This is a genomic window from Streptomyces sp. NBC_00271 (assembly GCF_036178845.1).
Classification (GTDB): domain Bacteria; phylum Actinomycetota; class Actinomycetes; order Streptomycetales; family Streptomycetaceae; genus Streptomyces.
Genome location: NZ_CP108070.1, coordinates 2,005,450 through 2,060,200, shown reverse-complemented (window position 1 = coordinate 2,060,200; position 54,751 = coordinate 2,005,450). Strand labels below are relative to the sequence as shown.

Annotated in this window: 56 protein-coding genes and 8 pseudogenes (2 of these 64 running past the window's edge); 35 read left to right on the top strand and 29 right to left on the bottom strand. The window is 68.9% G+C overall.

The genetic code is table 11. The annotated features are described in order from the left end of the window. Together OG798_RS09935 and OG798_RS09930 are read right to left on the bottom strand one after the other, a co-directional pair. A protein-coding gene (locus OG798_RS09935) for a LysR family transcriptional regulator (RefSeq protein ID WP_267060981.1) crosses the window boundary here: on the bottom strand, positions 1-551 show its 5' portion. It extends 382 nt beyond the left edge of the window; only the first 551 of its 933 coding nucleotides appear in the window; the start codon lies at positions 549-551; the stop codon falls past the left edge of the window. A 21-nt stretch (positions 552-572) separates the two neighbouring features. Next, complete coding sequence (locus tag OG798_RS09930) at positions 573-1,577, bottom strand: fibronectin type III domain-containing protein (protein WP_267060980.1); 1,005 nt, start codon at positions 1,575-1,577, stop codon at positions 573-575. A 416-nt stretch (positions 1,578-1,993) separates the two neighbouring features. Here OG798_RS09930 and OG798_RS09925 point away from each other — a divergent pair, with 416 nt between their 5' ends. Further along, positions 1,994-2,680 carry a glycoside hydrolase family 75 protein gene (locus tag OG798_RS09925; RefSeq protein ID WP_267060979.1) on the top strand — a complete coding sequence of 229 codons (687 nt, stop codon included), beginning with the start codon at positions 1,994-1,996 and terminating at the stop codon, positions 2,678-2,680. Positions 2,681-2,737: 57 nt separating this feature from the next. Here OG798_RS09925 and OG798_RS09920 read toward each other — a convergent pair whose 3' ends face one another. Next, positions 2,738-3,502: an SDR family NAD(P)-dependent oxidoreductase gene (locus tag OG798_RS09920; RefSeq protein WP_097227716.1), complete on the bottom strand. Its 765-nt coding sequence runs from the start codon at positions 3,500-3,502 to the stop codon at positions 2,738-2,740. A gap of 165 nt (positions 3,503-3,667) precedes the next feature. Between OG798_RS09920 and OG798_RS09915 the strand changes: the two genes are divergently transcribed. Continuing rightward, on the top strand, positions 3,668-4,339 hold the full coding sequence (locus OG798_RS09915) for a TetR/AcrR family transcriptional regulator (RefSeq protein ID WP_257016959.1): 672 nt from the start codon (positions 3,668-3,670) through the stop codon (positions 4,337-4,339). 198 nt (positions 4,340-4,537) lie between these two features. On the opposite strand, the gene OG798_RS09910 is transcribed toward OG798_RS09915, so the two are convergent. From OG798_RS09910 to OG798_RS09890, 5 genes are all read right to left on the bottom strand, one after another. After that, entirely contained in the window at positions 4,538-4,963 is a 426-nt protein-coding gene (locus OG798_RS09910) for a PTS-dependent dihydroxyacetone kinase phosphotransferase subunit DhaM (RefSeq protein ID WP_095856312.1), read from the bottom strand. Then, a complete protein-coding gene (gene dhaL / locus OG798_RS09905; RefSeq protein ID WP_095858290.1) occupies positions 4,956-5,555 on the bottom strand; it encodes a dihydroxyacetone kinase subunit DhaL in 600 nt (199 codons plus the stop codon). Before dhaL ends, OG798_RS09910 begins: the two co-directional genes overlap by 8 nt. Positions 5,556-5,623: 68 nt before the next feature. After that, a complete protein-coding gene (dhaK, locus tag OG798_RS09900) occupies positions 5,624-6,616 on the bottom strand; it encodes a dihydroxyacetone kinase subunit DhaK (protein ID WP_095856313.1) in 993 nt (330 codons plus the stop codon). A gap of 1,848 nt (positions 6,617-8,464) precedes the next feature. After that, positions 8,465-9,001, bottom strand: coding sequence for a hypothetical protein (locus OG798_RS09895; RefSeq protein WP_121417032.1), 537 nt, complete (start codon positions 8,999-9,001; stop codon positions 8,465-8,467). Between the two features lie 63 nt (positions 9,002-9,064). Next, positions 9,065-9,619 (bottom strand): hypothetical protein, encoded by a 555-nt coding sequence (locus tag OG798_RS09890; RefSeq protein ID WP_121417033.1) that lies wholly within the window; start codon positions 9,617-9,619, stop codon positions 9,065-9,067. Between OG798_RS09890 and OG798_RS09885 the strand changes: the two genes are divergently transcribed. From OG798_RS09885 to OG798_RS09880, 3 genes and pseudogenes are all read left to right on the top strand, one after another. After that, entirely contained in the window at positions 9,540-11,051 is a 1,512-nt protein-coding gene (locus tag OG798_RS09885; protein ID WP_328756825.1) for a PP2C family protein-serine/threonine phosphatase, read from the top strand. The genes OG798_RS09890 and OG798_RS09885 overlap by 80 nt on opposite strands. Positions 11,052-11,238: 187 nt before the next feature. Then, positions 11,239-11,361: pseudogene (locus OG798_RS56520) on the top strand (zinc finger domain-containing protein); the annotation flags it as partial. Positions 11,362-11,905: 544 nt separating this feature from the next. Continuing rightward, on the top strand, positions 11,906-12,274 hold the full coding sequence (locus OG798_RS09880) for a helicase associated domain-containing protein (protein ID WP_328756824.1): 369 nt from the start codon (positions 11,906-11,908) through the stop codon (positions 12,272-12,274). A 434-nt stretch (positions 12,275-12,708) separates the two neighbouring features. On the opposite strand, the gene OG798_RS09875 is transcribed toward OG798_RS09880, so the two are convergent. The 3 genes from OG798_RS09875 to OG798_RS09865 form a co-directional block, all read right to left on the bottom strand. Next, positions 12,709-13,689, bottom strand: a complete 981-nt coding sequence (locus tag OG798_RS09875; RefSeq protein ID WP_328756823.1) for an SRPBCC family protein — start codon at positions 13,687-13,689, stop codon at positions 12,709-12,711. Positions 13,690-13,693: 4 nt separating this feature from the next. Continuing rightward, complete coding sequence (locus OG798_RS09870) at positions 13,694-14,464, bottom strand: histone protein (protein WP_328756822.1); 771 nt, start codon at positions 14,462-14,464, stop codon at positions 13,694-13,696. Positions 14,465-15,725: 1,261 nt separating this feature from the next. Further along, positions 15,726-16,001 (bottom strand): hypothetical protein, encoded by a 276-nt coding sequence (locus OG798_RS09865; protein ID WP_097224270.1) that lies wholly within the window; start codon positions 15,999-16,001, stop codon positions 15,726-15,728. Positions 16,002-16,474: 473 nt separating this feature from the next. On the opposite strand from OG798_RS09865, the gene OG798_RS09860 reads away from it, so the two are divergent. Together OG798_RS09860 and OG798_RS09855 are read left to right on the top strand one after the other, a co-directional pair. After that, positions 16,475-17,164 carry a GAF and ANTAR domain-containing protein gene (locus OG798_RS09860; protein WP_328756821.1) on the top strand — a complete coding sequence of 230 codons (690 nt, stop codon included), beginning with the start codon at positions 16,475-16,477 and terminating at the stop codon, positions 17,162-17,164. 341 nt (positions 17,165-17,505) lie between these two features. Beyond that, positions 17,506-17,745: a hypothetical protein gene (locus tag OG798_RS09855; RefSeq protein ID WP_121417037.1), complete on the top strand. Its 240-nt coding sequence runs from the start codon at positions 17,506-17,508 to the stop codon at positions 17,743-17,745. A 982-nt stretch (positions 17,746-18,727) separates the two neighbouring features. Here the strand turns inward: OG798_RS09855 and OG798_RS09850 are convergent. Then, positions 18,728-19,027 (bottom strand): annotated as a pseudogene (locus tag OG798_RS09850) (hypothetical protein); the annotation flags it as partial. Here OG798_RS09850 and OG798_RS09845 point away from each other — a divergent pair. From OG798_RS09845 to OG798_RS09825, 5 genes and pseudogenes are all read left to right on the top strand, one after another. After that, positions 19,016-19,177: a hypothetical protein gene (locus OG798_RS09845; protein WP_183127452.1), complete on the top strand. Its 162-nt coding sequence runs from the start codon at positions 19,016-19,018 to the stop codon at positions 19,175-19,177. The pseudogene OG798_RS09850 and the gene OG798_RS09845 overlap by 12 nt on opposite strands. Positions 19,178-19,333: 156 nt before the next feature. Beyond that, a complete protein-coding gene (locus OG798_RS09840; protein ID WP_121417038.1) occupies positions 19,334-19,786 on the top strand; it encodes a hypothetical protein in 453 nt (150 codons plus the stop codon). A gap of 94 nt (positions 19,787-19,880) precedes the next feature. Next, on the top strand, positions 19,881-20,054 hold the full coding sequence (locus OG798_RS09835) for a CsbD family protein (RefSeq protein WP_121417039.1): 174 nt from the start codon (positions 19,881-19,883) through the stop codon (positions 20,052-20,054). Between the two features lie 1,222 nt (positions 20,055-21,276). Further along, positions 21,277-21,431 (top strand): annotated as a pseudogene (locus OG798_RS09830) (DUF6131 family protein). A gap of 132 nt (positions 21,432-21,563) precedes the next feature. Further along, positions 21,564-21,731 carry a hypothetical protein gene (locus OG798_RS09825; protein ID WP_183127454.1) on the top strand — a complete coding sequence of 56 codons (168 nt, stop codon included), beginning with the start codon at positions 21,564-21,566 and terminating at the stop codon, positions 21,729-21,731. A 363-nt stretch (positions 21,732-22,094) separates the two neighbouring features. Here the strand turns inward: OG798_RS09825 and OG798_RS09820 are convergent, their stop codons facing one another. The 4 genes from OG798_RS09820 to OG798_RS09805 all read right to left on the bottom strand — a co-directional run bounded on the left by OG798_RS09820 (position 22,095) and on the right by OG798_RS09805 (position 24,736). Beyond that, a complete protein-coding gene (locus tag OG798_RS09820; protein ID WP_328756820.1) occupies positions 22,095-22,811 on the bottom strand; it encodes a GAF and ANTAR domain-containing protein in 717 nt (238 codons plus the stop codon). A gap of 79 nt (positions 22,812-22,890) precedes the next feature. Then, positions 22,891-23,652 carry an ANTAR domain-containing protein gene (locus OG798_RS09815; protein ID WP_328756819.1) on the bottom strand — a complete coding sequence of 254 codons (762 nt, stop codon included), beginning with the start codon at positions 23,650-23,652 and terminating at the stop codon, positions 22,891-22,893. Further along, entirely contained in the window at positions 23,649-24,314 is a 666-nt protein-coding gene (locus tag OG798_RS09810; RefSeq protein WP_328756818.1) for a hypothetical protein, read from the bottom strand. The genes OG798_RS09815 and OG798_RS09810 overlap by 4 nt, the downstream gene beginning before the upstream one ends. Next, positions 24,311-24,736, bottom strand: coding sequence for an STAS domain-containing protein (locus tag OG798_RS09805; protein ID WP_328756817.1), 426 nt, complete (start codon positions 24,734-24,736; stop codon positions 24,311-24,313). Before OG798_RS09805 ends, OG798_RS09810 begins: the two co-directional genes overlap by 4 nt. A gap of 625 nt (positions 24,737-25,361) precedes the next feature. Between OG798_RS09805 and OG798_RS09800 the strand changes: the two are divergent. Beyond that, positions 25,362-25,472, top strand: a pseudogene (locus OG798_RS09800) (M24 family metallopeptidase); the annotation flags it as partial. On the opposite strand, the pseudogene OG798_RS09795 reads toward OG798_RS09800, so the two are convergent. Next, positions 25,448-25,803: pseudogene (locus OG798_RS09795) on the bottom strand (molybdopterin cofactor-binding domain-containing protein); the annotation flags it as partial. The pseudogenes OG798_RS09800 and OG798_RS09795 sit on opposite strands and share 25 nt — an antisense overlap. On the opposite strand from OG798_RS09795, the gene OG798_RS09790 reads away from it, so the two are divergent. Continuing rightward, complete coding sequence (locus tag OG798_RS09790) at positions 25,727-26,059, top strand: GH32 C-terminal domain-containing protein (RefSeq protein ID WP_121417042.1); 333 nt, start codon at positions 25,727-25,729, stop codon at positions 26,057-26,059. The pseudogene OG798_RS09795 and the gene OG798_RS09790 overlap by 77 nt on opposite strands. 435 nt (positions 26,060-26,494) lie before the next feature. On the opposite strand, the gene OG798_RS09785 is transcribed toward OG798_RS09790, so the two are convergent. Both OG798_RS09785 and OG798_RS09780 read right to left on the bottom strand, forming a co-directional pair. Then, on the bottom strand, positions 26,495-27,025 hold the full coding sequence (locus OG798_RS09785) for a GNAT family N-acetyltransferase (protein WP_328756816.1): 531 nt from the start codon (positions 27,023-27,025) through the stop codon (positions 26,495-26,497). Next, positions 27,010-28,263 carry a helix-turn-helix domain-containing protein gene (locus tag OG798_RS09780; protein WP_121417044.1) on the bottom strand — a complete coding sequence of 418 codons (1,254 nt, stop codon included), beginning with the start codon at positions 28,261-28,263 and terminating at the stop codon, positions 27,010-27,012. Before OG798_RS09780 ends, OG798_RS09785 begins: the two co-directional genes overlap by 16 nt. Positions 28,264-28,653: 390 nt before the next feature. Between OG798_RS09780 and OG798_RS09775 the strand changes: the two genes are divergently transcribed. The 6 genes from OG798_RS09775 (at position 28,654) to OG798_RS56515 (ending at position 32,672) form a co-directional block, all read left to right on the top strand. After that, the gene (locus OG798_RS09775) at positions 28,654-28,923 is read left to right on the top strand and encodes an ATP-binding protein (RefSeq protein WP_328756815.1); all 270 of its coding nucleotides are present in this window, start codon (positions 28,654-28,656) and stop codon (positions 28,921-28,923) included. Positions 28,924-28,964: 41 nt separating this feature from the next. Beyond that, on the top strand, positions 28,965-29,942 hold the full coding sequence (locus OG798_RS09770; protein WP_328756814.1) for an ATP-grasp ribosomal peptide maturase: 978 nt from the start codon (positions 28,965-28,967) through the stop codon (positions 29,940-29,942). Further along, on the top strand, positions 29,932-31,119 hold the full coding sequence (gene tgmC / locus OG798_RS09765) for an ATP-grasp peptide maturase system methyltransferase (protein WP_328756813.1): 1,188 nt from the start codon (positions 29,932-29,934) through the stop codon (positions 31,117-31,119). Before OG798_RS09770 ends, tgmC begins: the two co-directional genes overlap by 11 nt. Before the next feature lie 32 nt (positions 31,120-31,151). Then, entirely contained in the window at positions 31,152-31,484 is a 333-nt protein-coding gene (locus OG798_RS09760; protein WP_328756812.1) for a DUF6087 family protein, read from the top strand. A gap of 427 nt (positions 31,485-31,911) precedes the next feature. Then, complete coding sequence (locus OG798_RS09750) at positions 31,912-32,460, top strand: WhiB family transcriptional regulator (RefSeq protein WP_121417049.1); 549 nt, start codon at positions 31,912-31,914, stop codon at positions 32,458-32,460. After that, on the top strand, positions 32,457-32,672 hold the full coding sequence (locus OG798_RS56515; protein WP_183127458.1) for a helix-turn-helix domain-containing protein: 216 nt from the start codon (positions 32,457-32,459) through the stop codon (positions 32,670-32,672). The genes OG798_RS09750 and OG798_RS56515 overlap by 4 nt, the downstream gene beginning before the upstream one ends. A gap of 34 nt (positions 32,673-32,706) precedes the next feature. Here the strand turns inward: OG798_RS56515 and OG798_RS09745 are convergent, their stop codons facing one another. From OG798_RS09745 to OG798_RS09720, 6 genes and pseudogenes are all read right to left on the bottom strand, one after another. After that, positions 32,707-33,138, bottom strand: coding sequence for a tyrosine-type recombinase/integrase (locus tag OG798_RS09745; protein ID WP_328756811.1), 432 nt, complete (start codon positions 33,136-33,138; stop codon positions 32,707-32,709). Beyond that, positions 33,126-33,473 (bottom strand): hypothetical protein, encoded by a 348-nt coding sequence (locus OG798_RS09740; protein ID WP_328756810.1) that lies wholly within the window; start codon positions 33,471-33,473, stop codon positions 33,126-33,128. Before OG798_RS09740 ends, OG798_RS09745 begins: the two co-directional genes overlap by 13 nt. Positions 33,474-34,236: 763 nt before the next feature. Then, positions 34,237-34,617 carry a DUF4982 domain-containing protein gene (locus OG798_RS09735; protein WP_328760008.1) on the bottom strand — a complete coding sequence of 127 codons (381 nt, stop codon included), beginning with the start codon at positions 34,615-34,617 and terminating at the stop codon, positions 34,237-34,239. A 9-nt stretch (positions 34,618-34,626) separates the two neighbouring features. Further along, positions 34,627-35,084: pseudogene (locus OG798_RS09730) on the bottom strand (MFS transporter); the annotation flags it as partial. Between the two features lie 169 nt (positions 35,085-35,253). Beyond that, positions 35,254-36,165: a TIGR01777 family oxidoreductase gene (locus OG798_RS09725; protein WP_121417051.1), complete on the bottom strand. Its 912-nt coding sequence runs from the start codon at positions 36,163-36,165 to the stop codon at positions 35,254-35,256. 77 nt (positions 36,166-36,242) lie between these two features. After that, positions 36,243-36,746 carry a MarR family winged helix-turn-helix transcriptional regulator gene (locus OG798_RS09720; protein ID WP_121418612.1) on the bottom strand — a complete coding sequence of 168 codons (504 nt, stop codon included), beginning with the start codon at positions 36,744-36,746 and terminating at the stop codon, positions 36,243-36,245. A 235-nt stretch (positions 36,747-36,981) separates the two neighbouring features. Between OG798_RS09720 and OG798_RS09715 the strand changes: the two genes are divergently transcribed. Next, on the top strand, positions 36,982-37,317 hold the full coding sequence (locus OG798_RS09715; protein ID WP_267060977.1) for a DUF6069 family protein: 336 nt from the start codon (positions 36,982-36,984) through the stop codon (positions 37,315-37,317). A gap of 336 nt (positions 37,318-37,653) precedes the next feature. Then, a complete protein-coding gene (locus tag OG798_RS09710) occupies positions 37,654-38,934 on the top strand; it encodes an MFS transporter (protein ID WP_328756809.1) in 1,281 nt (426 codons plus the stop codon). Positions 38,935-39,180: 246 nt separating this feature from the next. Here the strand turns inward: OG798_RS09710 and OG798_RS09705 are convergent, their stop codons facing one another. Continuing rightward, complete coding sequence (locus OG798_RS09705; protein ID WP_267060975.1) at positions 39,181-40,164, bottom strand: LysR family transcriptional regulator; 984 nt, start codon at positions 40,162-40,164, stop codon at positions 39,181-39,183. A gap of 121 nt (positions 40,165-40,285) precedes the next feature. On the opposite strand from OG798_RS09705, the gene OG798_RS09700 reads away from it, so the two are divergent. The 10 genes and pseudogenes from OG798_RS09700 to OG798_RS09655 form a co-directional block, all read left to right on the top strand. After that, positions 40,286-41,269, top strand: coding sequence for a fumarylacetoacetate hydrolase family protein (locus OG798_RS09700; protein WP_121417053.1), 984 nt, complete (start codon positions 40,286-40,288; stop codon positions 41,267-41,269). Next, on the top strand, positions 41,266-42,228 hold the full coding sequence (locus tag OG798_RS09695) for a cyclase family protein (protein ID WP_121417054.1): 963 nt from the start codon (positions 41,266-41,268) through the stop codon (positions 42,226-42,228). The genes OG798_RS09700 and OG798_RS09695 overlap by 4 nt, the downstream gene beginning before the upstream one ends. A 152-nt stretch (positions 42,229-42,380) precedes the next feature. Then, positions 42,381-43,544, top strand: a complete 1,164-nt coding sequence (locus OG798_RS09690; RefSeq protein ID WP_121417055.1) for an FAD-dependent oxidoreductase — start codon at positions 42,381-42,383, stop codon at positions 43,542-43,544. Continuing rightward, positions 43,541-44,551: an amidohydrolase family protein gene (locus OG798_RS09685; protein WP_121417056.1), complete on the top strand. Its 1,011-nt coding sequence runs from the start codon at positions 43,541-43,543 to the stop codon at positions 44,549-44,551. Before OG798_RS09690 ends, OG798_RS09685 begins: the two co-directional genes overlap by 4 nt. 13 nt (positions 44,552-44,564) lie before the next feature. Beyond that, positions 44,565-45,503 carry a VOC family protein gene (locus tag OG798_RS09680; protein WP_267060974.1) on the top strand — a complete coding sequence of 313 codons (939 nt, stop codon included), beginning with the start codon at positions 44,565-44,567 and terminating at the stop codon, positions 45,501-45,503. Between the two features lie 115 nt (positions 45,504-45,618). Further along, positions 45,619-46,590 (top strand): fumarylacetoacetate hydrolase family protein, encoded by a 972-nt coding sequence (locus tag OG798_RS09675; RefSeq protein WP_267060973.1) that lies wholly within the window; start codon positions 45,619-45,621, stop codon positions 46,588-46,590. After that, positions 46,587-47,330 (top strand): SDR family NAD(P)-dependent oxidoreductase, encoded by a 744-nt coding sequence (locus OG798_RS09670; protein WP_121417059.1) that lies wholly within the window; start codon positions 46,587-46,589, stop codon positions 47,328-47,330. Before OG798_RS09675 ends, OG798_RS09670 begins: the two co-directional genes overlap by 4 nt. 21 nt (positions 47,331-47,351) lie before the next feature. Next, positions 47,352-48,107 carry a CoA transferase subunit A gene (locus OG798_RS09665; protein WP_267060971.1) on the top strand — a complete coding sequence of 252 codons (756 nt, stop codon included), beginning with the start codon at positions 47,352-47,354 and terminating at the stop codon, positions 48,105-48,107. Beyond that, a complete protein-coding gene (locus tag OG798_RS09660) occupies positions 48,107-48,742 on the top strand; it encodes a CoA transferase subunit B (RefSeq protein ID WP_121417060.1) in 636 nt (211 codons plus the stop codon). The genes OG798_RS09665 and OG798_RS09660 overlap by 1 nt, the downstream gene beginning before the upstream one ends. Positions 48,743-48,828: 86 nt before the next feature. Continuing rightward, positions 48,829-48,991 (top strand): annotated as a pseudogene (locus tag OG798_RS09655) (SDR family oxidoreductase); the annotation flags it as partial. Positions 48,992-49,436: 445 nt separating this feature from the next. Here OG798_RS09655 and OG798_RS09650 read toward each other — a convergent pair. Further along, positions 49,437-49,589 carry a hypothetical protein gene (locus OG798_RS09650; RefSeq protein WP_267060970.1) on the bottom strand — a complete coding sequence of 51 codons (153 nt, stop codon included), beginning with the start codon at positions 49,587-49,589 and terminating at the stop codon, positions 49,437-49,439. Between the two features lie 309 nt (positions 49,590-49,898). Between OG798_RS09650 and OG798_RS09645 the strand changes: the two genes are divergently transcribed. Next, the gene (locus OG798_RS09645; protein ID WP_180294152.1) at positions 49,899-50,609 is read left to right on the top strand and encodes a YqjF family protein; all 711 of its coding nucleotides are present in this window, start codon (positions 49,899-49,901) and stop codon (positions 50,607-50,609) included. A 57-nt stretch (positions 50,610-50,666) separates the two neighbouring features. After that, the gene (locus tag OG798_RS09640; RefSeq protein WP_121417062.1) at positions 50,667-51,365 is read left to right on the top strand and encodes a hypothetical protein; all 699 of its coding nucleotides are present in this window, start codon (positions 50,667-50,669) and stop codon (positions 51,363-51,365) included. A 172-nt stretch (positions 51,366-51,537) separates the two neighbouring features. Here OG798_RS09640 and OG798_RS09635 read toward each other — a convergent pair whose 3' ends face one another. Further along, the gene (locus OG798_RS09635; protein WP_328756808.1) at positions 51,538-52,377 is read right to left on the bottom strand and encodes an enoyl-CoA hydratase/isomerase family protein; all 840 of its coding nucleotides are present in this window, start codon (positions 52,375-52,377) and stop codon (positions 51,538-51,540) included. Between the two features lie 221 nt (positions 52,378-52,598). Here OG798_RS09635 and OG798_RS09630 point away from each other — a divergent pair, with 221 nt between their 5' ends. Further along, complete coding sequence (locus OG798_RS09630) at positions 52,599-53,840, top strand: IS701 family transposase (RefSeq protein WP_443053695.1); 1,242 nt, start codon at positions 52,599-52,601, stop codon at positions 53,838-53,840. Positions 53,841-54,042: 202 nt separating this feature from the next. On the opposite strand, the pseudogene OG798_RS09625 reads toward OG798_RS09630, so the two are convergent. After that, positions 54,043-54,751 (bottom strand): annotated as a pseudogene (locus tag OG798_RS09625) (IS701 family transposase) (its annotated part continues 209 nt past the right edge of the window); the annotation flags it as partial.

The following is a 54,751-nucleotide window of genomic DNA, read 5'->3' as shown; positions in this document are numbered from 1 at the left end:
GCCCACGACGGGGCGGCGACGAGCACGAACTCCTCGTCCATCAGCGGCACGGCGGTCAGGGTACGACCGCGCGGCCGGGTCGTGGCGATGACCAGGTCGAAGCGGCCGCCGCGCAGCCCGTCCAGCAGCTCGTCGGTGAGGCCGGGAGTGACGCGCAGACGTACGCCCTGTGCGGTCAGCGGCGCCAGCGCGGGCAGGACGCGCGTGCATAGCAGCTCGGCCGGGCCCGCCAGGTGCACTGGGTCCGGCGGCCGGCCGGCGCCGGTGCCGCGGCGGTCCGCGACCGCCGCGAGCGCGTCCAGGGGCGCGGCGACCTCCGCGGCGAGTTCGTCCGCCACCGACGTGGGCACCACGCCCCGTGGCTGTCGTTCGAACAGCTCCCGTCCCAGTTGCTCCTCCAGTGACCGCATCTGCGTCGTCACCGTCGGCTGGGACAGCCCGAGCAGCCGCGCGGCCGCCGTGAACGACCCCGCGCGGTGCACGGCGAGGAAGGTGCGCAGCAGGGAGATGTCCAGGGGAGCCGTCGAGGCATCGGGTTCGCTATGGGGCACAGGGGTGAGCCTACGGTTCGCCTATTTCGGGGTGGTGCTGGCGTTCCCACTCGTGGCGGAGCCCGTCGTCACCGTCCGCTCCGCCGAGAACCCGCCCCAGGTGCCGTCCGGCAGCTTCGCCCTGATCCGCACCCGGTATGCGACCCCGGCCTCCCGTCCCACGTAGAAGCTGTAGGTGGCCCTGCCGCTGGGCGGTGTGCCGCCCCAGACGAGTGAGGTCGCCTGTCGGCCGTCCAGGTCGATCCGGTACTCCGTGATCACCCCGTCCGTCCGCGGCGGCAGCCAGGACAGGTCGAGGTAGTACGCCCCGTCCGTGCGGTGGGAGGTCGCGCGGAACCCGGTCGGCGCGGTGCCGCGGCCGTCGTCCGCGCCCGGCGCGGTGGTGAGCCGGACGGCGGCGCTCGCGGGGGAGAGGTTGTCCGCCGCGTCGCGGGCTCGCACGGTGAAGGCGTACGCGGTGGCGGGTCTCAGCCCGGTGACGACGGTCGCCGTCTGTCCGCCGCCCACGCTGTGGATCTTCGAGCCGCCCTGGTAGACGTCGTACGAGACCACGCCCCGGGCGTCCGTCGACGCCGACCACTCCAGTTGGGCCGCCCGGCTCCCGACGGCCCTGCCGTGCGGGCGTCCGGGGCGGGTCGGGGGCGTGCGGTCGGCGGCGGCCGCGACCGGTGTGGTGGCGCGCGCCGGCTCGCTGGGGGGTCCGGGGTTCCCGTCGGCGTTCAGGGCGCGGACCGTGAAGACGTACTTCGTGGACGGGGCCAGTCGGGTGACGTCCACCATGTGTTCGTCGCCGGGCACCCGCTCGACCCGTGTGGTGCCGCGGTACACCTCGTAGCCGGTGACCTTCACGTCCCCGGAGACGCGGTTCCACATGACGTGCACGCTGGTCGCGCTGCCCGCCGTCGCGGTGACCCCCATCGGGGCCGGGGGCAGCCGCTCGCCCCCGGCGTCGGCTCCCCTACCTCCTCCGCACGCGGTGAGGACGAGCAGCGAGCCGCAGATCAACCCAAGGGAAACGCGTCGCACCGGCCTGCCTTCCCTCGACGGGATTGGTCTGTACCTATAAGACACGCCTGGCGCGGCCACATCAAGGGGGCGGTGGCCGTTCGTCGGACCGTCCTCGGGCTACGTATGCTGATGCCTGACGCGGTGTGAACTCACCCTCTCGACAGGGGAGTTCGCGCCCACGGCGCGGACCGCTGTCGTCGCTGATGCCGCGCCGGCGAGGGCGGTCGAGAAGCCCGGGTCCACCACGGCTCGGGCTCTCGGCCGCAATGCACCCGCCGAATCCGCCGTGTGCCCGTGGAATCCGCCGTGACGCCGTCGTGCCGCCGTCGGGCCCGCCGTGCACCGTCCGGCCCCTTCCCAGTGGACGCACCGTCAGAAACACGCCAAATTTTGCTAAATCACCGTCAATATCCCCTAGGAGAGGGTCTTTTATCGTGCGTGTTCAGTCGTTGACCCTGGCCGCGGCCGGCGTGGCCCTGCTCGCTCCCGCCCCGTTTCCGGCCGCCCGTCCGAGCGCGCCCGTGGCGGTGCGGGAGGGGAATGTGCGCGCCGCCGATCTGCTCGCCAAGGTCCGTGACTGCGCGCCCGTCTCGAAGGGGCGCTATCGCTCCGACGCCGGCGGCCGCGCCGAGATTCCCGTCTGCGGCACGCGGGGCGCGGTGTTCTGGAAGGCGGACATGGACATCGACTGCGACGGCCGCCCCGGTCTCCTGTGCAACGGGCGGACCGACCCGCTCTTCTCCGGGGCCACCGCGTATCAGCAGTCCGACGGGCGGTACCTGAGCGCCGAGACCCTCCCGTACGTCGTGGTGCCCACGCCCAGTGGCATCTGGGACCACCGCGTCCACGGCATCCGAGGCGGCTCGGTGGTCGCGGTGATCTACCAGGACCGGGTCCAGTACGCGGTGGTCGGCGACACCGGACCGCACGAAATCATCGGCGAGGCCTCGTACGCCACCGCCAAGGCGCTCGGCATCCGCCCCGACCCGCACGGCGGCGGGACGAGTTCCGGGGTCACCTACATCGCCTTCAAGAACTCCCGGGTGTCGCCCATCCAGGATCACGCGGCAGCCGTGACGGCGGGTGAGCGACTGGCCCGGGAGTTCGTGCGCGGCGGCTGAGCGGCCGCGGTGTCGGAGCCTTCAGGCGCTCGAGGGCGTCAGCGGCGCTCGAGGACGTCAGACCGCCGACCAGCCGTTGTCGACGGGCAGGATCGCGCCGTTGATGTTGCTCGCCGCGTCGGAGGCGAGGAACAGGATGGCGGCGGCCTGCTCCTCGGCCTCGGCCGCGGTGCCCACGTTGCCCATGTACGAGGCGAGGACCTGCGGGCCGAGGGCGTCGCGGTCGGCGTCCACGGTGATGGCGGTCTTCGTGCCGCCGGGGGCGATGGCGTTGGCCCGGATGCCCTTGCTGCGGTACGTCACGGCGAGGGACTTGGTGAGGCCCGCGATGCCGTGCTTCGAGGCGGTGTACGCGGCGCCCGCTGCGCTGCCGCGCAGGCTCGCCTCGGAGGCGGTGTTCACGATGGCGCCCTTGCCCGCCTCCAGCATGTGCGGGAGCACCGCCCGGGTGAGCAGGAAGGGGGCGGTGAGGTTGACCCGGATGACCCGCTCCCACTCCGCGTCGCCTACCTCACCGGCTGCCGACATGCGGTCCATGATCCCGGCGTTGTTGACCAATACATCCACCCCGCCGAACTGCTCCACGGCGGTCGCGGTCACCCGGTCGACCACGGCCTGCTCGCTCAGGTCGCCCGTCACGGCCACGGCGGTGCCGCCGGCCGCCGCTATTTCCTCGACGACCTTCTCGGCGCCCTCGACATTGAGGTCGGCCACCAGGACCCGGGCGCCCTCCGCGGCGAAGGCCAGGGCGGTGGCCCGCCCGATTCCGGAGCCTGCTCCGGTGACGATGACGCTGCGGCCGGCCAGTCCAGTGGTGTTCATGACGTGCTCCCAGAAGTGCGTGCGTGGTGCGACGAGGTCGTCGTGCGCCACACGGTACGACTTAATGTCTCTCAATGACATAAAGTCTGGAGCCGTTTTCGAGATCGTTAGAATCGCGGCAGCCCCGGGCGGCAGCCGCCCGTCGTCGAGTCGAGGGAGTCGCCAGTGCCGGACGGCGCGATCACCGAACCCCCCGGCCGGGGCCGGGGACATGGCCGTACGGGTCGGCCGCCGCTGACCGAGCGGCGCAAGGCCGAGATCCGGCTGGAGATCGCCCGCGCCGCGGTGGAACTGTTCGTCGCCCAAGGGGTGGCCGCGACCACCGGGGAGCAGATCGGGCAGGCCGTCGGGGTCTCCGCGCGGACCGTGTGGCGTTACTTTCCGAGCAAGGAAAGCTGCGTGAGCCCGCTGTTCGCGGCCGGGATCGACGCGATAGCCGCCTCGCTGCGGGAATGGCGCCCCGGCCGGCCGCTCGAGGACGCCCTGGAACGGGCGGCCACGACCGGTGACCCCTCGATGCCCCGACCACACCTCCCCAAGATCCGGGCGCTGATGAGACTGACCCGGACCGAGCCGGGCCTGCGCGCCGTTTGGCTCCAGGCGCACGACGAGGCCGAGCCGGTCTTCGCCCGCGCCCTCGCCGACCGAGCCGGCCTGCCCGCCGTCGACCTGCGCTCGGAGATCCAGGCCGCCATGCTCAACAGCGCCCTGCGCACGGCGGTCGAGCACTACGCGTGGCGCACCGACGAGGAGCAGCCCGACCCCGTGGTGGCGGAGGCCGAACTGGTCTCGACCGTGCGCTCGGCCCTCGCCATCGTCGCGGCAGGGCTCGCCTGAGGACTGGACCGGGCACCGGCCGACCGCGGTCGAGGCCCGGCCGCCGAGGCCTTCGTGCCTCAGCGCTCAGACCTTCCGACCCGGCGCTCAGGCCTTCCGGCCCCGAGCTCAGACCTCCCGGCCCGGGCGATCACACCTCCCGGCCCCGCGCACTCGCACCCCCCGGCCCCGCGCACTCACACGCTCCAGCCTCTGCCCTCACGCCTTCCGGTAGGTGTACGCCTCCGCGGCCGCCGCCTCGACCGCCGCGAGGTCGGCTCCGGTCGAGGCCGTGACGACCGCGGCCACCGCGCCCTCGACGAAGGGCGCGTCCACCAGGCGGCTGTTGTCGGGGAGCTCGTCCCCCTCCGCCAGCAGGGCCTTCACGGTGAGGACCGCGCTGCCCAGATCGGTGAGCAAGGCGACCCCGGCGCCGCGGTCCACCGAGGCGGCCGCCGCGGAGATCAGCTCGGCGCTGGTGCCGAGACCGCCGTCCACCGTGCCGCCGGCCGCGGCCACGGGAGCGGTCGTGTCGCCGCCCGCGAGTCCGGTCGCCAGCTCGGCGACCGAGGCGGCGACGGCGGCGCTGTGGGAGACCAGCACGATGCCGACGAACTGGTGCGTGCTGCCCGGGGATTCACTCATCGCGGGCCTCCACGAGCGCGGCGATCAGCAGGGACGAGGACGTGGCACCCGGATCCTGGTGCCCGATGCTGCGCTCGCCCAGATAGCTGGCCCGGCCCTTGCGGGCCTGGAGTGGTGTCGTCGCGACGGCGCCCTCCTCGGCGGCCGTCTTCGCCGCGGCGAAGGACTCGGCGAGCGCGTCCACCGCGGGCACCAGCGCGTCGATCATGGTCTTGTCGCCGGGCGCGGCTCCGCCCAGCGCCATCACCGCGTCCACGCCCGCGCGCAACGCGTCCGTGAACTGTTCCTCGGTGACCTCCGCGGCGTCCCCGAGGGCCTTGCCCGTACGGCGGAGCAGGGTGCCGTACAAGGGCCCCGACGCGCCGCCGACCGTGGAGATCAGCCGGCGTCCGGCGAGGGTGAGAACGGCGCCGGGGGTGTCCGGCGCCTCCTTCTCCAGTGCGGTCACCACGGCGGTGAAGCCGCGCTGCAGATTGCTGCCGTGGTCGGCGTCGCCGATCGGCGAGTCCAGAGCGGTGAGCCGCTCCGCCTCGCGGTCCACGGACGCGGCGGTCGCCGTCATCCAACGGCGGAAGAACTCGGCATCGAGCACAGAATCTCCTTGCGTGGTACGTACGTTGACCGGGCGGGAGGGCGGCATCATGCCGATGCCGCCGGGGTTCACACGCCCCAGCGCAACGCGGGCGTCTTCACCGGCGCGTCCCACAGCCGCAGCAGTTCCTCGTCCACCTGGCACAGCGTCACCGAGGCGCCCGCCATGTCCAGCGAGGTGACGTAGTTCCCGACCAGCGTGCGCGCCACGGGCACCCCGCGCTCGGTGAGCACCCGGTTCACCTCCGCGTGGAACCCGTACAGCTCCAGGAGCGGCGTCGCGCCCATGCCGTTGACCAGTAGCAGGACGGGATTGCGCGGGTTCAGGTCTTCCAGGATCGCGTTGACCGAGAAGTCGGCGATCTCGTGCGAGGTCATCATCGCGCGCCGCTCCCGGCCCGGCTCGCCGTGGATGCCGACGCCGAGCTCCAGCTCCCCCGGCGGGAGGTCGAAGGTGGGGCTGCCCTTGGCCGGCGTGGTGCAGGCGCTCAGCGCGACACCGAAGCTGCGGGAGTTCTCGTTGACCTGCCGGGCCAGCGCCTGCACCCGCTCCAGCGGCGCGCCCTCCTCGGCCGCGGCGCCCGCGATCTTCTCCACGAACAGGGTCGCGCCGGTGCCGCGCCGTCCGGCGGTGTACAGACTGTCGGTGACGGCGACGTCGTCGTTGACGAGGACCTTCGCCACCTGGATGCCCTCGTCCTCGGCGAGCTCGGCCGCCATGTCGAAGTTGAGTACGTCCCCCGTGTAGTTCTTCACGATGAACAGCACGCCCGCGCCGCTGTTCACGGCCGCCGCCGCGCGCAGCATCTGGTCCGGCACCGGTGACGTGAAGACCTCGCCCGGACAGGCCGCCGACAGCATCCCGGGGCCCACGAAACCACCGTGCAACGGTTCGTGCCCCGACCCGCCGCCGGAGACGAGTCCCACCCTGCCGGGCACCGGGACGTCCCGCCGTACGATCACCCGGTTGTCCACATCCACCGTCAGCTCGGGATGCGCGGCCGCCATACCCCGCAGCGCGTCCGCGACCACCGTCTCCGCCACGTTGATGAGCATCTTCATGGATACCTCCTGGTGAGACTGACAGGTGAGCCCCTGACCTCTATTTTTGCAGGTCAGACCACGTTGGGCCAGTAAATGATCTTGGCGGTTCATGCTGGTCGGAAGCGGGTTCCGGCGGTGCTGACGCTGATGGCATGCATACGGATCGACCCGAGAAGCCTGCTCCGGGAAGGGTCGGCGCTGGGGATGCGGTGATCATCTGTGCGGATGTGAACGGAAACGTCTGCGACTGTCCGGCTGGCGTGCGAAGCCCGCCCTCGGGGTGGACTGTGGAGACACTGTCCGACGGAGTGTTCATCGGAGGCGCGGAGGGCTCCGGCGCGAGTGTAGTAAGCACTTCGTGTCTCGATCCCAGGCTCGGGCGTGTTCCCCATTCCATGCAGGCCTGGTGGTGGCGAAGTCTGCTGCGGCCCGCTGAACCGAGCATCCCCGAAATTCTGGCTGGCTGCCAGATGTCGTGAAGGAGGTCGGAGGACAGGGCGGCTGCAGCCCTGGCGGGGTCGCATTCGGTGGTGGGATTGTCGTGCGGTGGAACTTCAACGGGCGTTCCCAACAGGACATCGAGCAGGGCCGTCAGGACTGGATGGAGGGGGCTCGCTCGGCGATGTGTGCGCGGCTATGACGGCACTCCTTGTCCGCTCCCGAACTCCCGCCGCTGAAACGATCCGGGCGGATCGACGACCGTCGGACCCTCGACGCTTGCGCGTAGATCGCTCGCCGAGACACGGCTCAGATCTATCAGCTGCACCGAGGTATCAAAGAGCACAACGTTGATCATCATCCGTCGTGTGTCGACGAAGATTTGGCACTTCCGATCAGAACCGGCGAGCGTGTGGGAGTGATGCTTGGCGCGGTGCCATCGACGTTGGTGCGAATCCGCGACCCTTGCCGGCGGAACTGCGGAGCGCATTCTGCGAGCTCTTCCGAGTGCATGCCGTGACCGTAAGCGGTACTTTTCGGAGCCACCAGCAGATTCTTCGTCTGCTGGTGGTACAGAGGCAGCGCATCGCTGACCAGCGCAAACAGCGCCCGTCTCGGCTTTGACAGGATTGCTGGCCCGGGAATGGTCCGGATCTTGACCGATACGGTCCCTCGGACTGGGTGGCCGCCCGGTGCCACGCAGCGGTCGGAGCCGAAAAAAGGGGTGCCGCCTACTGGCGTCCGCTCGCACTCTGGTGTGACATAGCCATCTGCCGATACCGCCCTGTACGCCGATTCCGATTCCCGCACGCTGCTGGCATAGAGCGATAATCCGCTCGCCGTGGCCGCGCGCGGAGGTGGCCATCCGTCGTGAGCTATGACGGTCCCACATGGCACATGTCGTAGGAACCGTCTTTAGGCGTCCACGTGGTCTACATCGATGCTGTTCATGCAGGTGGGGCTTTCATGGTCCAGGTGCGTCGACGGTGTTGGTGACAGCAACGTGACACGTGATGGGTCACTGAGGCCCCGCCGGGCAGGTGCTGGCAGGGGGCCTCAGCGTTCCTGAGCGGCGAGCGTCCGCTCCTCGATCCTGCTGCGGCGTCTGCGAACGCCTCCTCGAGTGCGCACAACGGGCGGCGCCGCCGCTCGGCGACTCACTCGCCCCGAACGCTAGCTCGTTGGTGCCCTGTCCCGCAGCCGTCGAGAGGCGCCGCACCGCTCAACGGTTCACCGTTGCTACCGGAAATCCCCGAGCCTCGCACCGAGGACCTCAAGCCGTTCATGCACGGCTGACCGTCCCCTGGCGGTGTTCTGCCCGGAGTTCCGGAGTACCCCACCGGGAGTGCGTCTGCCGGTTGGACGCGGCGATCAGGCGGTCGCAGCCCAACCTGCTTGCGCCTCTGCCCGCCGCGCTGCTGCGTTGTGTCAGGTGACCAGTAGGCGGTTGAAGAACGAACGGTAGTGGCGCAGTGCCAGACGCAGGTCCTCGGTGTTCGCCTGTTCGCCCCGGCTCCACTGTCCTTCCAGTTCTTGTTTGTGGTCGGCGAATGTGGCGGCCAGCTTTTGCATCACGTCGGCGACGAGGGCGTCGGCGGTGTGCACGGCGCCGCGCGGGTCGTCCAGGAACCTGTTCTGCACCTCCTGCCAGCGCAGGCGGAACCCTTCCTCATCCTCCGGGGTAAGGAGCTGGGGGGCCTCGTCCTCGGCGTGGGCGCCCGGGGCGGTGGCTTGGTGCTGGGTGCCGGAGTCGGCTCCCGCCTCGTCCCGAGGGCCCAAGTCGGCTCCGCCAGCCTCGCCTTCGGCGGGCTCGCTCGGCGTGTTCGTGCTCTCGCCGGGGAAGGTCGGCACCTCGCCCTGCCTACTCCCCGCGCCCTCCGGCGTGGACCTGTCGCGAGGCTGGGCGAGGTCGTCGGTGGACAGGCCGCTCGCGGCGGCGGTGTCCGGTATGCCTTCGCGTCGCATATCTCCTCCGTTCCCGGAAGTCTGGGCTTACGGATCCGGGCGACGGGCTGTTCGCTGAGCCGTTCAGGCTCGGGCGTGGCGGCGTCCGCCGCCGTCGGAGAGCAGCTCGTCGAACAGGGCCCGGTAGTGCACCATGGCCCCCCGCAATTGTTCGGTGGTCGCCTCGTGCCGGGTGCTGAGCGCCTCGACATCGTGGGCGGCCCGGTAGTGCTCGAGTGTGCGGCCGTGCTCGACCGAGAGGTCCTTGAGCTGTTGCTCGAAGTCCTGGGTCGGGTAGCCGCGTTCGTGCATCAAGGAGGTCACCAGGCGGTCGGCGTCGTGCACGGCGTCCTCTGGACGGTCCACGAACTCATCCTGCGTGCTGGCCCAGTCCCGGGTGTACCGATCCCTGGCACTGCTGTCCAGCGGCTTGATGTCCAGCGCGTCATGCCGCTTCTCGCGGGCCCTGAGCTCACGCTCGCCGGCCATGCGGCTGTCGGCATCCCCCATCGTTCGTTCATACTCCGGGCCGAAACGCTCGCGCAGCTTCCGGCGGCGCATGACCATCGACGCCGCCACAGCCACGGCGATCACCACCACGATGGCAATGATGATCGCCAGAAGTGTCCCTGTCGGCATAGGGCAGGACCCCCTAACATCAACGCCAGATATGAGTATTTGTATTAATTATCGCTTCTTTGTCATTGAAACGCGATACAGGGAGGAATCACCGGCAGGGGTACCGGCCGTGCAGCAGGCGACTCGGCGTCTCGCCCAGATCGATCAGTGGATCGCGGTCGAGGTGCAGCGCCGGGGCAAGGCTCGGCGGCCTCCGCCGCCCGAGTGGCTACTGGAACGCGGCATCGGCAACGAGCACCCGGCACCCCCGGAGACTCGCTGCTCGTGGGGCCGCTCCGGGGGCGGCTGCTATGCCGGGGGAGTCCGGCGTGGGCGTTTGTCGCGTGATCGCCTTCTGGCGGAGCCATCGAACCGCGGGCTGGCGGCGATCCCGCTCGTACTGATCGTGGCGATCACCGTGCTGGACCTCTACACGCCACCCGATGTCCACCTTGGGCCTCTACTGGTCATCGCGCCCGCGCTCACGGCCTCTCTCTCCGGGACGCGGCTGACCGCTCTCGTCGGGACCCTCGCGGTGGCGGCCCTGGTGCTCGTCGCCGCGCTCGAAGGCGGACTGACCACGGCCAACCGTATGGCGCAGATCCTCGCGCTGCTCGTCCTGTCCGCCCTGACAGTTTTCCTGCGATACGTCACGGAGCGGCGTGAACGTGCGCTGAGCCGGGCACGCTCGGTGGCGGCGACCACGCAGGGGGTTCTGCTGCGGCCTCCGCCGCGCCGGATCGGGCCGTTGCGGGTGGCGTGGCTGTATCTGTCCGCGGAGGACGAGACAGAGATCGGGGGTGATCTCTTTGCGGTCGGCCGGGCCGGGCATGCCGCGACCCGGGTGGTGATCGGCGATGTGCGGGGCCACGGCCTGGCCGCGATCGGTGAGGCTTCGCTGGTGCTGAGTGCTTTCCGTGAGGGCACTCACCGCTGTGCCTCTCTGCTTTCTGCCCTTGACGACAGCGTCAGCCGGAACGTGGAAGACGTGGCAGACACTAAGCGTGATCCCGGCGAGCACTTCATCACCTGCCTCGTGCTGGAGATCCCCGACGAGAGCCCGGGGGCCGAGATGGTCAACTGCGGGCACCCGCCACCGCTGCTGGTGACCGATCAGCAGGTGACGGTTCTGCACGCCCGCCGCCCCCTGCCGCCCCTGGGCATGGGCGAACTGCCCATCGAGGCACGCCGCACCGACCCGTTCACCTTCCACGCCGACGACATGCTCGTGCTCTACACCGACGGTGTCATCGAAGCCCGCTCACCGACTAAAGCGTTCTATCCCCTCGCCGAGCGGGTCGCATCCTTCCCCGCCGCAGGCCCCGACGATCTGCTGGACCGGATCCACCACGACCTGCTCGCCCACATCGACGGCCCTCCCACTGACGACGCCGCCATCCTCGTCATCGAACACACCCCCTCGCACCACCTCCTTCGGCCCCGCACCCACTAGAAAAGCTCAAAGGCCGGCGCTCCCCGCTCGCGGTGCTGGCGAGGAAGGACGCCGTGGCGTGACGCCGACGGACACCGTTCGTTGACCTGGTCTGCGCAGCAAGGGACAAGCCTCGGGGGCCGGTTGGGCCCCGGAGGCTTCGTCGTCTTTCAGGCCATAGGGTGATCTCCCGCCCCGTGTCCGGACCTGGTACCGGAGTGTGGCCTGCCCGAGCTGCAGCGCGGCCATCGGCCGCGCCTGCCGCACTGCTGCCGGCCACCCCACCGACCACCAACGTGCACGTCGGAACGCCGCCGAGCCGCCCCCGTACGAGGAATGGCGGAAGGAAGGGCTGTTCCAGACGCCCAAGCCGAGAGCGATCCCGACGATCCTCGAGGAGAGCCGAGCGGCGAGCGGCCGGTTCGGCATCGACCAGCCCCTCAGTGACGCCGCGGCGGTCGTCTCGCAGGTCCTCGCGGACACCGGCTCGCTCGAACTTCTCCCTGCCCCGCTTCTTCAGCTCCTGCTTCGTGACAACCACGCACGCGAACGGGAACCGACCGATGGCGCTGAGAAGAGCCGGGTCGTCCAACCACGGCACGCATCCGAGGACTGCGGCTCCGAGGGACCGGAACTGCCTCCAACAGCCCTCGGGGGCCGTCAGGAACTCATCCCTACCGGTGACCAGCCCGCTGAGCAGCACCGACGTAACGACTACCTGCAGGAGACGGCGCAGGTCCGTGAGGTGTGGGACCAGCGGATCGCCCGCCCACCGGACCCGGTTGTGACCTCCAATCTGCCCGGTCTGGGGGATCGACTGGCAGCGCGGCTTCCAACTCACTCTCGCGCACGTCCGGTCCGGCGGGGCGCTGCCCGTGCAGGCGGGCGAGGTGCTGGTGCAGGACGAGGACCTCGGCGCCTGGACGATGACGCAGCGGGTCGGCTGGGATGCGCTGACGCCCGCGCAGCAGTGGATGCTCGACAGCGTCCTTGGACTTGAGCCCGCCGGCGAGGCGGAGCAGCCGCCTGCCCGCCGAACGCAAGCCGACCGGTGGGCCGGCCATCTCGCTGCGGCCCGTCAGTTCCACGCCCGCGAGGGCCACTTGAACGGGCCGCGCAAGCACGTCGAAGATGTCAGCGGCCTCCTGGTCAAGCTGGGTGGGTTCCTCGACAACACCCGCCGCCGGGCCTCGAAACTCACCCTCGAGCGCCGCGCGGAACTCGATGCTCTCGGCATGCGCTAGTAGGGCGGCCGGGCCGGCAGGCGGTCGCCCCGGTGAGGGAACGGCAAGGCGACCGCCCTGGCCTGCCACGGTGACCACAGCAGCAGGAATCCACCTCCCATGGAGCGTCCGCGGGTAGGAAGGTGGATCACCCATTGTGCATGCCTGATCCACAAAAAGTGATGAATGCTCGCCTGACGCAGAAGAGTGGCGTGAGCGTCATGTCCGGCCGCGCGTCGTTGTACGGGACGTCGCGCAGTCAGCGCCACCTCATTCGCACTACGTCCCGTACCGACTGGCGCGGGGCTGCTGCGCTCCTGCCGTACGCGGCATGGTGCTGGTTCGCACGCAAGGAATGCCCAGCACAATCCCTGCCCCTTGCCCCTGACGCCCGCCACCGCAGTCGCGCGGCACTTCCACCACGCTGCCCGCATCGTCGTGACGCGGACCAGGGATTACCGGTTCTCCCCTTCGTCTTGCTCCTCTTCCTCCTCCTCTCCGTCTTCTTCGTCTTCGTCCTCCTCGTATTCCTCCTCCCCGTTCTCTTCTTCGGGGTATTCGTCCTCTGTGTCTTCCTCGTCGGTGTCGTCCTCGACGTCTTCCTCTTCGGCGGCGGCCTCTTCTTCCTCGATGGCTTCTTCGTGAGTGCGGACCACTTCACCATCGCGGATTTCACCGCGCCAGCCTTCCGGCTCCTTGTTGGTCAGAGTGACGTAGCGCTGGAAGTGCTTGAAATCCAGCCGCAGGCGCCGCCCCTGAGCGCGCCAGATATTGCCGGTCTTCTCGAAGAATCCGGAAGGGTAGTACTCGACGACCAGGACGATGCGCGTCAGGGTGGGAGTCAGTTCGTGGAAGCTGACGCAGCCGCGCGTGGTGCCCTTGGCGCCCTGCGAGGTCCACACGATGCGTTCATCCGGGATCTGTTCCTGGGTCGTGGCCTTCCATCCGCGGGTGGAGGGCCCGACCTTCACCTTCCAGTCGCTGTCGGCGTCCTTGCCCTTGGAGGCGCTGCGGACGCCCTTGGTGAAGCTGCTGAACTTCTCGTACTGGGTCCAGTGGTCGTAGGCGTCGCGTATCGGTATGCCTACGTCCAGCACTTCGATGATGTTCATGACCTTGGTGCTGCCGGACCCACGGCCCTTGCCACCTCCCCCGCCGCCGAATGCCTCTTTGACCTTGCCGAACACGCTCTTGGCCTTCTCGCCGATCAGAGCCTTGAACGGTGAATCGCCTTGGAGCATCCGCAGACCTGCCTTGGGGAGCACGCCGCCGTTCTCCGCCACGCCCGTGAGCCCGCTGGTGATGTCACCCAGTTTGTCGCCGGCCTTCTCCGCCAGGTTCTCCACCTGGGCGCCCAGGAAGCTCTTGAACGCGCCGCGCAGCTGGTCAAGTCCCGAGCCCTGCTCGCTTCCGGTGTCGCGTTCCGTGTCGGCCATGGGTCTACCTCCGCCGCCCGGGGGATGCCTTCTTCACGGCGGTCTTCTTCGGCGGGGCGGCGGACTTCCGCGCCGCTGATGTCTTCTTCGCAGGCGCCGACTTCTTCGCGGGAGCCGACTTCTTGGCAGGTGCCTCGCGAGCAGCGGCCTTCTCGGGACGACGCTCACGACCGCGCCGGGCACCACTCCCCTCGTGGTCCTTGTCCGGCTTCCGGGCTGCACGGCGGCGCCGGGGCGCGGGCTTTTGCGGCTCCTCCTCTTCCTCCGGCTCCTGCTCCTCCTCGGGCTCTTCCTCTTCCTCTTCCTCTTCCGGCTGCTCCTCAGGTTCTTCTTCCTCGTCCTCTTCGTACTCGTCCTCGGCTTCCTCCCCCTCTTCCGCCGGCTCCTCTTCTTCTTCGTACTCGTCCTCCGGCTCTTCGTCTTCGTCCTGCGGCTCCTCCTTGCCCTTGCTGCCTATGCGCTCGGTGCGCTGGTGCAAGGCGTCGGCCAGATCGGCGAGCTTGCGGTCGGCGACCGCACTCAGCGCTTTACGCCCTGCATCCAGGGCCTCGCCACGGAGCTGCTCATTGAGGTCAGCAAACTGGGGAAGCTCGCGCAACCTCTTGACCCCCTCCGTCAGCAGCTGTTGCGGTTCCAGCCCGAACCGACGGCCGGCGAGATAGGTCGCCGCCCCGAACGCGACCCGTCCCTTCTTCGTCCGGCCCAGGACATACCCGCCGAGAACCGCGGCGGCAAAAGCGATCTTGGGTACATCAGCCATCAGATTTCCCTTCAAAGGGCTGCCGAGCAGATGCTCCGGCTGGCGCGGTGACGCCCGTACAAGGGCCCCGCACCTCGCAGGCGGAGGATCCGAATGGAGCAGCAGCCGCGCTCATCACTCCGCTTCTCTCAGTCTGGGCGGTGACTCCAGCAGCCGCATGCGGAGAACACGCCTCCATGCGGTGCAGCGTCGGATACAGGGGGCCGGGACTGATCTGGTAGTCGCGGTGGGCAGTTCCTCGGTCATCCACGCGCCGTGGATCTCCTCCTCGGCCGCGTGATGCAGGATGGGCAAGCCGCACCGCGCCCCGCCGGAACTCCCGCACCGTGGTCCACCTCCGACGGTGACGAATCCGATATCGGCAACCGAGTGTGCGGGGCACGAGACCGCACAGCGGTTCACGCAGGCGCAACGCGTTGCACTCAGGGGTGTGCGGTCAGCGGCGTCGAGCCTGCCGCACCAGCCGCCCGGCGATCCGGCGTGCCGCCAACTCCGTGCGCTGGCCACGAAACGCAGCATCGGCCCGAACATAGGCGCCGCCAGCGAGCCGGTGAAATACGGTCCCGACACCACTGGACTCGAGCACACCGGACAAGAGCGGAGCCTGCGAGCCGGGCACGCGGCCCACCGCCCAACGCACCAACGGCGTAAGGAAGGGCAGAGCATCCACGTCGAGCCGGTAACCGGTTGCGGCCAGCACATGGTCGACGGCCAGTTCGGCCGCCGCGCTGCCCTGGCCGCCGAGGCGCAGGTGTGCCTCGGCCCCGCCCAGGCGCGCCAGTTCGACGCGGCACGCCAGGCGCAGGGGTACGACGTCTTCGACGCGCTCACGCAGCCATCACCCGCTCGAGGGGTCCAGCGCGCGGTAAAACAGCATCCCAGCAGCCGCCGTACGGCGCCCGAAGTTGGCAGACCGCGGCCAGCACCCAGCACGTACCGAGCGGAGAGGACGGAGCGGCCAGCCGCAAGCCCCCAAGGCCGCTGTAGTTGCGGGCGCATCCCCCAGCGCGCCCGGGAGTCACGCACCAGCACCTCGACGTCGGCGTCGGCCTCGTTCAGCAACGCGGCACTCTCCAGCGCCGACTGGCCGCCCCCGACCACAGCCACCCTGGTCGCCGCCGCCACCCCCGCTCGGTCCCGGCCAGGCCGCCGAACGTCTCGGGGTAAGGCGAGTTGAGCTCGACCACACGGGCTCTGAGCTTGAGGCATCTGAAGACGTCCTTCGTCTTGAGCCCCTGGAGGGGGCGTCGTGCGATAGGAGCTTCAGAGTCAATGCTCAGCCGGCTTTGTGCTGTTCGCGGATTTCGTGGACGGTGGCGTTGAGGGTGCCGTCCTGCTGTTCGTAGTGGGAGAGGGCAAGGCCGAGGCCAAAGAAGGTGGGCGCCCATTCGCCGACGAAGAGTCCCCATCGGTCGGCGCGGGCGAGGCCGAGGCCGGGTTCGAGTTGAAGCGAGGTGGCCCAGGCGGCGACGCTGAGGCCGATGGATGCCATGCCGGCGAGGTAGGCGTGTTCGCTGCGGATGCCCATGTCGTGCATTGATTTGATGATCACGGCGCGCTCCGTTCGTTGGATGGCTTTCCCTGGACGGAGTTCCCAGACCGGAACGCCCTATTCAGGCTGTTTGTCGGATATGCCTATTTCGGTGTCAGCTCGTAGGCTGACCTGCAGACTCTCAGCCGACGTGTCATGTGCCAACGCTGTGAACTGTACTTTTGTCCGGCGTCTCACGCCGTGTCATCCGTGAGTTGTCTCAGCTTCCCTCATCACCTTGGCAAGCATCACGCTGATGACCCGGCGCCTCACCCGCAAACCGGCATACAGGCCGCGCGAGCGCCGATTGCCCCGGCCACGCCTGCCGCCGCCTGACCAGCATCCATCATCGTCATCACGCCGGCGATGCCCGGATCGCGTCACCGAAAGCATCCTCTCGCCCGCGGCGGGTATCGTCTCCGATGTCACTGTGAGGAACGCCTGAGAAGCTGGATATGCGGCGTGTCCGGGCAGGGCGAGTAGCGGAGGACGAAGTGGACTGGGGACGGTTCGCGCAGCAGATGGCGTCGATGGCTCGGGATCTCCTGGCGCAGGAATCGGTCGGTGCCACGCTGGAGAGGATCACCGCATCGGCCACCGAGTTGGTCGAAGGCTGCAACGCGGCCGGCATTCTCGTGGTGCACGACTCGAAGGTGGAGACGCTCGCCCCCACCCACCAGCTGGTCATCGACAGCGACCTGCTGCAGCAGGGGCTGGGCGAAGGGCCGTGTTTCGATGCCGCCCGCGCCTCGCAGGGGGAACGGGTCTTCCGCATCGCCGACCTCACCGGCAAGCAGCCGCGCTGGCCCGCCTACGCCAACCAGGCCCGGGCGCTCGGCGTGGGCAGCATGATGGGCTTCCTGCTCTTCACCGACGGCGAGGACCTCGGCGCGCTGAACCTCTACTCCCGTAAACCCGGCGCGTTCACCGAGGCCAGCGAGCTGGCTGGGTGGCTGCTGGCCTCCCACGCGGCGGTGGCCTTCTCCAGCGCCCGCACCCACGCCCAGATGGGACAGGCCATCGCCACCCGGCACGTCATCGGCGAGGCCATGGGCATCCTCATGGGCCGCCGCCACCTCACCGAGGAGGAAGCGTTCGACGTGCTGCGCCGCTACTCACAGGAGAACAACGTCAAACTCCGTGAGGTCGCCCGCCGGGTCTGCGAACAGGGTTCCCTGTCGTGAGCTGAGTAGCGGCCTCTCCGGCTCGTGGGCTGAACCAGAGAAGCCTGGGCCAAGCCAGCCCCATGGGAACGCCACTGAACCCGGTCTACCTACCGAGTCCCCTGCCCGACCGTCCCCACACCTCGCGAGCGGGCCGACAAAATCGCAAACAGGCACGTATGGCGGATCCGTCTAGGCGGGTGGCTGCCCGGGTGATCGCGTCCTGGGACCTTCGATCCTGTGAGGTGCGCAGGCAGATCACAGCGTCTACCTGGGGAAACGGGGTGCGCGCCTCACGGGCCTCACTTGTTCAGGCACACTGCCTTTGCCCCAAAAATCGAACATGCGATCTAATCGGCGGTATGGATGCCAACGCTGCCAACGCCTTCCCCAGTGAACTCGTGGAGGCTCAGACCGCCTGGTACGCCACCTACCAGGAGCTCGCCGACACCTCGCCCGCGTACGGCACCGCCGCTCACCGGCGACGCCTGCAGGAGCTGTCCCGGCGCATCGCCGGACATCCGTACTGGCAGACTGCGGCCGGAACACCGGCGGCCCGGATGGCACTGAAGGAACTCGCCCGGGCGAAGGCGCGGTCGTGACGCGCGGCACCGGCCGGCAGCCCGCCGCCGAGCGGCACAGTGCACTGCTGCGAGATCGCCGCGAGTAGACCTCCGCGTACGGGGGGAACCAGGAGCGCCCATCACCCCGGCCGGCCTCGGCCTTGCCGATCACCGGCGGGGCGGAAGGGGCCACAACCGCCTGCCAGACGGCTCCTTGCCCAAGTGAGCCTGGCGACGTGCCGTGCGGCGCCAGGCTTCCCGCTACCCTCCGGCCAAGGGCCGCCCTGGACGGTGGTCCTCGTTTGCCCCCGGATCTGGCTGTCGGCGTGCGCTGTCGATGAGTGGAGGATGCGATGTCGACAATCGTCATCATCGTGGCTGCCGTGGTCGTGCTGGCCGTGGTCGCGCTGCTCCTGCGGACCATGATCCGGCGGCGGCACCTGCGGGAGCGTTTCGGGCCGGAGTACGAGCGCACGGTAGCGGCGAAGCACAGCCGTGGAGCGGCCGACCGCGATCTGAGCGCGAGGGAGGAGCGGCATGAGGCGCTGGAGATCAGGCCGTTGCCCTCGACCGTCCGGGACCGGTACGCCCGGGACTGGACCAGCGTGCCACCTCTGCGACAAGCCCGTCTGCGGCGAGGACCGACTTCTGTGGGTCATCGACGAATCCCTGCTGGATCTCGCGCCACCTGGTGCGGAGGGCTTCGCTCTCCTGGGGCCCGAGAAGCGGGACAGTATCGGGCTCCTGCGTGGACGCCTTTCGTTCGCCGGCTACGGTGTCCGGCTCGTCTCCAGCCTCGTCCGTGATTCTGGTCCTAGGCGCTGCCTGGCCGGCATTGGGGTCTGCCGTCCAGTCATCGTCTGAGGGTCGCTGCGACGCATCGGTATGAGGCCGGGCGATGTCCTCGGTGGACAGACCCTCTGCGGCGGGTTCGGCATGCTCGTCGTTCCCGAATGGTCCTTCTCGCTGCATGTCCCCGCACCTCCATGGGTGGTTGTAGCCGCTCCCGGCTGCTGGGCGCTCATCGGCGTCCGGCATCCGATGAAGGGGTGCCGTTGTGCAGCAGTTCCTCGAACAGGGCCCGGTAGTGGACCATCGCGCTCCGCAGTTCTTCCGTCGAGGTGTCCCTCCTGCCGACGCGCCCGTTGATCTCATGGGCGACGCGGTAGTGCTCCAGCGTCCGGGAGCGTTCGACCGAGAGGTCTCGCTTCTGTTGCTCGTAACTCTCGGTCGGGTAGCCGCACTCGCTCATGAGCGTGGTCACGAGCCGGTCCGCCTCACCCACGGCCCGGTCGGGACCGTCAACGAAGTGCTCCTGCACGCTGTCATGCAACTGCTCGCCACCACATTCGCCGACCGCAAACAGGGACTCGAAGACCAATGGCACCGGGGCGAGGAGGCCGCTACCGAGGACCTGCGCCGGGCCCTGCGCCAATACCGATTCTTCTTCGACCGCCTGCTCGGCACCTGACCACCGGCCCGGCCCTCGCGGCCCGTCCGGCCGGTCACTGCGGGCACCTCGGCCCCATCATGACCGGATTCTCGCTACCGGGGTGCAGAGCCGTCGCCGTGGCTTTGTGGACGGTGCGGTTCTACTGTTGGAGCAGGTAGATCCTTGGAGCGCGTCATGATCGTCATCCTCGGACTCATCATCTTCATCGCCGCGGTGGTCGTCGGCGTGGCTGGTGTTCTCACCAACAGCGCCAGCGGGCATGAACTCACCGGCGGGTTCTCGGTATTCGGCCACGAGATGATCGGCTCCACCGGCACGCTGTTCCTGTACGGCATCGTTGTCGGAGCGGCGGCCCTGTTCGGGCTGATCCTGCTCTTGACCGGTGTGCGCCGCCGCTCTTCTCGCCGAGGCAGTGTCTCGCGCCGCGGACTCAGGCAGTCCCGCGGCGATACGGCCTCTGCCGGGAGAGGCGGCCGCGACGACCTGGTCGACCAACGCGAGCCCGCCCGCGCAGACAACGCGAATACGCGGGGAAACGACTCACTCCACGGTGATCGCACTCCCGCCTCGAACAGTGGCCGTCGGAGCAGACGGCACTTGTTCGGGCACCGGTCCGCCGCCCAGTAGGCGTGCCGCCGCACACGCAGATCGCCGACTGGCCGGTGCCACGGACACGCCTCCCACCGAAGCCCAGTAGACAACTCACCCAGGGTGGCTCCCCATGAGTATCGGCAAGAAGATCGCACACAAAGCCGAAGCGATGAAGGGCGGTGCCAAGAAGACAACCGGCCGCGCCACCGGCAACCAGCGCCTGCAGGCCGAGGGCCGCGGAGACCAAGTCAAGGGCAACCTCAAGCAGGCCGGGACAAAGATCAAGGACGCCTTCAAACACTGACCCCCCGACCCGACTAGGCCCGCGTCGAAGCGTGTGCCGGTCCGCGCTGCGCCAGTTCATGGACGCGTGCAACGCGGCCGCTACCAACGTGTTCGGGAGGCCGGGCCCACGGTAGCGTCGGGCAGCCGGGGACACCGTTAGGCCCTACACCTGCACGGTGTGTGACTTGCCCGCAAATCCCTGGCCGGGACGCAAATCCCTGGCCGGGAGGCAAATCCCTGGCCGGTAGGGAGACCGCGCAGGGCGGGAGCCAGCCCCGCCCTGCGCGCCATGTCACCGCTTGGAGAGCACGGTGTACCTACGGGCCGCCGTCGAGGAGAGTACGACGCCGGCCAGTGCGCTATCCGGCGCTGCGTGTGCCGGGCGGGTCCTGGGGTTCCATACCGGTCGACGCGGAGGCATCCTTGGTTCGGCTGGCGGCCTCGCGGCCCGAGATCGTGCATCCCCTTATTGCCGGAGCCCTTGCTCTGCTCCTGCCTCCGCCTGCCCGTGCTCTTGGAGGGGGTGCCGTGAGGATTCCCCGACTCCTCCTTGGAGACCGTCCTGCCAGGGCCCTTGGCGGGAGCGTGTTTATCCGGGTGGAAGGAGCGGTGGGCGCTCGGGTTCTCCTCCTGATGGGTCTCGTCCACATCTGGAGACCAACCGTGTTGCTTGGTTCCCTTGTGCCGGCTTATGTCCTCGCCTTGGGAGGGCTGGGACGGCTTCGGCTGCTTGGTCATAACCTGACCTGCTGTCCTGCGATGGGAAGGACGCACAACACGCGCCCCGGTGGTAACGAAACTCTCCCACCTGCCCGCCTAGCGGTCATATCGGGCCGTAAGGGTTGCTCCCGTCTGACGACCGGACGGGTCCGGAGCGGCCCGCGCTGCCCTGTGCGGGTCAGAGTGCGGGAAATCCGAGCCTCACCCTCGCCGTTGCAGCCCACGTGCCATGCGGGGCAGATCATCGTAAGGGGAAGACTCTGAGGCTGCCCGCGGGCTAGGGACTCGCGCCACACGGGCGTGTGATCGCGGACTGGACGAGGACCCCGATGGGGGTGGCGAGCCACACCACGTGCCGTCACCTGGCCCACGAGTGGGCCGGGGAGAGATCCCAGGTCTAGACCGCCATTCCCCGGAGAGCCAAAGAGGTGGGGACTGCACTGTTCGGGAAGCCACCACCGAAGGGCGGATCTACCCTGGGATCAGGGGCCTTGCGTCACTCCGCAAGATCGAAGGACATCATGATCGTCCTTGGAATCATCCTGCTGGTCATCAGCTACGTGGTCGGCTTCGCCGTCCTGTGGACCATCGGGATCATTCTGGTCGTCATCGCATCATCCTGTGGATCCTGGGATCCGTCGGGTACAAGGTCGCCGGACGGCGGCACTACTGGTAGCCGCCCCTGCCCAGCTTGGGTAGCAACCGTTCTCGCACGACCTCCGACGCCGAGGACCCGTACAGCACGCGGCCGTCACAACCATCCTGCCGCGCCTCCAGCACGCGCGCCCGCGAACCGAGGCATCACGCCATGATCCTCTTCTACCTCCTGCTGATCGCCGCGATCGTGCTGGTCATCGTCGGCGCGACCACCGAAGGCATGCTGTACCTGCTCTCCGCCGGAGTGCTGCTCCTCATCGCCGACGTGCTCTACCTCGCCGTGAGATCGGTACTGCACCTCTGGCGTCCGGCCCACTGACCCCGCCCGGCCTGCATCCACCGCTGCTCGCTTGCGGGTGATCTCGCCGATGAGGCCGTGGCCGTCGGTCCGGCCACCATCAGTACCAGCACGATGGCTTCCGGCCCGTACCGCCGAGCCGAGTACGTCGAACGACAGGACGGCCAGTCCGCCGAAGCTGGCGAAATGGTCTTTCTTCCCCTCCCCGTGCCGCGACGCCACTCTAGGCGGGACCGTCTTCGGCCCCGTTCCAAAGTCCATGGGTGCCTTCCCGCCTTCCTGCGTTCAAGCGCGCTGGAGGGCGGCTCTTGTGCTGACCGGCATTGGAGCGAGGCTGGTTCTTCCTTGGTGCCGTTGCGTGCGTTTGCCGTCTCGGCGTCGGTGTCAGGGCACCAGGCCGGGGAGGGGTTCGGAGTCGTCGACGAAGGCGCGGGCGACGTCGGACAGGCGGCGGTTGTGGGCGCGGGCATAGCCGCGCAGGGCGGTGAAGGCCTGTTCCATGTCGATGCTCTGGCGTTCGGCGAGTTTGCCCTTGGCCTGTTCGATCAGTACGCGGCTGTTCAGCGCGGTCTGCAGCTGTTCGTTGAGGACGGTGCTGCGCTGGCTGGAACGTTGTTGTAGCAGGCTGATGGTGGCGACGTCGGCCAGGGCCTGGGCCACGGGTGTGGCGGCCAGGTCGAAGGGGCCGGGGGTCGCACGGAAGAGGTTCAGGGCACCGACGGTCTCGTCCCGCAGGCGCATGGGCAGGGCCTGGACGGCCCCGAACCCGCTGCGGTGGGCCGTCGTGACGAAGCGTGGCCAGCGGTCGATCTCCCGGGTCAGGTCGGGGACGATCACCGGGGTGCCGGTGCGGAAGCAGTCCAGGCAGGGCCCTTCGTCGTTCTGGAGCTGGAAGAGCTCCAGCAGGCGTACCTGTTCGTCGGAGGCGGCCATGACGCGGAGTTTGCCGTCCTGGTCGGCGAGCAGTACCCCGGCGGCGCTGGCGTCGAGCATGCCCACGCAGCGGTCGGTCAGCAGGCGCAGGAAGTCGATGAGGTCGAAGTCGGCGACCAGGTTGTCGGCCAGCTCGACGAAGGTCTTGGCCAGGAGCTGCTGATTCATCGTAGGCACCCTCGATTGAGATTAGTCCCGCCGGGAGGGGGCGGGAAGTGCAGCATGTTCAGCGGATGGCACCGGTGCGTCAGGTTTCCTCGCCGGTCCGTTCGGGTTCCGTGTCCGGGGAGAAGCGGAGCCGGTGGTCCACCACGTCGGCGGCCACGTCGGCGAGTCGGCGTCCTTGCATGTAGGCGTGGGCGCGGAGCCGGACGAAGGCTTCGTCGATACCGACACCGAGCTGGACGGTGAGGATGCCGGTGGCCTGGTCGATCTCCGTCCGGTATCCGCCCAGGTCCTCGAAGCCGCGATCCGGCAACGGTCCGCCGATCGGCGCGCCCGCCTCGTCGATCCGCGCGTCGAGCAGGAGCAGCGTCGCGAGATCGGCGAACGCCAACGCGTCGGCCAGCTGCTCTGTATCCAGCACGGTCGGCACGTCGGCGTACAGGTCCAGAACCCCCGGGCTGATCGCCCCCATCTGCAAGGGGAGCGCGAAGACCGCGTGTGCTCCGGCTTCCAGGGCCGCGTCGGCGAACACGGTCCAGCGGTCCTGCAGTGCTCCGGTCAGCAGATCGGGCGTCAGGACGGCCGAGCCCTGTGTGAAGGCATCCACGCAGGGCCCTTCGCCCAGCGTGAGCTGCAGCTCCTCCAGCTGGGCGCTGACGTCGTCGGTGCTGCACAACGGATGGCTTGCCGCGGTTCTGGACATCGCGGACAGTCCAGCCCCGCCGACCGGGAGCGCGGCCACGGCCGCGGCGCACACATCCACCACGCCGACCCGGGCTCCGCGTCGGGCCGCCTGCTCGGCGACCAGTGCCTGGATGCGGGCCGACCGGCTGCCGGACCTCACCCGGGCCACCGAGTCCAGGCATCGCGGGCAAGTCCCCCCATCCGCACCGCGGTTCGTTCCCCGAGGGCGAGTACCAGAACACGGAACATGGTGGGGCCCGCCGGCCGCCAGACCTCTCCGACGTCCAGCCAGCCCCAGGAGCAAAGCGAAGCGAGGGTCGGGTGATCGTTCTGATTCACCAAGGTGGCGCCGAGGGACGCCTGGTGGTTGCTCAGCAGCCGCTCCTGCAACCGGCGGGCCACGTCCTCGTCGTGCGGGTGCGGGCGGACCAGGATGCTGGTGATCGCGAAGACGCCCCCGGAGTCGGTGAGTTGCTCGATGCTCCGTGGTAATGCTCCGTCGAAACCGAGCCACCAGAAGCCGTCGCTGTGTACCGGGAATCCGAAGGCGCATCCCACCAGGCTGTCGGTCTCCGCGATCACCATGGCGAAGCCCGGCCGACGGATTTCGCCGGTGAGACGGTTGAGGAAGTCCTGGTGGCTGCGGCTGCGGTACGCCTCAGGGGCAGACGTTTCGTGGGAGTCCACGTACAGATCCGCCAGCTCCCCGGCCAGGCCCTGCGCCAGCCGGCGGTTCACCCGACGCAACCGCACCGCGTCCACGGCGGATGAGTCGCCTGCATGGAGCTTGTGCAGGTGCCCTCGCAGGGGCTGCGCCGTCACCGCACATCGCCCGAGAGGACGGGCACCAGCGGAACAGTCCGGTGCGGCGGGTCTGGAGCGGTCGGGGCCGGGACATCCCCGGGAGGAGACGGCAGGTGCCCGAACGGAACGCCAAGGAGCAGGAACCTGGAACCGGTGAGGTCGAGGAGCAGGACCAGTGTCGGTGGCGGGTAGTGCAGTTGCAGGGTCCCACCTGCCTCGGTGGTCTGCTGTGCAGCGTGGAGGAAGGCGTTGAGGCCGCTGCAGTCGCAGAAGGTGACGGGGGTGAGGTCGACGTCGATGGTGCGGATGCCGTCGTGCAGACACCGCTTCAGTGATGCGCGCACCAGCGGCGCCGATTCCAGGTCGATCTCACCGGCCAGGGTGATCAGTGCCCGGTGCCTTCGGTCTTGACGGTAGACGGTGAGCTGTGGGAGGGGCATGACGCCTCGGTTCGGAAGGCCATCCGGCAGCGTACGCGGTGACGCCGGGGCTTCCGGCCCCCTTGGCGCGCTGTCGGCAGGGGCGTATGTTCGGCGGAGGTGGAGCAATGGCCGGTCCGATAGCCTGTGCAACAGGACAGAGGACCCACCCAGTTCCCTCCAGGGATGCGCCGCCGGGAGACGGACGAAAGGTCCGCTCCCCGCAGCCATCTGTGTCGAGCAACGACAAGCCGCCGGGGTCTGGGACGTCCGTACAGCAGCATAGTCCTCAACGGAGTCCGGCGGACGGCCGGAAGCGGCCCATTCCCAGGATGCGGACGGTGTCAAAGCGCAGTGGCGCGCGCATATCCGGTGCCATGAACGGTACTTGGGCCTGCAGTACGAGAGCGGCGGCCAGCCGCTCAGGTATGGCAGTTCGTCGACTGCCCGAGGAGGTGGCTCCGCATGACGGAGCCGGACGGTTGAATCCTGCGGAAGCCGGATCCCGATGAGCCCCGTACTGGCGTGGGCGCGATGCTGCAGGCCGCACGGCCCGGGCCTCAGGAACCGCCGGGGACCCGTGGCCGGACGGCCATCGCAGACGGGGCGGTGGAGAAGGCCGCAGGGATTGCTGCACAGGAGGTCGCTGCGGCGCACGGACGAGACGGGGCAACTCCTTCACTGGATTCTGGAGATCCATCTTCTCGACCGCGAGCGGGGCTTCGGGGGCTTCTACGAGGAACTGCTGGACCTCTGACGCTCGCCGAGGGCGAGCCATACCCGGTCGCGGGTGAGGGGTAGTTCGGTGAAGCGGATGCCGGTCGCGTCGCGAAGGGCGTTGGCGAAGGCGGGGGCGACCGGGTTGAAGGGGCTTTCGCTCATCGACTTGGCGCCGAGGGGGCCGATGGCGTCCGCGGTCTCCATGAAGTGGACCTCGGTGCGCGGGATGTCGGCGTATTGGGGGAGCCGGTAGCGGCGGAGGCGGCCGTCTCCACGGCGCCGTGTTCGTCGATGCGGACGTTCTCGAAGAGTGTGGCGCCGAGTGCCTGGGCGACGCCGCCTTTGACCTGGCTGCGGCACTGCATGGGGACTGACTTCGACCCCACCTTCTCCAGCACCGAGCACGCCCCGCTCGCCCTCGAAGGCAAGCCCCTGCGCCTGCATGTCCTCGTCGATGCCTCCTCCGTCGAGGTCTACGCCGAGAACGCGCGAGGCGAACAGGTCGTCCTCACCGACCAGATCTTCCCCGACCCCTCCAGCACCGACGTCGACTTCTTCGCCGACAACGGAACGGCCAAGCTCACCGGCCTGCAGGCGTGGCGACTGGCATCCATCTGGAAGTGACCCATCTGGGCGTGTTGCCAGGGCACGTCGGTGCCGGGCAACACACCCGGTCGGCCCACGAAAGTGGCCATGGCCTTCTGACGTTGGGATTCGGCTGCGAGAGCCGCACCGAACGCCAGAAGGCCATCGCCGATCACCACAACTCGCAGTCGTTGACGTCGGCTGGTCCCGCTGACCGACGCCTCGGGCTCTATCGCCGAGCATCGTTGGAGATCAGCAACCACCTTCGGATCACATGGCTACCCACAGCCGGTAGACGATCACCGGTCTACTCGCCTCCGTCGCCTCCTGGCCGTCGCGTTCGGCACGCGCCTCTTCCTCCTCGCGCTTCTGCCTTGGGGGGTTAGTGATGCCCCCGAACCTTCGCAGTCGGGGAGCATGGGCATCGAACTCCCTGGCTCGCAGGAGCCTTGGTGAAGTCCGTGGGGAGCCGACTCACGTTCGAAGGTCCTTGACCATGACCGCGTACACAGGGGAGTCGGCGAACGGCTGCTGCTCGCCGGCCTTGGTGTATCCCCACGACTCGTACAGGGTTTGGACCTTGGGGTGGGTCACGTCGACCAGGAGCACGGCGAGGTCCTCCGTGCGTTCCTTCAGCAGCGCCTCGTGGAGTCGTTCGGAGATGCCTTGCTTGCGCCAGCCAGGGCGCACCATGACCTCCGAGACGGCGTAGGTGGAGCTGTAGCCGCCGCTCGGCTCGTAGTCGGTGGAACGCCACCACTCGCGGCCTGGGGCGAGCGGGGCGCCGTAGGCGAAGCCGACGGGCTCTTCTCCGTCGTACGCCACTACGCAGGAGAAGCCGTCCATGCCCGACCAGTGGTCGACGAACCACGCGAAGCGCTGGTGGAAGGGGTCGTCCATCTGGTCGGCGTAGGCGTCGGCGTGTACGTCGACGAGCATCTGCCGGAAGCACTCGGGGAGATTTCCGTGCTGGAAGTGACGCATGTCGGTCACGCTCGACTCCATTCGGTTCGCATGCGGTCTGCCCAGTCCCGTGCGTAGGAGGCGGAAGGAGCCAGGACGAACAGGCCCCGGTGGAAGTCGCCGATGAGCGTACGCATACGACCGGGCAGGGGATCGCCGCCCATCATCGTGAAGACGTCGGCGGCGGTCACCGTGGCCTGTTCTGCGTCGCCCTGATGGAGTTGCGCGAGGGCGAGCTGGGCAGTGGCGAGTGCCCTGTTGCGCCGAAATGCTGTCGGGATCTTGGCCAGAGCGCGGTACGCCATGGCCTCGGCGTGGGCGTGATGTCCGCTGTTGTAGTGGACAACGGCAGCGAGGTGATCGAGTTCGGCCTGGCCGTAGAAGGCCGTCCAGCGCGGCCGCTCGCGTTCCGGCGTCCTGGTGAAGGCGTCCTGGGCGGATCCCAGAGATCGCACAGCGACGCGGCCGTTACCGAGAGCCGAGTAGGCGAGGGCGGCACGGACTCGCCCCAGCGAGTCGAAGAACGGGTCACGACGAGCGGCAGAGGAGGCTTGTGCGGCCTGCGCCGCCGCGAGCGCTTCCGGCCAGTTCTGGCGCTGATAGGCGAGCATCGAGAGGTTGACCCACACCCGCATTTCGGTCGGGCCGTCCTGGGAGAGGCCGGCGTACGTGGCGGATTCGTTCAGGTGCCGCTGTGCCTGCTCGAGGTTGCGGGCGTCGATGCAGGACCAGGCAGCGATGGTGGAGAACTCGGCGGCCAGTGCGTACAGGGCCCGACGGACGCGTTCGCCGGCGTTGCGTTGCTGCAACTCCAGAACGCTGTCGCGGCCCTTGATGGCTGCCTTCTCCAACTTCACATGCCCGCCCTGACGGTCGTCGGCTTCGACGAGGTCGTTCATCCCGGCGGCGGCGCGGGCCACATCCGACATGCCGACCGCGCGGCGCTGGGCCACGAGCGGAGCCGCGGCGGCTGCGGTGCCGGTGGCCGAAGCGATGAAGGTGCGACGCCGCACAGGGTCCTCCTGCGGGTGGTGCATCGTGCGTGGTGCGCTGAACCCTAAATCCTCGACGGGGCACCCGAACACCCGCTCCAGAGCTGCGCATGTACGTCCGATGGGACGACGGGAGGTTCCGTTGAGCAGGTTGCGGACTGTGCGGGCCGAGACATCGCCGGGCCTGCCGGTGATTGCTGCCAGGGCAGCGTTCATCCGATCAGCCAATTCGTCCTGTGTGAGCCCGAGTTCCTCCATCCGGCTCTTGAGGATGGCGTTCGCTCCCATGCTGCCGACCGTAGACCCGCGGTCACCAGCCGAACCAGACCGCAGGTCACGGGTACGCAAAGTCTTCCGGTTTGGAGCGGCCGGTGGGAGCACGACCTTTCCTGTTCCTCTTGGGCCACAGGGCGTTGACTCGGTATCAGGCCGTCGAGGTCCTGCCTCTCCCCTTCCCTCGACGGCATGGAGGAGAGCCCGCCCCGGCGCCACCCCATCGCGGGGGCGGGCGTCCACCCCGGAGGGATGTTCCTGTGACCATGACCGCAGCCAGACCTACTGTTACCGGCACCCCCGGCACCCCCGGCTACACCGAGACGATGCCGTGCAAGCCGGAATCCGCTCGTCGAGCCCGTCTGCTCGTCTCCGCCGCCCTGAACACCTGGGGGCATAGGCGAGTTGGCTGAGCTCGGGGTGCAGGTCGTGGCCGAGCTCGTCAACAACGCCATCGACCACACTCCTTGCCGCAGTGTCCGTGTCCTGGTCACGCGTCCGGCAGAGGGCGTGGTCCGTATCGGCGTCGCCGACACCTGCCGGGATACGCCGGAGACGGGTAGTCCAGATGAGGACTCCGAGGAGGGACGCGGCCTGCTCCTGGTCGACGCCCTCAGTTGGAGGTGGGGCTACGACCGGAAGCGCTGGGGCAAGGTCGTGTGGGCCGAGTTGTAAGTGCCGGACCCGTGCTGAGGCCCCGCGTGTCCTTACGGCTGATGCAGGCCGAGGAGCTGGTGAACGACCCCAGTCGCGAGGCATGCGTGGAACTCACTCTCGATCCCCTCGGCTCGATGAGCGATCTCGATGCCGCCATATTCGCCGAGCCTTTGCGCATGACGCCTGCGGACCTTGTACGGCTGCAGTTGGAGTCCTCCCTGACGCTCGACGCAATCCGCGCCGAGGCCATCCGGGTGGAGATCGCGTGGCAACGGGATCTCCGGCGCTGGTACGAGGAGGGCCGAGTCGCGGTCGAGTCCGGGGAGCCGGAGGTAGCCCTCCTGGTGCGTGTGCTTGAGGGGCTACGTCGGCAAGTTCTCTACGGGCTGGGCGGAGTCCTCACCTCGCTGCCCGGCTGCCTGTACGTGAACCACCCGAACCGGATCGGCGATGCCGAGTACAAACCGGCCGGACTCGCCGCCGCGGTGGCGGCCGGCTTCACCCTGCCGCCCACGCTGATCACCAACGTGCCCGACGACGCGCGGGCGTTTCTCAAGCAGCACGGCCCTGCCATCTTCAAACCCATCTCGGTGCCGCTCTACTTGGTCGATGGCAAGGCACAGACGGTTCCCGTGACCGAGGTGACCGCCGACGAGATCGACGAGTCACTGGCCGGCACCATGCACCTGTTCCAGAGGCGCGTGGACAAGGTCGCGGACGTCCGGGTCACGGTCATCGGAGAGCAGATCTTCGCGGTGCGGATCGACTCCGGCCTCCTTGACTGGCGCACGGATTACGGCACTCACACGTACACGCCCCTGGTCACGCCACCCGTGGTGGAGCGGGCCATGCGTGCCTATCTAGAGCATTTCCGGCTTGTCTTCGGGGCGTTCGACTTCGCCCTGACCGATTCCGGAGAGTGGATCTTCATCGAGTGCAACCCTTCTGGGCAGTGGGCATGGATGGAGCCGCCGACCGGTTTGCCCATGACCGCCGCACTCGCCGATCTCCTGGAGGGAGGGCTTCGTGCCCACTGAGCCCGAAATCGAGACGCCCGCAGCGGGCCTCCGGCGGCAGCTCGCAGACCGACTGGAGAAGGACGGCCGACTGCGGTCGCGTGAGTGGCGCGCCGCGGTGGGGGCCGTGCCCCGCCACGCCTTCGTCCCACGCTTCTACCGGGAGAGCGACGTCCCGGGCGTCACCACCTGGGAGCCCGTCACCCCGGAGACCGTTGGCCAGGAGGAATGGCTTGGGCTCGTCTACACCGACGAGACATGGGTGACCCAGTTCGACAGCCGGGACATCGACTGGAGCGACCCCCAGCCGGTCAGCAACGCCACCCCCACCTCGTCGTCCACGCTGCCGAGCCTCGTGGTGCGGATGCTCGACGACCTGGACGTGCACGAGGGCATGCATGTGCTGGAGATCGGGACGGGTACCGGCTACTCGACGGCACTGATGTGCCACCGGCTCGGCAGCGAGGCGGTGACCTCGATCGAGACGGATGAGGGCGTGGCACGGCGCGCCCGCGAGGCTCTCGCCGGATCCGGCTACACCCCGCACCTCTTTGTGGGGGACGGCCGCGCGGGCCACCTTGACGGAGCCCCGTACGACCGGTTGATCGCCACGTGCGGCTTCCGCAACATCCCTCCCGCCTGGCTGGAGCAGGTACTGCCCGGCGGCGTCATCCTCACCACTCTGCGCGGCTGGATGCGCTCCCTCGGCCTGGTCAAGCTCATCGTCACGGGCGACAGCGCGAACGGTTGGTTCAGTGAGGACGAGCCGAGCTTCATGATCGCCCGCCAGCAGGACGCGCCGGAGAGCCTCGGCGTGCTCCCTGGGCCCGATGATGGAACGGAGCGGAGAGCAACGTACGGGCCAGGCGTTCTCACGAGCTCCGGGCCGGCCTTCATGGCGCAGCTTGCAGCGCCGGACGTCCGCTCCTTCTCCATGGCGGTCGACGGCGGCCCAGTCAGCACGTTTGTGCTGGACAGCGTGACCGATTCCTTCGCTGTCCTCGTTCCCGTGGACAGCGGCTGGCAGGTCCGTCAGGGCGGCCCGCGCCGCCTCTGGGACGCGGTCGAGTCGGCGGTGGCCACGTGGGAGGTGTACGGCTCCCCGAGCACCGCCGCCTTCGGTCTGACGGTCTCCCGCGACGCACAGGTGGTCTGGCTGGGGAATCCGAACGGCCCGCAGTGGCCGCTACCCTCCTGAGACAACCACCGCCGACGCGAGGGAACGCCAGGATGAACGACGAACCGCTGAAGGACTGGGCGGAACGCCGTGACGCGAAGATCGGCCGCCTGCGCGCCGTGCCTGTCGTCTCCGGTGACGGCCCGAGGGCATCGCATCTGCATTCGGATGCGCCCCGCGCCATCGAGCGATGGAACGGACACGCGTGGGAGCCGCACGGCTTCGCCGCCAACCTGGCCGAGGCCAAGGCCGTCCTCTACCCGGAGGCCAGCGAGCCCCCGACCCCAACCCCTGGGCCGGTGCCGAAGCCACTCGGCTCCGGCACCGGCAAGCACTGCAAACCTCCGGCGTCCGGGTCGGACGGTGGTGGTCGGGCGCGGTCGTGATCAGCGTCGCCGAGCCCGAGACTCCTGTGGTGAAGGCGGAGTGGCGGGGCGCTCCGCGGCCTGGCGAGAGTTGGCTGCCTGCGCTCTCGGGCTTGGGGCGTGGCGTTCGCCGAAGCGGCGGATGCGCCAGGTCAGGGCTCGGGCAGGACTGCGGGCGTCGTCCAGGGTGCGCTGGCTGAGAGCGGCCCTCGATATGGACGTGTGCTGACTTCGAGGACCGAGGCCTCTGTTGCGCATGTAGGCGTCATGTCCGCCCTGCTGTGGCTTCGGCCACGTTATCGGCGGGTGGGGCAGCAGTGGCCCGCTCCTGCGGGACGAGCGTCGCAACATAGCCGACAATACGCGGTTAGGGAAACCGGCACTTGTCTGGATGCTTTGTACGTACGTCTGGTGAACCGCTTGCGGATCCCAGGCTGAGCACACGCATCTGAACAGGAAGCAACGGGTATGTACGAAGGGCGCATCGGGCCCCGGATCAGGGGGGGACCAAACTTGGCAGGAGAGGGCGGCATGCGCCGTGGCCGCTGCGGTAGCGAGGGATCCCGATCTTTTCTTCCCGACGACGGCGGCGGATGATCAACGCGTTGCCTTGGCGAAAAGGATCTGCTCGTCCTGTCAGGTCAGGATGGAATGCCTTGAAACCGCTCTCGATTGCGGGGATACGAACGGAATCCGAGGCGGCATGACGGCGGCTGAGCGCAAGGGTGTCCGGGTCGGCTTTGAGCGCCGCTGTGATTCTGTCCGTGTCATGGCCGCACTCTCGGGAAGGGACGTGCATCTCACTGGAGCCGAGCGGCAGGAGTTTGTCCGCCTGGCGTCTAGGTCCGGGATGGCAACTCTCCGAGTGGCCGAAGTTCTCAAGGTGTCCGAGGCTCACGTGAAGAAGCTGTTCCGACGAGAGCGCCGTATGATCGCAGGCGCTTCCCAGGGAGAACAGGCTGCCTCATATGCCACTGCAGAGGGGATCCCGGCGTGAGCGGCCGGAAGGCGGCCCGTGATTCTCTGGGGGAGAGGCGCGGTCATCAGTATCTGAAAGTTGATGAAGCGGCAGCATACCTTGGCTTGAGTCGGCGCTGGATGTATCGAGAATCCGGCCGTTATGGGCTGCCCCGGTACTACTTCGGTGGAAAACTCAGGTTCAAGGTAGCTGACCTGGACCATTGGGCAAAGCAGCAGAAGGTCTCCTGACGAGGGGCCCGGGGTTCCCCGGGCCCCTCTTTTGCTACAGACCCTCGTTGAGGAGCTTGGCAGCGCGTCCGATCGACGCCGGCATGAGGTGACGATAGATCTTGAAGGTCATGTTGATGTTCTTGTGACCCATCCACTCTGCGACATCCGTGACGGGTATCCCCCTGGAGAGGCAGTTGGACGCGAAGAAATGACGGAGCGAGTAGGTGGTGAACTTCCTGGTGATGCCCGCTCTCTTCTTCGTGGCGCTCCACTGGTATTCGAGCGTTGTGTGTGCCCAGTACGGGGATCGCTGGGTCCGAAGGAGGTATCCGTTCGGATCGGCACCGTGGTCCTTCTCATACCGCAGCAGGGACTCTCGGACGGTCGACGGCATGGGGGTTTCGCGGAACTCCCCTGGCTTGCGGTGCTTGAGACGGGCCCGTTGACGCGTCGTGCCGTCGATCTGCTCGGTTATGCGATACACGTCATCTGCGACCATGCGTTCCAAGTGGCGGCGTAGGCCTCTCCGTGCCGGTGTCCGCAGCCGGACATCAGGTCGATGATGACGCGCAGCTCATCACTGCTGACCTCTTTGAGGTGGTGGATCTCGTCCAGCGTCGGGATGGTGATCTTCCGGGGAATGTACTCGGGCGGGATGACCCCGTCGAAGGGATCGTCGGTGAGGCCGCCCCGACGTCGAGCGTCGAGGAGGATCTTTTTGAGGGTGTCGAAGGCATTCTGCTGCGCAGCCAAGCCGACGGAACGTTCTTCCATCGACATGATGAAGTCCTCGACGACAGTCGACGTGAATGAGTTCATCCGTCGGGATTCGAGTGTCGGAAGGACTTGGCTGTTGAGTACCTGGTTGACTGAGCGGACGCTACTTGGGGCATAGTGTCGCTGTCGGGCCAGCCAGCTGGAGGCGTACTCCCCGAAGCGTTGTTTTGCGATCTGGCGTTTAAGGTCCGCCTGTTGGCGAGGGGTATCTCTTTTCTCGGTGTAAATTTTGGCCAGCTGCTCGACCGCGTCCGGCTGCGTCGAGTACCCCGTCTCCTCAACTTGACGGCCTGTCGCGTCGCGGTAGCGAATGGTGTATGGATGGGGGCACCGGCTCTGCCGGGAACAGGCACAGAGGGTAATGGTGTAAGAGGGGGCCTTTGCGGCTCGGTTGGTCCGCGTATGGTGCGGATCTTTCCTGTCCCGCGGCTTCGTGAGCGCGGGAGGAGCTGAGGGCAGCTGGAAGGGCGACGCCTTATGGAAGGCGCCTGCGTGTGCGGTACCACATGGCACAGGTGGTCAGAACCGTCTTTTGATGTCCACGTGGTCCAGGTCGGGAGCGTTTGGCCTGGTCAGGGCCTTGTGGTCTAGGTGTGTCGACACTGTTGGTGACACGCATGTGACCGCTGTGACTGATGTTGACCCCTGTCGGCTCGTTCTGGCGGGGGTCTCTGCGTTCGGGGATGGGCCCGGTTGAACGGTGGTCGATGAGGTTTGCTCTGCTCCGGTTCGCTGTTCCGGGCTGCGAACGTGGGTAGCTGTAGCGACGCAGCGCGGAGCAGGGCACAGGGCACAGGGCCAACGTTCAGCGGGGACGCAAGAGCCCAGTAGGCAGGGCACGGACCCTCCGCCGGAACGGCACCTCCGGGTCGGCGAGCTGAGGCGCGTGGTACGTGAAGCGGACCGTCGCCCGGTCGGTCAGCCGCTTGCCGGCCGGCGTGATCGCTCGGGCGGTGAGCTTGTTGTCACCGTCGACGAAGGGCGCCGTCCACGCCACGTAGCCGATGGTGTCGGTCGGTTTGGTGCCCAGCGACCTGCCCTTGTGGAAGAGTTCGACCCTGGCCGCGTTGGAGTACACGGTGACCGTCTGCTCGTATCCGCGGGCGCCGCGGGGACCGATGCCGGCACGGTGGTTCCACTGGGCGGCGGCGACGTGGAGGACGTCCACGCTGTGCCATGCCTGCATCAGGTGGTCGACGAGGGCGGCCGCGACGACGTCGAGCGTGGCGGAGGTCCAGAACAGCACACGCCAGTCGAAGCTGTCGGCGATCAGGGCGGCGGCGGGCAGGTCCAGGGCGCCACCGCGCCGGTGGAGCCGAGCATCACGCGGTCGCCGTGGGGAGCCTCTCGGCAGGCAGCACATCGCGCATGATGCTCACACCCAGCGGGATCACGCCGTTCGCCAGGCACTGCAGCGTATGGCCGACAATCAGCGGACCCAGGGGAATCGCTCAGTGCGCACACCACCGTGCCCACGACCAGCAGGGCCACGCCGAGCAGGAGCATGCGGCGCTTGCCGTACATGTCACTGAGCCGTCCCATCACCGGGGTGGCGACGGCGCCGCACAGCAGGGTGGCGGTTACGGCCCACGCGGTGTCCGCCAGCGCGGCGTCCAGTAGCCGAGGCAGGTGGGGAACGATTGGGAACACCATGCTGGCCGCGTCATCAGACGCTCTTCTGAGCAGCGAGTTCGTACCTGGCCGCAGTGGGCTCAGCGGTTTCTCAGTCTCAGGTCTGTGTCATTTCCTCACCGGCCGCGCTCAGATCGAACGGCGCGTCGAGACGCTCGTCTGGAATCAGGAAGCCGTCCCTCCCTACCTGTCAGCTCGTGTGGAGAACGGAGCGGAGTGCCGTGTCGATCGTGGGGTGGCTGAAGGTGAAGCCCGCCTTGTCCAGGGCCGCAGGGACGGCGCGGCAACTGCCTGTGATGCCCGTGGCGAACTCGCCGAGCGCCGCTCTGAGGGCGAAAGCGGGGACGGAGGCGATCGTCGGGCGATGAAGGGCGCGGCCCATCGCTCGCGTGATCTCGCGGTTCGTCAGCGGTTCGGGGACTGTGAAGTTGACGGGGCCCGAGAGCGTCTCGTCGTCGATCGCGAAGCGCAGTGCCCCGATGTGGTCGGTCAGCGAGATGAACGGCCAGTACTGGTCGCCGGAACCGAGTCGGCCGCCCAGGCCGAAGCGGAAGAGCGGGAAGAGCCTGCCGAAGGCTCCGCCCTTGGCGGAGACCACCAGGCCGGTGCGAGGGTGTACCACCCGGATGCCCGCCTCCCGGGCCGTGTCCGCGGCGGCCTCCCAGCCGACGCAGACGGCAGCCAGGAAGTCGTCCCCGGGCGGCGCGCTCTCCTCGATGGTCCGGTCGCCGGTGTCGCCGTAGTAACCAGTCGCGGACGCGGAGACTAGGACGCGGGGCGGGGTGGACGACTCGGCGCAGGCCCGCGCGATGGTCCGGGTTCCCAGCGCGCGGCTGCGGCGGATCTCCTCCTTGTACGCGGCGCTCCAGCGCTTGTCTCCGACCCCGGCGCCGGCCAGGTGCACGACGGCGTCCACAGTGTCCAGCGCACAGGGCTGGACGCGGCCTCCGACCGGATCCCACCCCGCCGCCTCGCTGCCGTCCCCCGCGGGGCGCGCCGACCGGTCGCGGACGAGGCGAACGACCTGGTGGCCGTCGGTGAGGAGCGAGTGGGTGAGGGCGGATCCGATGAGTCCGGTGGACCCGGTGATCGCGACGCGCATGGCGTCCTCCCGAACGAGCTTGGGCAGGTGGCCTTGTGGCCACCCGGGATGGTTGTCGGACTTCGAGGTTCTCGGAGTCAGCGGCGATGCCACGGCAGGGCCGCCGGGTAGGCGTCCTCCTCGCCGGCCTGCTTGAGGGAGGCGACCACGGTGGCGGTGATGGTGGCGAGCTGCTCCACCTGTTCAGGGCTGAGGACGTCGAACACCACGCGGCGGACGGCAGTCACATGGCCGGGGGCGGCCTTGGCCATCAACTCCATGCCGGCCTCGGTGAGTTCGGCCAGCTGTCCCCGTCCGTCGGCCGGATCCTCCCGGCGCCGCACGTAGCCCGACTCCTCCAGGCGGATCACCGCGCGCGTGAGGCGGCTGCGGGTGAACTTCAACTGCTCGGCGAGCAAGGACATCCCCAGAGCGCGGTCGGGTGCCACGGACAGGCGGGCCAGGAGGCTGTAGTCCGCGTGCGTCATGGCCGCGTCGCGCCGCAACTGCTGATCGAGGTAGTCGCTCAGCAACGTCGAGCAGTCGAGGAAGTTGATCCAGGCTCGCAGCTCCTCGGGAGTGAGCCACCGGGGGGATGTCATGCCGGCCACTCTAACCGAGATGTTTGCCTGCTCAAACACTTCGGAGTAGCGTCCCCGGTGTTTGAGAAATCAAACGCCTGCCTTTCTGGCCGCTGCACCTGTCGTTCTTGAGCTCTCCACAGGAGGTCCCCATGTCCGGTTCCGTCCCCGAAGCCGTATCGTCCGCCCCGCCCGCGCCGCGCTCCCGCGCCTGGTCGCGGGGCTTCTCGCGGCGGCTGTGGCCGTCCTCGGAAACGTGGTGGTCGCAGTGCTCGCCCACGCGGCGGGGGCGTCGGACGATTTCGATCCGCTGCACCTCTCCGCGTACGCGCCGCTGACGGTGTTCGGCGTCGTCCTCGGCGCCATCGGCTGGGCGGTCGTCCGTCGCGTCGCCAAGAACCCGGCGGGGCTGCTGCGGTGGCTGGTGCCCGTGCTCGTGGTCGCGTCGTTCGCGCCCGACCTGTCCCTGCTCGGTGGCGGCACGCCCGGCAGTGGACCGCTGGCCGTCGCTGCGCTGATGGTGATGCATGTGGTGGTCGCGGTCGCCGCCGTCACCGCCTATCGGCGCGTCCTGCCGCTGACTGTCCGCTGACGCTGCCTGGCGTGCGCGACCGTGCCGGCTGCCGGCTGCGGGCGGTGTCCCGGGAGCCGGGACGACCGAGTTCCGGGACACCGCTGTTCGCGCGCAGGAACGGCCGTGCACGTCTTCCGTCTGCGTGACGGTTGCCCATCCCATCCACCGCGTGGATAACCCGGATACGGGATTCGGATTGCGCTGGGGATGGCACCGGCGCCTTGGCGCCCCCATAGTCGTCGCTACCGCACGCCGCTGTCCGGATGCCGCCGGCGTGCGAGTCCCCCAGCATGCCGTGCGTCGTCGGCGCCCGTGAGGCATGCCCGCTCCCTTACGCCGTCCCCTGGAGTCGCCATGCCCGGTTCCCTGCCCCCGCCGCCTCCCGCCGCGGTCGATGCCACCGCTCCGTCAGCCGTCGCCGTGTCGGGCCCTGCCCATCTGCTGCGGGTGACCCTTCTGATGGCGGGCAGCTGTCTGCCGATCCTGGGGGCGGTGCTGATCGCCCCGGTGCTGCCGAAGATGCAGGACCACTTCGCGTCGGTCCCGTGGGCCAAGGCGCTGGTGCCCCTCGCGCTGACGGTCCCGGCGCTCGCGCTGGCGCTGCTGGCCCCGTTCGCCGGTGTGATCGTGGACCGGGTGGGCCGCAAGCGCCTGCTGGTCGTGGCGACCCTGCTGTACGCCGCGTTCGGCACCGCCCCGCTCTGGCTGGACTCGCTGGGCGGCATCATCGCCAGCCGCGCCCTGGTCGGAGTCGCCGAGGCCGCCATCATGACAGCCTGCACGACCCTGATCGGCGACTACTACAGTGGTCGGCAGCGGGTGAAGTACCTCGCCCTGCAGACCATGTGCGCCTCGGCATCGGCCACCGTCTTCTTCGTGCTCGGCGGCGCCGCCGGATCGGCGGGCTGGCGCATGCCCTTCTGGGTGTACGCCGTGAGCCTGGTGCTGGCCCCGCTGATGGCAACCGCCCTGCCCAACCCGGCGGCCCGTGCGGACGGCGACGAGGTCCCGGCCGCGGCTCCGGCCGAGGCGGAGGCCCGCCGCCCGTTCCCCTGGCGGCAGCTGGCGGGCATCTGTGCCCTCACCTTCTTCGGGGCGATGGTCTTCTACACCGTCCCGGTGGAGATGTCGTACCTGCTCGACGACCTCGGGGTGGAGAACACCGGCGTGATCGGACTGGCCACCGCGATCGCCAGTGCCGCCACCGTGGGGGGAGCGGTCACCTTCGCCCGGCTCAAGCGTTCTCCCGACCCGATGCTTCCCGTCGTTCTCGCGGTCTGCGCGGTCGGCTTCGGGGTGATGTTCCTCGCGGGCAACGCCCCGCTGCTGGTCATCGGGGCGGTCGTCAACTGTGTGGGCACCGGCATGCTGCTTCCCGCCCTTCTCACCAGTGCCATGTCCCGTCTGTCGTTCGAGGACCGCGGCCGTGGCACGGGGCTGTGGACGGCGGCCTTCTTCGGCGGTGAGTTCGTCTGCCCGCTGGTGCTGCTCGCCGGGGAGTCTGCTGTCGGCAGTCTCGCCGGTGCGGTGGGCGTGCTGGGGCTGGCCGCCGCCCTCGTCGCGGCGGGGCTGTGGGCGGCCCGCCGTCGTACGGGTGCCGTCGATCCCCGGCCGTTGCCGGAGCAGTTGGCCTGAGGGGGCAGGCCGGTGTACGGGCGCTGTCGGTCCTTGGCCGTTGCTGGAGCGGTTGGCCTGAGGGCGCGCGGGCCGGCCGTTGTACGGATGTCGTCCGTTCCCGGCTGTTGCCGGAGCGTTGGCCTGAGGGTAGCCGGTCCGCCCGCTATACGGGTGTCGTCCCCGGCGGTTGCCGGAGCGTTGGTTCTGAGGGCGGCCAGTCCGCCCGCCGACAGCGCGTCGCTCACGGGCTGCCGCCGGGCCCGGTCAGAGCCGGCCCGGCGGCAGCCCCGCGCTCTGGTCGACGGGCACGGCCTTCCCTGGGCCCTTGCCAGTGCTGTAGCCGTTGCCCGTCAGCGTCGCGCCCACCTCCGCGGCCTTCTGACGCAGCCAGATATGGCCCGCGTCCTGAGCGTGCACCGGGTGCCACCACATCGCCTCCCGCACCGGTACCGCCTCGAAGGGGCAGGGCAGGACGCGCACCGCGGCGGAGCGGACCGCCTTGCGCGCCAGGCGCTCCTGGATCATCGCGACCCGGCGGGTGCCCTCGACCATGTGGGGCAGCAGCTGGAAGGTCTGCACGGACACCTCCACCTGGGGACTGATCCCTATCATGCTGAGCTGGCGGGCGGCCGGGGCGTCGTAGGGACGCTGGTAGACGGCCCAGGGCAGACGCCCCAGCTGGTCCAGGGTGAGTTCGTCACCGATCTCGGGGTGATCATCGGCGACCATGCACAGCCAGCGGTCCTGGTGGAGTTCGACGGCGGGGAAGCCGTCGATCACGCCGTGCGGCATCAGCAGTCCGTCGACGGTGCTCAGCACGGTGGCGGTGTTCTCCACGACGGACGGTGCCGGGTGCTGGAAGGTGAGCCGGATGCCGGGCGCCTCCTGGTGCAGGGCGCGGGCGAGTGCGGCGCCGAAGACGGCCGCTCCGTAGTCGGAGGCGAGCAGGGTGAACTCGCGGGTCTCGGCGGCCGCGTCGAAGTCGGCCTGGCTGGAGAAGACCCGCTCCAGCAGGTCGCACGCGGTGGCGCTGCGGTCCCGCAGGGCGGTGCCGAGCGGGGTCAGCTCGTAGGAGTTGCCGGTACGGGCGAGCAACTCGTCGTCGAAATGGCGGCGCAGCCGGGACAACGCCGCGCTCATGGCGGGCTGGCTCAGCCCGATGCGCTCGCCGGCCCGGGTGACATTGCGCTCTTCCAGCAGCGCGCGCAGGGCGAGGACCAGATTGAGGTCGAGTCGGGACAGGTTCACCGGGCAACCACCTAGCAAGCGAGAGTCATCCATGTCATGGATTCGGCACATCCACAGGATTGATTTCCGTGATTAACCGATCGGGGCCAGAGTAGACCGCAACCCAGCAGGAGGAAATCAGATGGCAACGCTCGCGCAACCTGCCGGCCCGTTCGCGCTCGGCACGTTCTCCACTCAGGACGGGGAGCCGTTTCCCGGCCTCCTGGCCAAGGGCCGGGTGCTCGACTTGAGCAGTGTCTTGGCCTGGGCACCGTCCAGCGTGCGCGCCGTGGTGGAGCGGTGGGAGGAGACCCTCCCCCTCCTGCACGCCCTGGCGGACGACGATGCCCTCGGCTGGCGTCCGCTGGAGGGCCTGCGGGTGCACGCCTCCATCGAGCCGCGGCAGATCTTCCAGTCCGGTGCCAACTACCGGCAGCACGTGATCGACCTGGAGGTCGCCCACCGCTCTCCCGACGACCCGCGTACGGTCGAGGAGGCGCGAGCGGAGATCGCCGCGGTCATGGACCGCCGGGCCGCTGAGGACCTGCCGTACGTGTTCATCGGTCTGCCAAGCGCGATCACGGGCCCGTACGACGACGTGGTCCTGCCCTCGTGGGCCGAAAAGCCGGACTGGGAGCTGGAGTTGGCGGCCGTCATCGCCAAGCCCGCCTACCGGGTGACGGTTGAGGAGGCCCTGGAGTACGTCGCCGGGTACACCATCGCCAACGATCTCACCGACCGGGCCACCGTGTTCCGCCGGGACATGAAGGCCATCGGCACCGACTGGCTGCGCTGCAAGAACGCTCCCGGTTTCACGCCGCTCGGCCCGTGGCTCGTACCTGCCGAGTCGATCGCGGACACCGGTGACCTGCGGGTCACGCTCAAGCTGAACGGCGAGACCATGCAGGACGAGTCCACCAAGGACATGCTCTTCGGAGTCGCCCGGTTGGTGTCGTACGCCTCGCAGACGGCTCAACTCCTGTCCGGTGACCTGGTGTTGACCGGCAGCCCGGCCGGCAACGGCATCCACTGGGGACGGCTGCTGCGCGACGGCGACGTCATGGAGGGTTCCATCACCGGTCTGGGCGTGCAGCGCACCCGCTGTGTCGCGGAGGGAACGGCATGAGCCTGGACCGCCGCGACCCGGAGGGCGCGATAGCCGAGGCCGCCAAGGCGTACTCCAACTGGGGGCGTTGGGGTGAGGACGACGTGCTCGGCACGTTGAACTTCCTCGACGAGGGCAAGCGGCGCGAGGGCGCGTCGCTCGTGCGCCGCGGCGTGAGCTTCTCGCTGGCGCAGCGGTTCGACATGAACGGCCCGCAGAAGGGCTGGCGCCGGCGGACCAACCCGGTGCACACCATGCTCGACACGGGCACCGACGCGGCGCTGGGCAACCAGGGCTTCCCGCACGGCATCGGCGGCGCGGACGACGTGATCGCGATGCCGCTGCAGTGCTCCACCCAGTGGGACGGCCTCGGGCACATCTTCGACCACGGCAAGGCGTGGAACGGACGGGCCGCCGAGAAGGTGGTCACCTCCGACGGAGACCTCGTCACCGGCATCGAGCACATGGCACCGTACGTCGCCGGCCGTGGCGTGCTCCTCGACGTCGGCCAGGTCGTCGGCACGGACGGCGAGCTGCCCGACGGGTTCGCCATCACCGAGGAGCACCTCACCCGGGCCGCCGAGGCCCACGGGGTGACCGTCGGCCGCGGCGACATCGTGCTCGTCCGCACCGGACATCTCGCCCGCGCCCGGCGGGCCGGCTGGGGCGACTTCGCGGGCGGCCCCGCGCCCGGCCTGTCATTCACCACCGCCGGCTGGCTGCACGGCAGCGAGATCGCCGCCATCGCCACCGACACCTGGGGCTTCGAGGTACGGCCCAACGAATTCGACAACGCCTTCCAGCCGCTGCACCAGGTCGTCATCCCCAACATGGGCCTGCTGATCGGCGAGATGTGGGACCTCGACGCACTCGCCGCCGACTGCGCCGACGACGGCGTGTACGAGTTCTGGCTCACCGCCGCTCCCCTCCCCATCACCGGAGCCGTCGGATCCCCGGTCAACCCGATCGCCGTCAAGTAGCCCGCACCACTGCCGGATGCGCCGTTCCCCGGACAGCAGAGGCGCATCCGGCCCGCACCCCCGTCCCCACCTCTGGCCCGCACTCCCAGCGGGCGAGCCGCAGCCCCCGCCGCCCGAAGTCGCGCGGCCCAACCCCGGGAGGAATCCCCGACATGGCTGACAGCCGCACTCTTCCCCAGCCTCCAGCCGGGGGCACACCCACCGTCCTGGTCATCGGCGGGGGCGCCTCAGGCAACGCCGTGACCATCCTGCTGCGCCGCGCCGGCATCGCCGTCGACCTGATCGAGGCCAAGCCGGACTGGAACGCCACCACCGGCTCCGGCATCACCCTCCAGGGCAACGCCCTGCGGGTCCTGCGCGAACTGGGCGTGTGGGAACAGGTGAAAGCCTCCGGATACGCCTTCGGCTCGCTGGGCGTGACCGCCCCCGACGGCACCGTCCTGTTCGTCGCCGAGGACATCCAGACCGGCGGAAAGGACCTGCCCGCCACCATCGGCATGCAGCGCCCCCAGCTGCAGCAGATCCTCATCGACACGGTCCGCGCCTCCGGCGCCGACGTTCGTCTCGGCACCACCGCCGAAGCGCTGGAGCAGGACGCCGACGGCGTGTCGGTGCGCTTCAGCGACGGCAGCGAGGGCCGCTACGACCTGGTGATCGCCGCCGACGGTCTCAACTCAGCCACCCGCGCCGCGATCGGCATCACGGACAAACCCGAGCCGACCGGCATGGCCATCTGGCGCATCGCCGCCCCGCGGCCCGAGAGCGTGACGCGCACCGACCTCGCCTACGGCGGCCCCGCCTACATCGCCGGCTACTGCCCCACCAGCGAGAACACCATCTACGCGTACGTCGTCGAAGGGTGCCGCGACCGCACCTCGATCGACCCGGCCACCTACGCCGACGAGATGCGCCGCCTGGCGCAGAGCTACGGCGGGGTCTGGCCGGAGATCACCGAGCACATCACCGACCCGAAGAAGGTCAACTACACCTGGTTCGACCACCTGCTGGTGGAGGGGTCCTGGCACCGGGGCCGGGTCGTGCTGATCGGCGACGCCGCCCACTGCTGCCCGCCCACCATGGCCCAGGGCGCGGCGATGTCCCTGGAGGACGCCCTCGTCCTCGCCGAGCTGCTCACCAGCGGACGGGACTGGGACGACGAGCTGCTCCGGGCCTACCACGACCGCCGCATCCCCCGGGTGCGCACCGTCGTCGCGGCGTCCATGCAGATCGGCCAGTGGCAGCTGGACGGTGTGCGCGACGCCGACATGGCCGGGCTGGTCGGCCGCACCATGAACCTCCTCAAGGAGCGCCCGTGACCACCACCGCATCCTCCGCGCCGACCATCGACGTCCACGCCCACCTCCTGCTCCCGGAGGTCGAGGAGGCCGTCGCCGGTCATCCCGGTCTCGCCGAGGCCCGTGCCCTCGACGCCCGCCGCAACGGCCCGGCGGCCCTGGCAGTGAACGGTCCGATGGTCGGGGCGCGCGTGCCGAAGCTGACGGACGCCGCGGTGCGCCTGGCGGCCATGGACGCGCAGGGCGTGGACATCCAGCTGGTCAGCCCCTCGCCGTCCCACTACCACTACTGGGCCGAGCCCCAACTGGCCGAGAAGGTCTGCCGGCTGGCCAACGAGGGCACCGCCGCACACTGTGCGAAGGCTCCCGACCGCCTGCACGGCCTGGGCCTGGTCCCGCTCCAGCATCCCGACCTCGCGGTCGGCCTGCTCGACCACGCCCTGGACCAGGGGCTGAGGGGTGTGGAGATCTCCTCGCACGCGCCCGGCCACGAGCTGTCGGACCCGGCGTACGAACCCCTCTGGTCCCGAGCGGAGGAGACAGGCGCCTTCCTCTTCCTGCACCCGTTCGGCTGCACCCTCGACGAGCGCCTGGGCCAGTGGTACCTGTCCAACACCGTCGGCCAGCCCACCGAGAACGCGGTCGCCCTCTCCCACCTGATCTTCTCCGGCGTCCTGGACCGCCACCCGGGTCTGAAGCTGATCGCGGCGCACGGCGGCGGCTACCTGCCCACCCACATCGGCCGCTCCGACCACGCCTGGCGGGCCCGTCCCGACGCCCGGGGCTGTGAGCGGGAACCGAGCAGCTATCTGAAGCAGCTGTACTTCGACTCCCTCGTCCACGACCCTCAGGTGCTGCGGGAGCTGCTGCGAGCGGTCGGCCAGGAACGGGTCCTGCTCGGCTCCGACTTCCCCTTCGACATGGGCACCGACGACCCTCTCGGCGCGCTGCGCGCCGCGGACCTGCCCGACACCGACTTCCACTCCGTCCGCGGCGGAAACGCCGCCGCTCTGCTCAACCTCGTCTGAGGAGGACCCCCCCATGAGTAACCGCCTGCTCACCCACCTCCGCCACGTCGACCTCGCCGTGCCGGACTACGACAAGCAACTCGACTTCTACGCCGGCGTCTGGGGCCTGACCAAGGTCGCCGAGGACTCCGGCATCTCCTTCCTCGCCGCCGAGGGCTCCCCCGAGCAGTACGTCGTCCGGCTGCGCAAGGCCGACGAGAAGCGCCTCGACCTCGTCTCCTACGGCGCCGCGAGCCCGGCCGACGTGGACACGCTCGCCGAGCAACTCCTCGCCGGGGGTGTTGAGCTGGTCACCCAGCCGGGCAAGGTGGACACCCCCGGCGGCGGTTACGGCTTCCGCTTCTTCGACGTCGACGGCCGCACCATCGAGGTCTCCGCCGACGTCGAGGTACGGCAGCACCGCAGGATCGAGGAGAAGGAGTCGATCCCGGTCAAGCTGTCGCACGTCGTCCTCAACTCTCCGGATCTGGACAACACCAAGGCGTGGTACGAGGAGCACCTCGGCTTCCGGCTGTCCGACACGCTCGGTCATCCGCACATCGGCGACGTCATGCACTTCATGCGGATCAGCAACCAGCACCACTCCATGGCCATCGCCAAGGGCCCGCACACCTCGCTGCACCACATCTCCTTCGAGATGCGCGGGATCGACGAGTACATGCGCGGCTCCGGCCGTGTCATCCGCTCCGGCGCCCGCAAGATCTGGGGGCCGGGCCGGCACATGGCGGGCGACAACACCTTCACCTACTTCCTCGACCCGCACGGCAACACCGTCGAGTACACGACGGAGTTGGAGCTGCTGGACGAGGACACCTGGCACCCGCACGTCTACGACTTCTCGAACCCCGAGGTCACCGACCAGTGGGGCACCGCCAACCCCATGAACGAACTGGTCACCAAGGAGTCCTTCAACGACGTCGACCGCGGCGTCTTCGTCGCCCCGCCGGTCTGATCGGCGAAGCCCTGAGTTCCCGGGGGCGCGGTGACCCTGTCACTGCCCTGACTCCCCTGCCGCGCCCCCGGCCTTCGTGCCCACCCCTCATGCCGACAGCCGACAGGAAACCGCCATGCGTTTCGCCACGTACGAGTACCGCAACCGACGCCAGGTGGCCGTCGTCGCAGAGGACGGCACGCTCCACCCCCTGCCCGGCGTCAGCTCACTGACCGGCCTGCTCGTCGAGGGCGGCGGTCTGCCCGAACTGCTCGACGCGGGCTCCGCGACCCTCGACGTCCCGGCCGGCCCCCACGTCTCCGACGTACGCCTGCTGGCGCCGCTCCAGCCGCCCACCGTGCGTGACTTCGTCACCTTCGAGGAACACGTCGAGGGCGTACGGCGGTCCCTGGACGGGGCCGCCGGGGTACCGGAGCGGTGGTACGCGGCCCCGACGTTCTACTTCGGCAACCCCTACGCGATGTACGGGCCGCACGACGACATCCCCATGCCGCCGGGGTCGAGCGTGCTCGACTTCGAGCTGGAGGTCGCCGCCGTGATCGGAAAGGAGGGCCGCGACCTCACCCCCGAGCAGGCCCGCGACCACATCGTCGGCTACACCGTCTTCAACGACTGGTCGGCCCGGGACCTGCAGTCCGCCGAGATGAAGGTCGGCCTCGGCCCCTGCAAGGGCAAGGACACCGCCACTACGCTCGGTCCGTACCTCGTCACCGCCGACGAGCTGGGGAAGTACCGCGACGCGGACGGCTTCCTGCGTCTGGCGCTCACCGCCGAGATCAACGGCGAGGTCGTGGGCAAGGATCTGCTGTCCAACATGAGCTGGACCTTCGAGGAGATGGTCGCCTACGCCTCACGCGGCACCGTCGTCCGCCCCGGCGATGTCCTCGGTTCCGGAACCTGCGGCAACGGCGGCTGCCTCGCCGAACTGTGGGGCGTACGGGGTGAGCAGTCCCCGCCTCCCCTGAAGCCCGGCGACACGGTCACCCTCACCGTCGAGGGCATCGGCTCCGTCTCCAACACCGTGGTGGCCGGCCCGGACCCCATGACCGTTCCCGTCGCCCGACGCCGCACGAGGGAGCGGCCGTGACCGATCTCCATCCCAAACGGCTCCTCGGCAGGGTCGTCGTGGTCACGGGCGCGGCCGGGGGCCAGGGCGCCGCGGAGACCGAGGCGCTGACCCGCGAGGGCGCCCGGGTGATCGCCACCGACGTCACGGAGTCACCCGGCTGCCGCCGTCTCGACGTCACGAGCGAGAAGGACTGGGCGGAACTCGCCGCCGACCTGCGTGAGGCGTACGGGCAGGTGCACGGCCTGGTCAACAACGCGGGCATCACCTGGCGGGCCCGGATCGACGACGTACGCCCTGAGGACATGGCCCGGGTCCACGCGGTCAACGTCACCGGCCCGCTGCTGGGCATCCAGCACCTGGCCCCGCTGATGCCGCCTGGCTCCTCGATCGTGAACGTCGGCTCGTCCGCCGCGCTCACCGGCCACTACCCGGTCGCCTACACGGCCAGTAAGTGGGCGCTGCGCGGTCTGTCGAAGACCGCCGCCATGGAGCTGGGACCCCGCGGCATCCGCCTGAACACGATCCATCCCGGCTTCATCGAGACGGACATGACCGCCTCCGCGGCGCCCGCGTTCCGCGAGGCGAACATCCGGGAGACGCCACTCGGCCGCACCGGCACGGTCGAGGAGGTCGCCCCGCTCGTGGTCTTCCTCCTGTCCGACGAGTCGTCCTTCATCACCGGCGCCGAGATCCCGGTCGACGGCGGCCTCACGGCGCACGGCGGCGTCAAGTCGATCTCCGACGCCCTTCACCAGTAGCAGCAGAAAGGCCCTCCCCCCATGGACAAGGTCCGCGCGAGCGCGGCCGAGGCGGTCGCCGACATCCCCGACGGTGCGTCACTGGCCGTCGGCGGCTTCGGACTCAGCGGTGTACCCGAGGCCGCGATCCGGGCCCTGCACGAGCAGGGCGCGACCGGCCTCGAAGTCGTGTCGAACAACTGCGGCGTCGACGGGCGCGGGCTGGGCGTGCTGCTGGCCGCCGGACGCATCGCCCGGGTGACCGGGTCCTACGTCGGTGAGAACAAGGAGTTCGCCCGCCAGTACCTGTCCGGCGAGCTGGAGGTGGAGCTGGTGCCGCAGGGCACCCTCGCCGAACGGCTGCGCGCGGGCGGCGCGGGCATCCCCGCCTTCTACACCCCGGCGGGCGTGGGAACGCAGGTGGCGCTGGGCGGTCTGCCCTGGCGGTACGCCCCCGACGGCTCGGTCGCCGTCGCCTCCCCTCCCAAGGAGATCCGCGACTTCCACGGCCGCCCGCACGTCCTGGAGCACGGCATCACCACCGACTTCGCCCTCGTACGGGCCTGGCGCGGCGACCGCCACGGCAACCTGGTCTTCCGCCGCGCCGCCGCCAACTTCACCCCCCTCGCCGCGATGGCCGGGCGGACCACCGTCGCCGAGGTCGAAGAGCTGGTCGAGCCCGGTGAGTTGAGCCCCGACGAGGTCCACCTGCCGGGCGTCTTCGTCCAGTGGATCGTGGCCCTCACTCCTGAACAGGCGGCCGACAAGCAGATCGAGAAGAGGACGGTACGACCCTGATGGCCTGGACCCGCGACCAGATGGCCGCCCGCGCAGCCGCCGAACTCACCGACGGCTCCTACATCAACCTCGGCATCGGTCTGCCCACCCTCATCCCCGGCCACCTTCCCCCCGACATCCACGTGGTCCTGCACTCCGAGAACGGCATCCTGGGCACCGGCCCCTACCCGACCGAGGACGAGGTCGACGCGGACCTGATCAACGCCGGCAAAGAGACCGTCACCGTCCTGCCCGGGGCCTCCTTCTTCGACTCGGCCCTGTCCTTCGGCATGATCCGCGGCGGCCACATCGACACCGCCGTACTCGGCGCCATGCAGGTCTCCGCGGCCGGCGACCTGGCCAACTGGATGATCCCCGGCAAGATGGTCAAGGGCATGGGCGGCGCCATGGACCTCGTCCACGGCGCCCGGCGCGTCATCGTCCTGATGGAACACACCGCCAAGGACGGCAGCCCCAAGATCGTCGAGGAGTGCACCCTGCCGCTGACCGGCGAACGGTGCGTCCACCGGATCATCACCGACCTCGGCGTCCTCGACGTCACACCCGAGGGCCTCGCCCTCGTGGAATGCGCGCCGGGTGTCACCGCCGAGGACATAGCCGCCCGCACCGAAGCACCTCTGATCCGGAAGCCATGAACCGAGGACGCGTCGGGCGGGCAGGTACCACGGTCCCTGCCCGCCCGACCGAGGGGGTTGCGTCTTCACCACAGACGGCGTCCTCCGCCGGCATTCGCGTCAACGCCGTGGCGCCCGGCCCGGTATGGACTCCGTTGATCCCGGCGACTCCCGGACACGGTCGCATTCGGCAAGCAAGCACCGCTCGGGCGGCCCGCCCAGCCCGCCGAGATAGCGCCGGCTTTCGTCTTCCGAGCAGCACGGGGCGCGGTAGTGCCAACGCCACGCAGCCATGGTGTTGTGGGTCAGTACGTCCTTCACGCAGATGCAGAAGACCGCGCTCAGCAGGGTCTCCAGGAGTCGGTGCAGGATGTCAAAGCCCGTGCACGACCCGTAGACGAGGACGAAGAGTGCGGCCGTGGGCGCGTACAGGCTCTGCGCGCCGAAGCGAACGCCTCGTCCTGCCGCCGGTCCACTCTCGCCGTGTCCGCCATCTACGGGAGCGACTGCCCCAGGACTGCGCCGAGTTACTGCACACCGTCGCTGACGGCCTCCAGGAACCGTACGACGGAGAGCAGGCCCTCGGCTGGTACGACCAAGCGGCACGGCTCACCGACGTAGTGGCGGATCTGCGGGCCGCGCGGCACTGGTCGACCCCGACCGGCCCTTGCCACGAGCAGTGACGTCGGTGTCGATCGTGATGCGGAGTATGCGTTCAAGGCTGTTGCTCGGCACGGATGACCACCAGCTCTTCACGGCTCTCGTCGCCCTTCGACAGGTCCTGCCGTACAAGCCACGACCGCCGAGACCGCAGCACAGGGCCGGTCAGTAACAGCGTCGGAGTCGGCACCAGCGTTTCCGCGGCCATCAGCAATCTCCGTTCCATGAGGCCCACGAGAGGGCGCCGTCGGCACATCCCGTCCGCCCGGGCCCTGCCACCGCTCTTGCGGTAGCAGACGATGACTGTCACGAACAGTGCCGACGTGCTCCTGCCTCTGTCGTCACATTGAGTGCCCAGGAAACCGTGATCCACGCGTCTCCTGAGGCCGCCCCACAGCCGAGGAGCGTCGCGTTGCGCCTTCAGGCAGCGGACTCTTTGCGTCCCTGCCCTGTACGTTTCCGTGGGACCGTAGGCGGGGACCCGGCGCCTGTGGTGACGTACGAAGCGGAACACAGGGTGCGCTTGCCCGCGCTGCGGGTCGGCTGGCTGAGGCAGACGTTCGTCCACTGGCCCTTCCGGCCGGAGGCTGTTCAAGCTCTGGTGCCGGAGACACTGGTCGTGGACGAGTACGACGGGGCCGCCTGGGTGGGTCTCACCCCGTTCGTCATGGCGGACATGCGCCCTCCCGGCGTACCCGCCGCGGTACCCGGGCTCCCGAGCTTCGCGGAGACCAACCTGCGGACGTACGTCCGGCGCAGGGACAACGGGCGGGACGGGCTCTGGTTCCTGTCCATCGAGGTCGCCTGCCCCTTGATGGTCGCGGCTCGTGCGGTCGGCGCTCCGTACAACCCGGGGACCCTGCGCGTATCCGCGAACGGGGACACCGTCACGTACGCCGGTTCGAGGTGGACCGGTGGGGCCTCCTACCTTCTGGTCGTCCGCCCCGGCGACCTGATCGAGCCGACGGAGCGGGACGTGTGGCTGACCTCGCGCTGGCGGGCGTACACCCGCCGGATGGGTCTTCTCTGGCAGACGCCCGTGGAGCATGAGCCATGGCACCTGGCCGACTCCGCCGTCGAGGTGCTGGAGGAGACGCTGACCACCGCGGCGGGGCTCCCAGCCCCGCTCGGCGAACCCGTCGTGCATTTCTCGGAAGGGATCAGGCACGTACGGCTGGGGGCCTCCCGGCCCTGCGCCCCAAGGCGGGTCCCTCCTGACCGCGCCTGAACACGACAGGGCCTCGGTCCGCGGGCCCACCCGGGACCTTCGAGCGGAAGCGAGCGGATGAGCCGGATTCTCAGCAAAGCCACGCGGCGCTCCCAGTTGCGCTTCGACGGCTGGATCGCCGGCATGGGCACCGCCGCCGGTACGCGCATCGTGCTGGGGTACTGGCCACGGTCGCCGTTCGGGCCGTTCAGCGATGTCATGCTGGAGCGGGCCGACGGAGAACGGCTGCTGCTCGCCCCCACTCCCGAGACGGCAGATTTCATCAGCGGCACCTACATCTTCGACACCGTGCACGTCGTCCCGGTCGACGTGAGCGTCGCGGACGACACCTGGACCGTCATGGCCGGGCCACTCGGCCTGCGCTTCACCGTCGGCCACCGACGGCTCCTGGGGTGGTTGCTGCGTGTCGTGCCCGGCGTGCTCGCCCGTCTGCCGGCATGGAGCACGCTGACGGACTTTCCCGCCCGCGTGTTGCTGGCCGGCGTGCGCACCCGTGGCAGTGCCCGTGCGGACCGCCGCGAATGGTATGGCGCCCAGGACCTGTGGCCGATCCACACGGTGTCGGCGATCTTCGAGGGCGACGACCTCGGTGCGATGACGCCTGTGGTGCCTCCCGTGCGTTTCGGGTCCGGTTCGGTTCCCCGGAAACCCGCCCTCACCCGGGTCATGACGACGGTGGCCCTGGCCCCGGGCGAGTACACCTGTCCAGGGGTACCCGGCCGACCACACGATGGGGGGACGTATGGGAAGGGGTGACGTATGGAAAGGACGAGAGATCAGGGATCTGCGGACGCGATCGCGGTCGGGCAGGGCCTTTTTCAACGTCGTGGGTGGGCTGTGGCCGCTCGTGCACCTGCGCAGCTTCGAGTGGGTATTCGGGCCGAAGACCGATGTGTGGTTGCAGCAGACGACGGGCGGACTGCTGGTCTCAGTCGGCCTCGACCAGTTGGTGGCGGCCAAGACGCTCGGCCATGTTCAGCTCGAACTCCTTGTCCTTACCGAAGCCGGCGGCGTTCAGCTTCGTGAGCATCGCCTGCGCTTCGGGCCAGGCGTCTACCCCGGCGAGCACATGGTTCGAGATCCAGAGATCTCCTTCTGAGGGGACGCCGGCGCGCGCGTTGACCAGCTTCTTGCCGAGTTCCAGCGCGCGCTTCTCGAAACGGCTGACGCGCTCGGCGAAGGCGTCGGCGAAGGCGTCGAGTTCGCTGTCGGGAACGGATCGATTGATCCAGCCGTAGCGTTCGGCGATGTCCGCGTCGAAGTCGTCCGCGCCGAGGACTACCTCGAGGGTCCTTGAGCGTCCCACCAGGGCGGCGAGCCATTCGATACCGCCGCCGCCCGGGACAGAGGACCCGGCGACCTCCATCAGTGAGAAAACCGCCCGTTCCCTCGACGCGAAGCGCATGTCGCAGGCAAGGGCAAACTCGAACCCTTGGGCTCGGGCACGACCGCGCACCTTTGCCACGCTGAGCACGGAAGACTGTGCGAGTCGGGTCACGAAGGTCGGCCAGTGGTCGAACGACGCGCCACCCGGCTGGTCCGCCGCCCCATGACCGCGCTCAAGGTCGTGGTGGTTGACGAAGAAGTCCTCGTCTCCGCTCTCGAACACGACGATCTTGAGATCGGTGTCGTGCTCGATTTCGTCCATCAGGACGTTCAGTTCCGCGAACATCTCCGGGTCGAAAAGGTTCAACGGGGGATTGTCGATGACGACGCGCCAGTAGAAAGGCGATTGCCGGATGACGCTGAGTCGATTGGTGACGGCCATGATGTGTACTCCGTACAGAGGGTCGGTGCGGGTGGCCATGGAGCAGGCCACCGAAGCGGTACTGCTTAGTACTCCAGCAGCACTTTGACGTTTTCCCTGTTCAGGGGCGGTCTGGGTGAGTGTAGAGGGCTGATGACCGGCCTGTGTTCTCTTTCCCGGGCCGCCCCTCGATCGTGTGCAGCCGCCGCTGATAGTGACAGCGGTCCGGGCAGCCTCCCTGCGTGATCGACGAGCGTGCAGTTGAGATCTGGAACGACGAACTCGAGGAACTGTTCCTGCGTACCGGCCACCGCTTCAGGCGTGTCGAGCCGCGTCGCCGGATGCGTGACTACATCCGTGGACTACTGGGCCCGGTCGGCCGCAAAAACGGCTGGCAGCTGGCCGAATACGCCGGACACCGCACACCCGACCGCCTCCAGCGGCTTCTCAACGGCGCCCGCTGGGACGCCGATGAGCTCCGCGACGACCTCCAGCACTACGTAGCCGAACGGCTCGGCGAGCCCGACGGGATCCTCATCCTCGACGACACCGGCTTCCTCAAGAAGGGCACCACCTCGGCCGGCGTGCAGCGCCAGTACTCCGGCACCGCCGGCCGCACCGAGAACTGCCAGATCGGCGTGTTCGCCGCCTACGCCACCACCCGTGGACGCGCCCTGGTGGACCGGGAGTTGTACCTGCCCAAGACCTGGACCGACGACCGCGACCGCTGCCGCGCCGCCCACATCCCCAACGAGCGGACTTTCGCCACCAAACCCGACCTGGCCAAGGCCATGGTGCTGCGGGCGATCGCCTCACCGCTGCCGATCGCATGGGTGACCGCGGACGCCGCCTACGGCCAGGAATGGCGGCTGCGCCACATGCTGGAGGAGACCAGCCTGGGGTATGTACTCGCGGTTCCCAAGTCCCAGCAGGTGCCTCACTTCGGACGCATCGACCACCTCTTCTCCCAAGCACCCGACGAAGCGTGGGAGAGGCATTCGTGCGGTGACGGTGCCAAGGGCCCGCGCGTCTACCACTGGGCCGCCCTGCAGATCACGCCCATCGAGGACTTCGACGACGAGATGCCCACCCACCAGCGGTGGGCACTGGCCCGCCGCAGCATCAGCAAGCCCGAAGAGATCGCCTACTACCTCGCCTACGCACCGCTCGGCACCACCATCGAGCACCTGGTCCGCGTCGCTGGGATGCGCTGGGCCATCGAGGAAGCCTTCCAGGCCGCGAAGAACGAATGCGGCCTCGACCAGTACGAAGTCCGCCGCTACACCGGCTGGATGCGGCACATCACCCTGGCCATGCTGGCGCATGCCTTTCTGGCCGTCATGGCCGTCGACGCCGCGGCAAAAGGGGCAGCAGAAACGGTTCCTGCCTCGCGCCCCTCACCGTGGCAGAAATTCGGCGGCTCCTGGCAACTGGCCACTCATCCACCGCCGTTCACCAGCCCTTCATCAGCGCACGCGCGTTGAGGTGGTCACACTGGCGCAGACGACGCCAAGCCGTCGCCCGCCGCTGTCACTATCAGCGGCGGCTGCACACGATCGAGGGGCGGCCCGGGAAAGAGAACACAGGCCGGTCATCAGCCCTCTACACTCACCCAGACCGCCCCTGAACAGGGAAAACGTCAAAGTGCTGCTGGAGTATTAGTACTCCAGCTGTAGATGGTGATCTTCAGGCTTGAACGGCTTGTCGCCGGTAGTGGTTGGCCTGGGATCGGGCCTGGTGGCGCCGTCGCCAGTCGGACCAGCCGAGCTGATGGGCGGCATCGTGGACGGGCCGAATGACGAGGGCGATGAACAGGCGCTGGATCTCGTTGCAGGTGAGCGGTATGAGGCCGTTCGGTGCCGACTGCCGGGCGTGTTCATCGGCTCGGACGACAGCGAGGAAGGCATGGGCGAGCATGGCGAGGGTGACCCAGCGGGACCAGGACGCGTAGCGGCGGACCTGGTGCTCGTCCAGAGCGGCCAGGCCTTTTCCTGACTGAAAGAACTCCTCCACCCGCCACCTTGATCCAGCGACTCGCACCAACTCGGCCAGCGGCACTGCGGCGGGCGAGTAACAGCGGTAATAGGCGAGTTCGCCAGTGCTGCGATTGCGGCGGATCAGCAGCTGGCTGCTTCCGGGGCGGGGGGCGGCGAGGCCGATGACGGCCCAGTCGTAGAAGCGGTGACCCTTCGCCCCGGTCCCAGCCGTCAGCTTCTGCCAAGCACGCTTGGGAACCTTCTTGGCCAGGGCATCCGCGCGGAACGTGCCAGCCCCCGTGGCGGCTTCGTGCGAGCAAGCCACCGCGAGGACGTAGCTGGTGCCGCGTTCCTCCAGCACAGCCCGAAGTTTCGGGTTGCCGCCGTAGACCTCGTCGCCCGCTACCCATGCAGCCCGG

What these genes read in the sequence shown, in the direction of transcription:
- OG798_RS09920 (WP_097227716.1), bottom strand. Translation starts at nt 3,502, where the DNA reads ATGAACACCACTGGACTGGCCGGCCGCAGCGTCATCGTCACCGGAGCA.
- OG798_RS09910 (WP_095856312.1), bottom strand. Translation starts at nt 4,963, where the DNA reads ATGAGTGAATCCCCGGGCAGCACGCACCAGTTCGTCGGCATCGTGCTG.
- dhaK (WP_095856313.1), bottom strand. Translation starts at nt 6,616, where the DNA reads ATGAAGATGCTCATCAACGTGGCGGAGACGGTGGTCGCGGACGCGCTG.
- OG798_RS09895 (WP_121417032.1), bottom strand. Translation starts at nt 9,001, where the DNA reads ATGCGACGCGAAGGCATACCGGACACCGCCGCCGCGAGCGGCCTGTCC.
- OG798_RS09885 (WP_328756825.1), top strand. Translation starts at nt 9,540, where the DNA reads ATGACCATCGACGCCGCCACAGCCACGGCGATCACCACCACGATGGCA.
- OG798_RS09890 (WP_121417033.1), bottom strand. Translation starts at nt 9,619, where the DNA reads ATGCCGACAGGGACACTTCTGGCGATCATCATTGCCATCGTGGTGGTG.
- OG798_RS09875 (WP_328756823.1), bottom strand. Translation starts at nt 13,689, where the DNA reads ATGGCCGACACGGAACGCGACACCGGAAGCGAGCAGGGCTCGGGACTT.
- OG798_RS09855 (WP_121417037.1), top strand. Translation starts at nt 17,506, where the DNA reads ATGGATGCCAACGCTGCCAACGCCTTCCCCAGTGAACTCGTGGAGGCT.
- OG798_RS09840 (WP_121417038.1), top strand. Translation starts at nt 19,334, where the DNA reads ATGATCGTCATCCTCGGACTCATCATCTTCATCGCCGCGGTGGTCGTC.
- OG798_RS09835 (WP_121417039.1), top strand. Translation starts at nt 19,881, where the DNA reads ATGAGTATCGGCAAGAAGATCGCACACAAAGCCGAAGCGATGAAGGGC.
- OG798_RS09825 (WP_183127454.1), top strand. Translation starts at nt 21,564, where the DNA reads ATGATCCTCTTCTACCTCCTGCTGATCGCCGCGATCGTGCTGGTCATC.
- OG798_RS09820 (WP_328756820.1), bottom strand. Translation starts at nt 22,811, where the DNA reads ATGAATCAGCAGCTCCTGGCCAAGACCTTCGTCGAGCTGGCCGACAAC.
- OG798_RS09805 (WP_328756817.1), bottom strand. Translation starts at nt 24,736, where the DNA reads ATGCCCCTCCCACAGCTCACCGTCTACCGTCAAGACCGAAGGCACCGG.
- OG798_RS09790 (WP_121417042.1), top strand. Translation starts at nt 25,727, where the DNA reads ATGCGGACGTTCTCGAAGAGTGTGGCGCCGAGTGCCTGGGCGACGCCG.
- OG798_RS09785 (WP_328756816.1), bottom strand. Translation starts at nt 27,025, where the DNA reads ATGGAGTCGAGCGTGACCGACATGCGTCACTTCCAGCACGGAAATCTC.
- OG798_RS09780 (WP_121417044.1), bottom strand. Translation starts at nt 28,263, where the DNA reads ATGGGAGCGAACGCCATCCTCAAGAGCCGGATGGAGGAACTCGGGCTC.
- OG798_RS09770 (WP_328756814.1), top strand. Translation starts at nt 28,965, where the DNA reads ATGCAGGCCGAGGAGCTGGTGAACGACCCCAGTCGCGAGGCATGCGTG.
- OG798_RS09760 (WP_328756812.1), top strand. Translation starts at nt 31,152, where the DNA reads ATGAACGACGAACCGCTGAAGGACTGGGCGGAACGCCGTGACGCGAAG.
- OG798_RS09740 (WP_328756810.1), bottom strand. Translation starts at nt 33,473, where the DNA reads ATGAACTCATTCACGTCGACTGTCGTCGAGGACTTCATCATGTCGATG.
- OG798_RS09735 (WP_328760008.1), bottom strand. Translation starts at nt 34,617, where the DNA reads ATGCAGGCATGGCACAGCGTGGACGTCCTCCACGTCGCCGCCGCCCAG.
- OG798_RS09725 (WP_121417051.1), bottom strand. Translation starts at nt 36,165, where the DNA reads ATGCGCGTCGCGATCACCGGGTCCACCGGACTCATCGGATCCGCCCTC.
- OG798_RS09720 (WP_121418612.1), bottom strand. Translation starts at nt 36,746, where the DNA reads ATGACATCCCCCCGGTGGCTCACTCCCGAGGAGCTGCGAGCCTGGATC.
- OG798_RS09710 (WP_328756809.1), top strand. Translation starts at nt 37,654, where the DNA reads ATGCCCGGTTCCCTGCCCCCGCCGCCTCCCGCCGCGGTCGATGCCACC.
- OG798_RS09700 (WP_121417053.1), top strand. Translation starts at nt 40,286, where the DNA reads ATGGCAACGCTCGCGCAACCTGCCGGCCCGTTCGCGCTCGGCACGTTC.
- OG798_RS09695 (WP_121417054.1), top strand. Translation starts at nt 41,266, where the DNA reads ATGAGCCTGGACCGCCGCGACCCGGAGGGCGCGATAGCCGAGGCCGCC.
- OG798_RS09690 (WP_121417055.1), top strand. Translation starts at nt 42,381, where the DNA reads ATGGCTGACAGCCGCACTCTTCCCCAGCCTCCAGCCGGGGGCACACCC.
- OG798_RS09680 (WP_267060974.1), top strand. Translation starts at nt 44,565, where the DNA reads ATGAGTAACCGCCTGCTCACCCACCTCCGCCACGTCGACCTCGCCGTG.
- OG798_RS09675 (WP_267060973.1), top strand. Translation starts at nt 45,619, where the DNA reads ATGCGTTTCGCCACGTACGAGTACCGCAACCGACGCCAGGTGGCCGTC.
- OG798_RS09665 (WP_267060971.1), top strand. Translation starts at nt 47,352, where the DNA reads ATGGACAAGGTCCGCGCGAGCGCGGCCGAGGCGGTCGCCGACATCCCC.
- OG798_RS09660 (WP_121417060.1), top strand. Translation starts at nt 48,107, where the DNA reads ATGGCCTGGACCCGCGACCAGATGGCCGCCCGCGCAGCCGCCGAACTC.
- OG798_RS09650 (WP_267060970.1), bottom strand. Translation starts at nt 49,589, where the DNA reads ATGGCCGCGGAAACGCTGGTGCCGACTCCGACGCTGTTACTGACCGGC.
- OG798_RS09640 (WP_121417062.1), top strand. Translation starts at nt 50,667, where the DNA reads ATGAGCCGGATTCTCAGCAAAGCCACGCGGCGCTCCCAGTTGCGCTTC.
- OG798_RS09635 (WP_328756808.1), bottom strand. Translation starts at nt 52,377, where the DNA reads ATGGCCGTCACCAATCGACTCAGCGTCATCCGGCAATCGCCTTTCTAC.